Origin of the sequence: Streptacidiphilus jeojiensis, assembly GCF_042510965.1 — a bacterium.
Classification (GTDB): Bacteria; Actinomycetota; Actinomycetes; order Streptomycetales; family Streptomycetaceae; genus Streptacidiphilus; species Streptacidiphilus jeojiensis.
Genome location: NZ_JBEUKS010000009.1, coordinates 262,610 through 320,280 on the forward strand (window position 1 = coordinate 262,610; position 57,671 = coordinate 320,280).

Here is a 57,671-nt window from a genome sequence, read left to right on the forward strand (position 1 = left end):
TCCGGCACCTGGAAGGACCTCACCGACAACGTCAACTTCATGGCCGACAACCTCACCAGCCAGGTCCGCAACATCGCCCAGGTCACCACCGCCGTCGCCAACGGCGACCTCTCCAAGAAGATCGACGTCACCGCGCGCGGCGAGATCCTGCAGCTGAAGTCCACCATCAACACCATGGTGGACCAGCTCTCGGCCTTCGCCGACGAGGTCACCCGCGTCGCCCGCGAAGTCGGCACCGAAGGCCAACTCGGCGGCCGGGCCCAGGTCCGCGGGGTCTCCGGGGTCTGGAAGGACCTCACCGACAACGTCAACTTCATGGCCGACAACCTCACCGGGCAGGTCCGCAACATCGCCCAGGTGGCCACCGCAGTCGCCCAGGGCGACCTCTCCAAGAAGATCGACGTGGACGCCCGCGGCGAGATCCTGCAGCTGAAGTCCACCATCAACACCATGGTCGACACCCTCTCCGCGTTCGCCTCCGAGGTCACCCGGGTCGCCCGCGAGGTCGGCGGCGAGGGCCAACTCGGCGGTCAGGCACGGGTCGAGGGGGTGTCCGGCACCTGGAAACGGCTCACCACCTCGGTCAACGAGCTGGCCGGGAACCTGACCACCCAGGTCCGCGCGATCGGCGAGGTGGCCGGCGCGGTCGCCCAGGGCGACCTGAACCGGGCCATCACCGTGGAGGCGCAGGGCGAGGTCGCCGACCTGAAGAAGAACGTCAACCTGATGGTCGCCAACCTCCGCGAGACCACCCGGGCCAAGGACTGGCTGGAGACCAACCTGGCCCGCATCGCCGGTCTGATGCAGGGCCACCGCGACCTGGTCGAGGTGGCCGACCTGATCCTGCGTGAGCTGACCCCGCTGGTCTCGGCCCAGTACGGGGCGTTCTTCCTGGCCGAACGCGGCGACGTGCCCGAGGCGTCGCTGGCCTTCATCGCCGGCTACGGCTCCCCGCAGGCCCCCGGCCGGTCCGGGCACGGCCTGGTCGGCCAGGCCGCGCGGGAGAAGACCCGGATCCTGATCACCGAGGCGCCGCCCGACTACATCAAGGTCAACTCCGGTCTGGGCGAGGCCGCCCCGGCCTGCATCGTGGTCCTCCCGGTGCTCTTCGAGGACCAGGTGCTCGGCGTGATCGAGCTGGCCTCGTTCAGCCCCTTCAGCGATGTGCACCTGGCCTTCTTCGACCAGTTCGTCAACACCATCGGCGTCGCGATCAACACCATCATCGCCAACTCCCGCACCGAGGCCCTGCTCTCGGAGTCGCAACGGCTCACCCAGGAGCTGCGGAACCGCTCCGACGAGCTCCAGCGGCAGCAGGCCGAACTGCGCCGCTCCAACGCCGCGCTGGAGGAGAAGGCCGCGCTGCTGGCCACCTCCTCGCAGTACAAGTCGGAGTTCCTCGCCAACATGTCGCACGAGCTGCGCACCCCGCTCAACTCGCTGCTGATCCTGGCCCGGCTGCTCGCCGACAACATGGACGGCCACCTCTCGTCCGAGGAGGTCAAGTACGCCCAGACCATCTACCGCTCCGGCAGCGACCTGCTGCAGCTGATCAACGACATCCTGGACCTGTCCAAGATCGAGGCCGGCCGGATGGACGTACGTCCCAAGCACCTGCTGCTGGCGAAGCTGCTGGACTATGTGGACGCCATCTTCCGGCCGCTGGCCATGGACCGGGGGCTGGCCTTCGAGGTCGAGGTCGCCAGGGACGTGCCGCGCACCCTGCTCACCGACGAGCAGCGGATCCAGCAGATCCTGCGCAACCTGCTGTCCAACGCGGTGAAGTTCACCTCCGCCGGCGAGGTCCGGCTGCGCGTCTTCACCGCCGACGACGAGCAGGGCGGGACAGCCGGCGGAGTGCTCGCCTTCTCGGTGGAGGACACCGGGATCGGGATCGCCCAGGACAAGCTCCGGGTCATCTTCGAGGCCTTCCAGCAGGCCGACGGCACCACCAGCCGCAAGTACGGCGGCACCGGCCTCGGACTGTCCATCAGCCGCGAGATCGCCCGGCTGCTCGGCGGCAGGATCACCGCCCAGAGCGAGCCTGGCGCGGGGTCCGCCTTCACCCTCTACGTACCGGCCCAGTGCCCGGTCCCGCCCGGTGCGCCGGAACCGGGGAGCGCGGACCAGCACGCCCCCGCGCTCCCGTCCGGGTCCGCCGACGCGGGGACACCCGAACTGCCCGCCGGCATGGGCCGGCCGACGTCCCCCGGCGACTGGGGCAGCGGCGACGACGACCACGACCTGTGGTCCTCCGCGGCCCGGTTGAGCGAGTGGCAGGCGGGCCGGGCCGGCACCCTGCTCGCAGGTCGGACGATACTGATCGTCGACGACGACATCCGCAATGTCTTCGCGCTCACCCATGTGCTCGGGCGGCTGGGCATGCAGGTGCTCTACGCCGAGAACGGGCGCGAGGGCATCGAATCGCTGGAGCACGACGACGAGGCCGCCCTGGTGCTGATGGACATCATGATGCCGGAGATGGACGGCTACGAGACCATCCGCGCCATCCGGGCCATGCCGCGCTTCGCCGAGCTGCCGATCATCGCGCTGACCGCCAAGGCCATGCCCGGCGACCGGGAGAAGGCCATCGACGCGGGCGCCTCCGAGTACGTGCCCAAGCCGGTGGACCTGGACCGGCTGCTGGAGGTCATGTGCACCCTGCTGGACGACGGCAGCGCCGCCGGGGACGCGACGGCGACCGCCGCGGAAGTGCCCGGCACCGCCGCCGAGGGAGTCCGATGACGATGCCGACCCGCATCCTCCTGGTGGACGACATGGAGGCGAACCTGATCGCCCTGGAGTCCGTACTGCGCCCGCTCGGCCAGCAGCTGATCCGCGCCTGCACCGGCGAGCAGGCGCTCAAGGCGCTGCTCCGCGACGAGTACGCGGTCGTGCTGCTCGACGTGATGATGCCGGGCATGGACGGTTTCGAGACCGCCGCCCACATCAAACGGCTGGACCAGACCAAGGACGTGCCGATCGTCTTCCTGACCGGGGTGGAGACCGGCAGCGCCATGGCGCTGCGCGGCTACTCGGCCGGCGCGGTCGACTACCTCACCAAGCCCTTCGACCCCTGGGTGCTGCGGGCCAAGGTCAGCGTCTTCGTGGAACTGCACCGCAAGGGCCGGCGCCTGGACGCCCTGGCCGCCGGGCTGGACGCGGCCGAACGCCGGCTGCGCGCCCTTGAGCAGGACGGCGCGGCCTCGGGCGACAGCCCGTCCCGGATCGCCGATCTGCTGGCCGAGCTGTCCCGCTCCATTCCGGTTGGGCGCGGCTGAATCCACCGCCCCCTGCACCACCCTGTCCACCGTCCCCGGACGCCGCCCGGGAACTCCCGCTCGTTGGGGTGATGGGTGTGGTCGGTGGCGGAGGGGGCGTGGTGATGGACCGGCAGGTTGCGGACGGGGTGTCGACGGGCGGGGCGACCGCGGGTGGGGCTTCGGCGGACCAGGGGACGGCAGGACCGCGGGAGCGGCCGCGCCGGCCGCTCTGGAAGGAGCTGCCGCTGCTGGTCGTGGTCGCGCTGGTGCTGTCGGTGCTGATCAAGACCTTCTTCGTGCAGGCCTTCTCCATCCCCTCCGACTCGATGAACAACGCCCTGGTGAAGAACGACCGGGTGCTGGTGGACAAGTTCAGCCCCTGGCTCGGGGTGACCCCGCAGCGCGGCCAGGTGATCGTCTTCCACGACCCGGGCAACTGGCTGGACTCCTCCGAGCTGCCGCAGCCCAGCAGCAGCGCGACCGTGCGGCACCTGCAGTCGGTGCTGAGCTGGATCGGGCTGATGCCCTCCGCCAACGAGGCGGACCTGATCAAGCGGGTGATCGCGGTCGGCGGCGACACCGTGGTGTGCAACGCCGGCGCCCCGGTCTCGGTCGACGGGGTGGCCCTCAGCGAGCCCTACATCTACCCCGGCGCCACGCCCTGCGACAACGACCCGGTCGGGACGGTGAAGATCCCCTCGGGCTACCTCTGGGTGATGGGCGACCACCGCAACGACTCCGAGGACTCCCGCTACCAGCGGCTGCACAACACCGGCGGCGGCCTGGTGCCGCTGAAGGACGTGGTCGGACGGGCCTTCGTGGTGGCCTGGCCGGTCGGCCACTGGGCGAGCCTGCCGGTGCCGTCGACCTTCGGCCAGGACGGGCTGCCGCCCGAGAACGGCAGCGCCGCGCCCTACGTCCTGACCGGGCTGGTGGTGCTGGTGGGCGCGGTGCCGGTGACCCTGTGGCTGCGCCGCCGCCGGGGCGGTTCCTCCCCGGCGGCGGACGGCTGACGCTGCCTGGTACCGCAGCGGTGCGGTACCGACGGGCCGTCAGGCCTCGTTGGCGCCCTCGTACATCCGGGCGATGGCGTCGGCGTTCTCCCGCTCCACCACCGGGCGCTTGACCTTGAGGCTGGGGGTGAGCTCGCCGTGTTCGATGTCGAGGTCCCGGGGCAGCACGGTGAACTTCTTGACGGTCTGCCAGCGCTGCAGATCGCCGTTGAGCCGCTGCACGAAGCCGTCGATCAGCTCGTGCACCTGCGGCGAGGAGCAGACCTCGGCGTAGGACCTGCCGCCCATGCCGTGCGCCCCGGCCCACTGCATGATCACCGGCTCGTCCAGGGTGATCAGCGCGGTGCAGTAGTTGCGGCCGTTGCCGATGACCAGGATGTTGCTGACGAAGGGGCAGACCGCCTTGAACTTGCCCTCGACCTCGCTGGGGGCCACGTACTTGCCGCCGGAGGTCTTGAACATGTCCTTCTTGCGGTCGGTGATCTTGACGAAGCCGTCCTTGTCGATCTCGCCGATGTCCCCGGTGTGGAACCAGCCGTCGCTCTCCAGCACCTCGGCGGTCTTCTCCGGCTGGTTGTGGTAGCCGCGCATCACGCCGGGGCCGCGCAGCAGCACCTCGCCGTCCTCGGCGATCCGCACCTCGGTGCCGGGCAGCGGGGTGCCGACGGTGCCGATCCGGTAGTCCTCACCGGGGTTGACGGTCGATCCGGCGCTGGACTCGGTGAGGCCGTAGCCCTCCAGGATGTGCACGCCGGCGCCGGAGAAGAAGTAGCCGATCTCGGGGGCCAGCGCGGCGCTGCCGGAGACGCAGGCCCGCATCCGCCCGCCGAAGGCCTCCCGGATCTTGGCGTAGACCAGCTTGTCGGCGACGGCGTGCTGGACCCTGAGCCCGAACGGGACCGAGCGGGTGCCGGTGGCCGTCAGCGACTCCTGGCCGGTGCGGGCGTAGTCGCGGGCCACCTTGGCGGCCCAGAGGAAGATCTTGTACTTGGCGCCGCCCTCGGCCCTGGCCCGACCTGCGATGCCGTTGTAGACCTTCTCGAACACCCGCGGCGCGGAGGCCATGTAGGTCGGCCTGACCACCGGCAGGTTGTGGATGATCCGGTCCACCCGGCCGTCGACGGCGGTGACCGAGCCCAGCTGGATGTGGCCGGAGGTGAGCGTCTTGCCGAAGACGTGCGACAGCGGCAGCCACAGGTACTGCACGTCGTCGGCGGTGAGCAGCCCGGTACAGGACTGGGCCGCGGCCTGGTAGGACCAGCAGTCGTGGACCAGCCGCACACCCTTGGGCCGGCCGGTGGTGCCCGAGGTGTAGATCAGGGTGGCCAACTGCTCGCGCTGGATGGCCGCGACGGTGGCGCGCACCGCGTCCGGGTGCTCCTTGAGGTGGGCCGCGCCGCGCTCCTCCAGCTCGGCCAGGGTCAGCACCTCGACGCCCTCCGGCGCGGGCTGCGACGCCTCCGGCCTGCTGCCGTCCACGGTGACCACGTACTTGAGCTCGGGCAGCTGCCCGCTGACCCCGAGGATCTTGGCGAGCTGGACGCCGTCCTCGGCGATGACCGCGCGGCTGCCGGAGTCGGCCAGGATGTAGGCGGTCTCGTCGGCGTTGGTGCTGGGGTAGACGGCGGTGACGGCCGCGCCCGCGCACATCACGCCGAGGTCGGCGAGGATCCACTCGATCCTGGTCGAACAGGAGATCGCGACCCGCTCCTCGGGGCGGATGCCCAGCGCCATCAGGCCGCCGGCGATCGTGGTGACCTGCTCCGCGGCCTGGCCCCAGGTCATCGTGCGCCACTGCTCCGCACCCGGCGCACCGTCGGCCGCGTGCTCGTCCACCGGCACCGGGTAGCGGTAGGCGACCCGGTCCGGGGTCTCCGCCACCCGGGCCAGGAACAGCTGGGCCACCGAGTCGGGGCGGTTGTCGATCAGCGACTTCGCTTGCGGGGTCACTGCGGTGGGGGTGGGGCTCACGGCTACCTCCGAGGGCCCAGCGGCCGGGCCGAGACAGTAGTTAACTCACGAGTAACTAGCGGGCAATGATCAGAGTAGGACGTTCGGGACCAGTACGTAAGGGGGGAATCCGGGGACGGGCCGACCGGATCCCGCACCGGGGGGCCAGGCAACTTGCCGGTCGGCAAGTAAGGAACCTAGGATGACGGTTCTGGAGCGATGCCCCAACCGCAGCCGAAAAAACCGGGTACGGCGTACGCAGATTGTGTCTATGCTCTGCCTGTAAGCGCTCTCCCTGTAACGCCGTCACCCCTGCGGGCGATGGCCCACCGCCACCCCTCCCGCCCTCGTCCTGAGAGACTCGCGTGCTGATCCGACTCCTGCGGGCCCATCTGGGCCCCTACACCAGGCCCATCGGCGTCCTGGTGCTGCTGCAGCTGATCCAGACCATCGCCACCCTGTACCTGCCGACCCTGAACGCCGACATCATCGACCAAGGCGTGATCAAGGGCGACACCACCTACATCCTGCAGACCGGCGGGATCATGCTGGGCGTGACGGTGGCCCAGGTCGTCTGCGCCGTCGGCGCGGTGTACTTCGGAGCCCGTACCGCCATGGCGCTCGGCCGGGACATCCGCGCCTCGGTCTTCGACCGGGTACAGTCCTTCTCCGCCCGCGAGGTCGGCCGCTTCGGGGCGCCCTCGCTGATCACCCGCTCCACCAACGACGTCCAGCAGGTCCAGATGCTGGTGCTGATGACCTTCACGCTGATGGTCTCCGCACCCATCATGTGCATCGGCGGCATCATCCTGGCGCTCAACCAGGACGTCCCGCTGTCCTCGCTGCTGGTCGCCATCGTCCCGATCCTCGGCATCATCATCGCGATGATCGTCAAGCGGCTGCGGCCGCTGTTCCGCGCCATGCAGGTCAAGATCGACTCGGTGAACCGGATCCTGCGCGAGCAGATCACCGGGCTCCGGGTGATCCGCGCCTTCGTCAAGGACACCCATGAGCGCGAGCGCTTCGACGAGGCCAACGCCGACCTCACCGAGACCGCGGTCCAGGTCGGCAAGCTGCTGGCACTGATGTTCCCCATGGTCATGATGGTGGTGAACATCTCCAGCGTCGCGGTGATGTGGTTCGGTGCGCACCGCATCGACAGCGGCGGGATGCAGATCGGCGCCCTCACCGCCTTCCTCAGCTATCTGATGCAGATCCTGATGTCGGTGATGATGGCGACCTTCATGTTCATGATGGTGCCGCGGGCCGAGGTCTGCGCCGAGCGCATCGAGGAGGTCCTGGACACCGAGACCACCGTGCTGCCGCCGCTCGCCCCGGTCCGCGAACTGCGCCGGGCCGGCTTCCTGGAGCTGCGGGACGTCGAGTTCCGCTACCCCGGCGCCGAGTCGGCGGTGCTGCGCCATGTCAGCATCAGCGCCCGGCCCGGCGAGACCACCGCGGTGATCGGCAGCACCGGCAGCGGCAAGACCACCCTGCTCACCCTGATCCCGCGACTGTCCGACGCCACCGACGGCAGCGTGCTGGTCGACGGCGTGGACGTGCGCGACCTGGACCCGGCGCTGCTGGCCAAGACCGTCGGCCTGGTCCCGCAGAAGCCGTACCTGTTCACCGGCACCGTCGCCACCAACCTCCGCTACGGCAACCCCGACGCCACCGACGAAGAGCTGTGGGCCGCGCTGGAGACCGCGCAGGCCAAGGACTTCGTCCAGGCGCTGCCCGAGGGCCTGGACGCGCCGATCGCGCAGGGCGGCACCAATGTCTCCGGCGGACAGCGCCAGCGCCTGGCCATCGCCCGGGTACTGGTCCGCCGCCCGGAGATCTACCTCTTCGACGACTCCTTCTCCGCCCTGGACTACGCCACCGACGCCCGGCTGCGCGCCGCCCTCTCCCACGAGACCGCCGAGGCCACCGTCGTCATCGTCGCCCAGCGCGTCTCCACCATCCGTGACGCCGACCGCATCATCGTCCTGGACGAGGGCGAGGTCGTCGGCACCGGCACCCACCGCGAGTTGATGGACAGCAACGAGACCTACCGCGAGATCGTCCTCTCCCAGCTCACCGAGGAGGAGGCGGCATGAGCGACTCCGAACAGGCTTCCGAGGCGGCGGCAGCGGCCAAGCGCCGCGGCCCCGCGCCCATGCCGGGCCCGGGACGCTTCATGGGCGGCGCACCGGTCGAGAAGTCCATGCACTTCAAGGCCTCCGGCAAGCGGGTGCTCGCGCTGCTGCGCCCCGAACGCGCTCTGATCGCCGCCGTGCTGGCGCTGGCCGCGGTCAGCGTCACGCTGTCGGTGATCGGCCCCAAGATCCTCGGCCATGCCACCGACCTGATCCTGGCCGGGGTCTTCGGCCGGCAGATCCCGGCCGGCACCAGCCAGGCCCAGGTGGTCGCCGGACTGCGGGAAAAGGGCGAGACCAAGCAGGCCGACCTGCTGTCGGCGATGAACATCCACCCCGGCCACGGCATCGACTTCCACGCCGTCGGCACGGTGCTGCTGTGGGTGCTCGCCATCTACGTCTTCGCCGGCATCTGCGGCATCATCCAGGCCCGGCTGGCCAACCGCGCCCTCCAGCGCGCGGTGAACCGGCTGCGCCGCGACGTCGAGGAGAAGATCGGCCGGCTGCCGCTCAGCTACTTCGACCAGCAGCCGCGCGGCGAGGTGCTGAGCCGGGTCACCAACGACATCGACAACATCGGCCAGACCCTGCAGCAGACGCTCAGTCAGATCGTCACCTCGCTGCTCACCATCGTCGGCGTGCTGACGATGATGTTCTACATCTCCTGGCTGCTCGCGCTGATCGCCCTGATCAGCGTGCCGGCCTCGGTCTTCGTCGCGGCCAGGGTCGGCAAGCGGGCCCAGCCGCAGTTCGTGGCCCAGTGGAAGACCACCGGCAGGCTCAACGCCCACATCGAGGAGATGTACAGCGGGCACGCGCTGGTCAAGGTCTTCGGCCGGCAGGAGGAGTCCGCGGAGATCTTCAAGGAGCAGAACGAGAAGCTCTACGCCTCCAGCTTCAAGGCGCAGTTCATCTCCGGCCTGATCCAGCCCTGCATGATGTTCATCGGCAACATCAACTACGTGCTGGTGGCCGTGGTCGGCGGCCTGCGGGTCGCCTCGGGGGCCCTGTCCATCGGCGACGTGCAGGCGTTCATCCAGTACTCCCGGCAGTTCAGCCAGCCGCTGACGCAGGTGGCGAGCATGTCCAACCTGGTGCAGTCGGGCGTCGCCTCCGCCGAACGCGTCTTCGAGCTGCTGGACGCCGAGGAGCAGGCCCCCGACCCGGTCGAGCCGCTGCGTCCGACCGAACTCCGCGGCGAGGTCGCCTTCGAGAACGTGGCCTTCCGCTACCAGGCGGACAAGCCGCTGATCGAGGACCTCTCGCTGACCGCCGAACCCGGCCACACCGTCGCCATCGTCGGCCCCACCGGCGCCGGCAAGACCACCCTGGTGAACCTGCTGATGCGGTTCTACGAGGTGACCGGCGGCCGGATCACCCTGGACGGGGTGGACGTGGCCCGGATGGACCGCGAGGAGCTGCGCGCCAACATCGGCATGGTGCTCCAGGACACCTGGCTGTTCGGCGGCACCATCGCCGAGAACATCGCCTACGGCCGGGCCGGGGCCAGCCGCGAGGAGGTCGTCGAGGCGGCGAAGGCGGCCCATGTGGACCGCTTCGTCCGCACCCTCCCGGAGGGCTACGACACCGTCATCGACGACGAGGGGACCGGCGTCAGCGCGGGCGAGAAGCAGCTGATCACCATCGCCCGGGCGTTCCTGGCGGAGCCGTCCATCCTGGTCCTGGACGAGGCCACCAGCTCGGTGGACACCCGCACCGAGGTCCTGATCCAGCGCGCCATGGCCACCCTGCGCAGCGGCCGCACGGCCTTCGTCATCGCGCACCGGCTCTCCACCATCCGCGACGCGGACACCATCCTGGTGATGGAGAACGGCGCGATCGTCGAACAGGGCAGCCACAGCGAACTGCTGGCGGCCGGCGGCGCGTACGCGCGGCTCTACGCGGCGCAGTTCTCGCAGGCGGTGGCGGAAGTGGACTGACGGTCCGTCAATCCCGCTCGGGGCCCGGTGGCGCAGAGGTGCGCTGCCGGGCCCCGTGCGTCACCGCCCGGACACCGCGTCGGCGAGCCAGGACAGCAGGTAGGGGGCGTAGGACGAGCGCACCAGCAGCCGGACCGCCGGCGGCGCCGTCCCACGGACCGTCAGCACCACCCCGGCCTGCGCCAGCAGGGTCTGCACACAGGTGCCGACGGGGGCGGCCCTCGGATGCAGGTCGATGGCGCAGCCCCGGGCCAGGACCTCGCGGACGTCAGGGCCGGTGAGGTCGAAGGCGGTGCGCTGGGCGGAGACGTCGGTGACCGTCCCGAAGTCGGGGGCGATGGCCTGCACCAGATCGGGCCGGAGGCCGTCCGCGTCCGGGGCGGCGAGCAGCAGCCACTCGTCGGGGCCCAGCCACAGCAGGTCCACCGGTCCGGCCGGGATCCAGGTGCACGGCGTGGTCGGCAGTCCGGTGCCGAGGAGCTTCGCCACCGAGGCGGCCGCGGGCCCGTCCGGGTCCAGGCGCAGCGAGAGCTGGGTGAGCCGCGGAACTTCCGCCACTGCCACGTCAGTTGCCGGCTCAGCAGTCTCAGCCGTCACGACGGGCTCCTTCCTTGTCGTAGAGCACCGGATCGGTGATCAGCACCGGGTGAACGCCGTCCTCCAGCGGGACATGGATGGTGTCGCCGATGCGTTCGCGGCCGGCCTTGACCAGGGCCAGGGCGAAGGTGCGCCCGAGCGCCGCGCTGCGGTAGCTGGAGGTGACATGGCCGTGCATGGGCACGGGCGGCGCCGGCAGCGTCGCGCCGCTGATCAGCTGGGCGCCCTCGGGCAGCAGCAGGTCAGGGTCCTCCGGCAGCAGGCCGACCAACTGTTTGCGGTCGGTGCGCAGGTTCTCCGCGCGGGCGAAGGAGCGCTTGCCGAGGTAGTCGGGCTTCTTCTTCGACACCGCCCAGCCCAGGCCGAGGTCCTGCGGGGTGACCGTGCCGTCGGTGTCCTGGCCGATGATGGGGTAGCCCTTCTCGGCGCGCAGCACGTGCATGGTCTCGGTGCCGTAGGGGGTGATCCCGTACGGCTCCCCGGCGGCGAGCAGCGCCTCCCAGACCCGCAGCCCCTCCCAGCCGCGGACGTTGACCTCGTAGGCCAGCTCGCCGGAGAAGCTGATCCGGCAGATCCGGGCCGGCACCCCCGCCACCGTGGCATCGCGCCAGGTCATGAAGGGGAAGGCGGCGTTGGAGACGTCCAGGTCCGGCGCGACGGCGGCCAGCACCGCCCGCGAGGCCGGACCCACCAGCGGGACGGTCACCCAGTGGTCGGTGACCGAGGTCAGGGCGACCCTGAGCTCCGGCCACTCGGTCTGGAGCCACTCCTCCATCCAGTCCAGCACCGTGGCGGCGTTGCCGGTGGTCGTGGTGAGCAGGAACTCCTGCTCGGCCACCCGGATCACGGTGCCGTCGTCCAGCACCATGCCGTCGACGCCACACATCACGCCGTAGCGGGCCGAGCCCGGCTTCAGCGTGCTCATCAGATTGGTGTAGACGCGGTCCAGCAGTTCGCCGGCGTCGGGCCCCTGGACGTTGATCTTCCCCAGGGTGGAGCCGTCCATCAGCGCCACCGACCCCCGGGCCGCGCGGCACTCGCGCAGTACGGCCGCCTCCATGGATTCCCCCGCGAGCGGGTAGTAACGGGGACGCTTCCACTGTCCGACGTTCTCGAACTCGGCGCCGTGGGTGGTGTGCCAGCCGTGCAGCGGGGTCACCCGGACCGGGTCGAAGAGCGCGCCGCGGTCCCGTCCGGCCAGTGCCGCGAAGGACACCGGTGTGTAGGGCGGGCGGAAGGTGGTGGTGCCCAGCGCGGCAATGTCGACCCCGAGGGCCTCGGCGACGATGCCGGAGGCGATCACGCCCGAGGTACGGCCCTGGTCGTGGGCGGTGCCGATGGTGGTGTAGCGCTTGACGTGCTCCACCGAGCGCAGCCCGGCCCCGGTGGCCCGCAGCACGTCGGCGACGGTGGCGTCGCGCTGGAGGTCGACGAAGCGGGGACGGGGGGCGCCGCCGTCCTGCTCGGACGGGTCGGGCACCGACCAGAGCACCAGTCCCGGGGTGGGCTCCGGCACGGGTTCGGTTGCCGGTGGCGGCAGTTGACCCACCGTCCGGGCGCCGTCGACCAGGCACTCCGCGAGGGTGACGCAGCCCCGGGCGGAGCCGGCCACCCGGATCCCCGGCAACTCGCCGTCGGGGAGGAAGGCTCCGCGCGCCGGGTCGTAGCGCAGTGCGCCCCGCGCATGGCTGTACAGGTGCGCCACCGGGTTCCAGCCGCCGGAGACCAGCAGCAGGTCGCAGTCGATGCCCCGGCGCAGGCCGTTGAGCCGTCCGCCCGCGTACGGCGCGGTGTGCGCGCGGGTGATCCGCTCCGATCCGCTGGTGCCGGTCACCACCTCCCCGGCGCGCATCTCGATGCCGCGCCGGGCGCACTCCTCTGCCCACGCCTCCGGCACCTGCGGACGGGCGTCGACCACGGCCGCGACGGTCGCCCCGGCGTCGGCGAGGTCGACCGCCGCCCGGTAGGCGCTGTCGTCGGTGGTGCACACCACCACCTGACGCCCCGCCAGCACGCCGTAGCGGTGCAGATAGGTGCGGGCCGCACCGGCCAGCATGATCCCCGGCCGGTCGTTGTCCGCGAACACCAGCGGACGCTCGTGCGCCCCGGTGGCCAGCACGATCCGCCCGGCCCGCAGCCGCCAGACCCGCTGCCGGGACATCCCCGCCGGGGCAGCGGCTCCCAGATGGTCGGTCCGCCGCTCCAGGGCCAGCACGAAGCCGTCGTCGTAGCAGCCGAAGGCCGTGGTCCGGCCGAGCACCCGCACATCGGGGTGGCCGGCCAACTCGGCGGCGACCCCGGCGGCCCACTCCGGGCCCGGCCGGCCGTCCACCGTCTCGGCGCTGCCGAGCAGCGATCCGCCCGGCTGCGGCTGGTCGTCGAGCAGCACCACCCGCTGTCCGTCCCGTGCCCCGGCCAGTGCGGCCGTCAGCCCGGCCGGGCCGGCGCCGACCACCAGCAGATCGCAGTGGGCGTGCACCGCGTCGTAGCGCGCCGGATCGAGGCCGGGGGCGAGTCGGCCGCGTCCGGCCAGACCGCGCGCCACCAGTCCGGCGTACAGCTCCACCGTGGTGGCCTGCAGCATCGGTTCCGGGAACGGCGCCTCGATCTGCACCAGGGCCGAGGGTTCCTCGACACCGGCCGAGACGATGCCGCGCGGACGCGCGTACTCGATGCCGGTGGCCACCCGGTGCACGCCGTTGGCGAGCAGGGCCGAGGCCAGGGTGTCGCCGGGATGGCCGGTGTACGAGCGGCCGTCGAAGCGGAACTCCAGCTCGGTGCCCCGGTCGACCAGTCCGCGGCCGGGCAGGCGGAAGGGTGCACTCATCGGGTCGGCACCTCCGGACGCGGCTCGCCGCTGCGGTACACGGCCAGCAGTCGGTGCGTGGCGGTGTCGCGGACCGCGTTGAACCAGCGGCGGCAGCCGGCGCTGTGCAGCCAGCGCTCGGCGAAGGGGCCCTTGGGGTTGTCCCGGAAGAAGACGTACTGCGCCCACTCCGCGTCGGTCAGGCCCTGCGGGTCCTCGGGGTAGGCGATATGGGCCTGGCCGCCGTAGTGGTACTCGGCCTCCTCGCGCGGGCCGCACCAGGGGCAGGGGATGAGCTGCATACGTTGTCTCCTGTCGCGCGGAGGGATTCGGTCGGGGCGGCCGGGTCGGATTTCGGGTGCGGGAGCTGCCTGGCTGGGCGCGCAGTTCCCCGCGCCCCTGGGGGTCTGCAACTGGCCCGGTTGCACAACCTGAGGGGCGCGGGGAACTGCGCGCCCAGCCCGCTACGGTCCGCAGCCGAGGGACCCCGCCTAGTGGGCCACAGCAGCCGCCCCGTGCTCGTCGACCAGCGCCCCGCTGGTGAAGCGGTCCAGGGTGAACGGGGCGTTGTAGGGGTGCGGTCGGTCATGGGCGACGGTGTGTGCGAAGCACCAGCCGACCCCCGGGGTGGCCTTGAACCCGCCGGTCCCCCACCCGCAGTTGAGGTAGAGGCCGGCCACGGGCGTGAGCCCGACGATCGGCGAGGCGTCCGGCGTGGTGTCCACGATCCCGGCCCAGCTGCGCAGCAGGTGCGCCCGGGCGAAGACCGGGAACAGCTCCAGCGCCGCCGCCATCTGCCGCTCGATGATGTGGAAGGAGCCGCGCTGGCCGTAGCCGTTCTGGCTGTCGATGCCGGCGCCCATGACCAGTTCGCCCTTGTGCGCCTGGGAGACGTAGACATGCACCGCGTTGGACATCACCACGGTGGGGTGGACCGGCTCCAGCAGCTCGGAGACCAGGGCCTGGAGCGGATGGCTCTGCAGCGGCAGCCGCAGCCCCGCCATCGCGGCCAGCACCGAGGTGTGGCCCGCCGCCGCCAGCGCGACCTTCCCGGTCGCGATCCGGCCCCGGGTGGTGTCCACCCCGACGATCCGCCCGCCGCGGATGTCCAGTCCGGTGACCTCGCAGTCCTGGATCAGGTCGATCCCGTACTCGTCCGCGCGGCGGGCGAAGCCCCAGGCGACGTAGTCGTGCTTGGCGATCCCGGCGCGCGGCTGGTAGGTCGCGCCGAGCACCGGATGCCGCACGTCCGGCGAGGTGTTGACGATCGGGCAGACCTCGGCGACCTGCTCCGGCTCCAGCCACTCGGCGTCGACGCCGTTGAGCTGGTTGGCGTACACCCGCCGCCGGCTCTCCCTGACGTCCTGCAGGGTGTGGGCCAGGTTGAGCACGCCGCGCTGACTGAACAGCAGCGGATAGCCGAGGTCCTCCTCCAGCCCCTCCCAGAGCTTCAGCGCGTGCTCGTAGATCGCCGCGCTCTCGTCCCAGAGGTAGTTGGAGCGGATGATCGTGGTGTTGCGCGCCATGTTGCCGCCGGCCAGCCAGCCCTTCTCCAGCACCGCGACCCGGCGGATGCCGTGGTTGCGGGCGAGGTAGTAGGCGGTCGCCAGGCCGTGGCCGCCGCCGCCGACGACCACCACGTCGTAGCCGGGAGCGGGATCGGGGTTGCGCCAGAGGAAGTCCGGGTGCTCAACGTTGACCGGCGTCATGCGACTCCTTGGAATCCCTGCATGCGACGACTGATATACCAGTTGCTGCGCTACCGTAGGTCCCCCGTCGCAGCAGCGTCAAGGAGTCGAGGGAAGGACGCCGAGCCATGCCCGTCAGCAGCGCCACGGCCGCCCCCTCACTGGCCGAGCAGGCCTACCGGACCCTCACCGACCAGCTGGTGACCCTGCAGATCCGCCCCGGATCGCCGCTCAACGACGAGCAGTTGGCGCGGGAGCTGGGCGTCGGCCGGACCCCCGTCCGGGAGGCGCTGAAGCGGCTGGAGGCGGACCGCCTGGTCGTGGCCTACCCCCGTCGCGGTACCTTCGCCACCGAGGTGCACCTCACCGACCTGGGCCATGTCTCGGAGGTACGGCGGCAGTTGGAGCCGCTGGCGGCCGCCGCCGCGGCCCGCAGGGCGACCGCCGCGGACCGGGAGCTGCTCGCCGGACTGGCCGATCTGGTCGCCGAGCGGAGCGGCCAACCGTCCACCACCCCGCTCGAGTTGATGCGCCTGGACCTGCGGCTGCACCGCGCCGTCTACGCCGCCACCGGCAACCCGTACCTGGAGTCCACCCTCGTCGGCTACGACAATCTGGCGACCCGGATCTGGTGCCTGTTCCTGGACCGGCTCCCCGGGCTGGCCGGGCACGTCGGCGAACACAGCGAGCTGCTGAGCGCGGTCATCGACGGCGACGCCGAGCGTGCCGCGGCGTGTGCGACCGACCACGTCACCGGTTTCGAGATCGCGATCCGCGCCGTCCTCTGAGCGGGAAACCCACTGGAAACGCCTCGGCAAAAAGTCTTGTCATCAAAAGGTCTAACCTTATACCTTAACGCACCACGAACCCGGGCCCGCCCCGTCGGTTGATCCACCGTCATGCCCCGACTCCGCCACGAGGACCAACCATGGCCACTTCCAGCCACGACTCGCTCACGCAGGACGACGACAGACAGCTCGCCGAACTCGGTTACAAGCCGGAGCTGAACCGCTCTTGGTCCGGCTTCTCGAACTTCGCCATCTCCTTCTCCGTCATCTCCATCCTCAGCGGCTGCTTCACCAGCTTCTTCGTCGGCTGGAACAGCGGCGGCCCGGTGGCCATCGCCTGGGGCTGGCCGCTGGTCTCGGCGTTCATCCTGGTCATCGGGGTGTGCATGTCCGAGCTGGTATCGGCCTACCCGACCTCGGGCGGCATGTACTTCTGGTCGGCGAAGCTCGGCAGTGTCAAGGCCAGCTACTACACCGGCTGGCTGGACTTCATCGGGCTGCTGGCGATCACCGCCTCCGTCTCCTACGGGTGCGCGACCTTCATCGACTCCACCATCGGTACCTTCAGCAGCAGTTGGGCCTCGCACTACTCGCTGGACCGGGTCTTCCTGATCTTCCTCGGCGTGCTCGCCGCGGTCGCGCTGATCAGCATCTTCTCCAGCCACCTGCTGGCGCTGCTGAACAACATCTCGGTGTGGTGGCACGTGGCCGGCGTCGCCGTGATCATCGTCATCCTGCTGGCCCTCCCGCACCACCACCAGAGCGTCGCCGCGGTGTTCACCCACACCGTCAACAACACCGGCTTCTTCGGCGGCCACACCAGCGGCCTCGGCTTCCTCTTCTACGTCCTGCCGCTGGCCGCGATCCTGCCGCAGTACACCATCACCGGCTACGACGCCTCCTGCCACCTCTCCGAGGAGACCGTCGGCGCTGCCGACTCCGCGGCCAAGGGCATCTGGAAGTCGATCCTCTACTCCGCCATCGGCGGCTGGGTGCTGATGCTCAGCTTCCTCTTCGCGGTGCAGGACCCGGCCAAGGTGACCGCGGCCGGCGGCGGCGTCGCCACCGTGCTCACCCAGGCGCTCAGCCCCAACTGGGCCGGCTTCGTGCTGCTGGTCTCCTCGGTCGGCCAGTTCTTCTGCGCCGTCGCCTGCATGACCAGCATCACCCGGATGCTGTACGCGTTCAGCCGGGACGGCGCGGTGCCCGGCGCCCGCTACTGGACCAAGCTGACCGGCAAGCAGGTGCCGGTCTACGGCATGCTGGCGGTCGCGGTGCTGGCCGTGCTGCTGACCCTGCCCGCGCTGGTCACCGTGGACATCAACGGCGCCCCGGTCCCGGTCGCCTTCAACGCCATCATCTCCATCGGCGTGGTCGGCCTCTACCTCTCCTTCGCCATCCCGATCTTCCTGCGCTGGCGGGCCGGCGACGCCTTCAAGCCGGGCGGCTGGACGCTCGGGGCCAAGTACAAGTGGCTCTGCGTACTGGCCCTCGCCGAGATCGCCGTCACCACGGTGATCGCGGTACTGCCCACCTCGCCCGGTGGGATGCCCGGCAACTCCGGCTTCAGCTGGAAGTACGTCAACTACACCCCGCTGGTCGTGGGCGGCGCGCTGATCCTGCTCTGGGCGGCCTGGCACCTGTCGGTGAAGAAGACCTTCACCGGGCCCAGGCAGACCATCGACTCCCCCACTGACCTGGACACCGTCACCGGGTGATCCACTGGTTACCATCGGAGCCTGAGCTCCACCCCTCCGGCCGGTCCGAAAGCGACCGGGCCGGAGGGGTACACCAGGGAAAGGGTGCGGTGTCCGACCTCTCGGCGTTCCTCAGGCTCCCCGGGTCGGAGACGGCGGCCCGTGCCGAGCTCGTCGTCCAGCAGCTGGAGACGGCCGTCTCCATCGGCCTGCTGGTGCACGGCCAGCGGCTGCCGCCCGAGGGCGAGCTGGCGTCCCAACTCGGCGTCTCCACCGGCAGCCTGCGCCAGGCGCTGACCATCCTGCGGCAGCGCGGGGTGATCCGGACCAGGGCCGGGCGCAACGGCGGCAGCGTCATCGACGGCTCCGCCGCCGTCTCCGCGGAGTCACTGACCGACCAGCTGCGCGCCCGGACCGGCGAGGAGCTGCGCGACCTGGGCGACCACTGCGCAGCGGTGCTGGGCGCCGCGGCCCGGCTGGCCGCCGCCCGGGCCTGCGAGCAGGACCTCGACGAACTGCGCAGCCATGCGGCCCGGTTCCGCACCGCCGTGGTGACCGACGACCTCGGCGCCTGCCGCCGCAGCTACAGCCGCTTCCGGATCCACCTCGGCGTGGCGGCCTGCTCACCCCGGCTGACCGTCCAGCTGGTGCAGCTCCAGGGCGAGTTCGCCCCGCTGCGGTGGGCCGCGGCGGAGACCGTCACGGCCCGCAAGCGGGTCGACGAACGGCAGGTGGCCATCCTGGACGCGGTCGAGGCCAAGGACGGCGCCGCGGCGCAGAGCCTGGCGGTGGGTCACCAGGAGGAGGAGACCCGGAGGCTGATCGACCGCCACCTCGCCCTGCTGGCCGACGGGTAGTCCCGGTCGGAACGGCCGCCTCAGCTCCGCTGGGCGTACCTCGTCGGCGGCAGGCCGACCACCGCGGTGAAGTCACGGCTGAGGTGGGACTGGTCGGCGTACCCGAGGTCGGCGGCCAGCGCGGACCAGTCGACGGAGCCGGACTCCGCCCGCTGCGCCGCCTCGTGCAGCCTGGCCCGGCGCAGCACCCATTTCGGGCTTGCGCCCACGTACTCGGCGAACAGCCGCTGCAGGGTGCGGACCGAGACCCCGCAGCGGTCGGCCAGCTGCTCGACCCGGACCAGGTCGCGGTCGCTGCCCGCGGTCTCGACCATGGCGGCCACCTCGGCCGTCTGCGGATCCGGTTCCGGCAGGCGCGGCAGCAGGAAGGCCTCCGCCAGGGCGGCCGTCCCGGCCGGGTCCTCCAGGGCCAGCAGCCGCCGGTTGGTCTCCTGCACGGCCGGACCGAAGAGCCGGTCCGCTGGCACCACCCGGTCGGACAGCTCCTGGACCGGGCGTCCCCAGAACGGCCGGAAGCCGCCGGGCCGGAACTTCACCCCGAGCGCCTGGCCGCGCCCTTCCAGCCGCCGCACGAACAGCCCGCGGTCCACCCCGTACACCGCCGCCACCGGCTCCTCGAACACCAGGTGCACATTGGGGTGGGACAGCACCTTCTGGTCGTACGCGGGCTGCCCGCGCAGATCCCAGCGGACGTGCCAGTGGAACTCCACGAACGGTTCCAGCGCCGGCGTCGGCGGGAACGTCGTCAGGACGGAGTGGGCGGCCGCGCGCTTCGGGCGCAGCACTCCGCGGGCCCGCTCGATGGCGGACCCGGCCCCGTCGGGCGTGCCGTCCGCGTCCGTGCCGGTCATCGGGGACCAGCCTAGCTGTCGCGTTTCTTCAAGACAGCGGAACCGGGCCCGCCTAGCGTGGACCGCATGACGAATCTTCTTCCCCAGCTCACCGCCGCCGCCGACGAGGCCGCCAGGATCGCCCGCGGCGTCACCGCCGACCAGCTCGCCGACCCCACTCCGGACACTGAATGGGATGTCAGGACCCTTACCAACCACCTGGTGCTCTGGACCTCCTACAACTTCGAACTCCGCGCCCGTGGCGAGTCCGTCCCCGACGACTGGCAGCAGCGCGACTTCACCGCCGAGCCCGGTTGGGCGGACGCCTACGCCCAGCAGTTGGACCGGGCCCTGGCCGCCTGGTCGGATCCGGCCGTCTGGGAGGGCGAGGTCAAGATGGGCGACTCCTCGATGCCGGCCGCCGCCGTCGCGGGCATGATCCTGCTCGAACTGGTGCTGCACAGCTGGGAGCTGGCCGTGGCCACCGGCCAGGAGTTCCGGATCCCGGGCACGGTGGACGCCGCCGTCCTCGGCCTGGTGGAGGAGTACGCCGGGATGTACCGGCAGTACGAGGGCTTCGCCGAGGCCAGGCCGACCGAGCCCGACATGACCATGTTCGACCGCGCCCTCGCGCTCTCCGGCCGCGACCCGCACTGGAGCGCGGCGTAGCGCGGACCGGACGGGGGAGGACGACGTCGGGCGCCCTCCGGAAGCATGCTTCCGGAGGGCGCCCGACGTTCGTGTTCTGCTGTTCTGTCCTGCTACTTCTTCTTCTCGGAGGGGGCGTCGGCGTCCGTCGACAGCGCCGCGATGAAGGCCTCCTGCGGGACCTCGACCCGGCCGACCATCTTCATCCGCTTCTTGCCCTCCTTCTGCTTCTCCAGCAGCTTCCGCTTCCGGGAGATGTCACCGCCGTAGCACTTGGCGAGGACGTCCTTGCGGATGGCGCGGACCGTCTCACGGGCGATCACCCGCGAACCGATGGCGGCCTGGATCGGCACCTCGAACTGCTGACGCGGGATCAGCTTCTGCAGCTTCCCGGCCATCATCACGCCGTAGTTGTAGGCCTTGTCCTTGTGCACCACCGCGGAGAAGGCGTCCACCGCGTCGCCGTGCAGCAGGATGTCGACCTTCACCAGGTCCGCCGACTGCTCGCCGATCGGCTCGTAGTCGAAGGAGCCGTAGCCGCGGGTCTTGGACTTCAGCTGGTCGAAGAAGTCGAACACGATCTCGGCGAGGGGGAGGGTGTAGCGCAGCTCCACCCGGTCCTCGGAGAGGTAGTCCATGCCCTGCAGATTGCCGCGCCGGGCCTGGCACAGCTCCATGATCGCGCCGACGAACTCGTTGGGCGCCAGGATGGTGCCGCGCACCACCGGCTCGTTGACCTCGGTGATCTTGCCGCCGGGGAACTCGCTGGGGTTGGTGACGGTGATCTCGCTGCCGTCCTCCATCACCACCCGGTAGACCACGTTGGGCGCGGTGGAGATCAGGTCCAGGTTGAACTCGCGCTCCAGCCGCTCCCGGATGATCTCCAGGTGCAGCAGGCCGAGGAAGCCGCAGCGGTAGCCGAAGCCCAGCGCCACCGACGTCTCCGGCTCGTAGACCAGCGCGGCGTCGTTGAGCCGCAGCTTGTCCAGCGCGTCCCGGAGCAGCGGGTAGTCGGAGCCGTCCAGCGGGTAGAGGCCGGAGAACACCATCGGCCGCGGGTCCTTGTAGCCGCCCAGCGCCTCGGTCGCGCCCTTGTGCATCGAGGTGATGGTGTCACCCACCTTGGACTGCCGGACGTCCTTCACCCCGGTGATGATGTAGCCGACCTCGCCGACCCCCAGGCCGTCCGCGACCTTGGGCTCCGGCGAGATGACGCCGATCTCCAGCAGCTCGTGGGTGGCGCCGGTGGACATCATCGCGATGCGCTCGCGCTTGGTGAGCTCGCCGTCGACGACCCTGACGTAGGTGACCACACCGCGGTAGGTGTCGTAGACCGAGTCGAAGATCATCGCACGGGCCGGGGCGTCCTTGACGCCGACCGGGGCCGGGACCTTCTTGACGACCTCGTCCAGGATCGCCTCGACGCCGAGACCGGTCTTGGCGCTGGCCAGCAGCACGTCCTCGGGCTCGCAGCCGATGATCCGGGCGAGCTCCTCGGCGTACTTCTCCGGCTGGGCGGCCGGCAGGTCGATCTTGTTGAGCACCGGGATGATGGTGAGGTCGTTCTCCAGCGCCAGGTAGAGGTTGGCGAGGGTCTGCGCCTCGATGCCCTGGGCCGCGTCCACCACCAGCAGGGTGCCCTCGCAGGCCGCCAGCGACCGGGAGACCTCGTAGGTGAAGTCCACGTGGCCCGGGGTGTCGATCATGTTCAGGATGTGCGTGGTGCCCTGCTGCTCACCGCTGTGCGGGGCCCAGGGGAGGCGCACCGCCTGCGACTTGATGGTGATCCCGCGCTCGCGCTCGATGTCCATCCGGTCGAGGTACTGGGCACGCATCTGCCGCGGGTCGACGACGCCGGTGATCTGCAGCATCCGGTCGGCGAGCGTGGACTTGCCGTGGTCGATGTGGGCGATGATGCAGAAGTTGCGGATCAGCGCCGGGTCGGTGCGGCTGGGCTCCGGGACGTTGACGGGGATGGCGGGCACTCAGGATCCAATGGTGTCGGTGGCGAGAGGCTAGCGATTGCCCCCATCGTCCCATGACCGGGGACCTCGCCGCTCATGCGCTCCTGCGCGCCCCCGCCGGGGACCGGCCCGGGCCGGCGGCCGGGAGCGCACCGGGGCCACCGGGGACGCCCGGTGCGCCGGGTCCGCCGGGGACGCCGCTGCGGACGGCGAGGGCCCAGCCGATCAACGGCGCCTGGAACGGCAGCCGACCGAAGGCGACGGCCCGCTTGAGCTTCGAGGCGTTCCGCCAGTCGTAGGCCATCTGCACATTGGCCGGATAGACGGCGGCGAACAGCCCGGCGGCGGCGAGGCCGCCCACCCGGCGGGTCTGCGGGAGCGCCACCGCGGCGGCGACGGCCAGCTCGGCCGCCCCGCTGGCCCTGGTCCACAGCCGGGGGCTGCCCGGCAGCACCCTGGGGACGATCGCGTCGAACGGTCCGGGCACGGCGAAGTGCAGCGTGCCCATACCGGCGAGCACGCCGGAGAGCAGCAGGGCGGACCGGGTGCCGGTGGTGGCGCCGCGCAGCCGGCCGAGGGCGGGATTCATGGCGCCCACACTGGCATACCCGGTAGTAGCTTCGGGAGAGGTGCGGCATGATCCCGGCCCATGATCCTTGAATCCGCACTGCTCGACGTCGTCCCCGGCCGGGAGGAGGCGTTCCTCGCCGACTTCCGCCGGGCCCGCCCGCTGATCGCCGCCCAGCCCGGCTTCCTGTCCCTGCGGCTGCTGCCCTGCCTGGACGAGGGACGCAGCTCGCGCTTCCTGCTCCAGGTGGAGTGGGAGCGCCTGGAGGACCACACCGAGGGCTTCCGCCGCTCCGCCGAGTACCCGGAGTGGGGCCGGCTGCTGCACCCCTACTACGACCCCTTCCCGCTGGTCGAGCACTACGGGGAGCCGGTGCCGGGCCTGGACTGACCGGTTTGGGCCGAGCCGGGGACGGCTGATAGCCTGGGCCATCGTGTCTGCGGTACCCCATGCCCTCCGGGCGGGTGACCGGCGGACACGACGGCACCACAGAAGACGCAGTACTACCAACCAATCAGACTGAGGCTATTTCGTGGCGAACATCAAGTCCCAGATCAAGCGCATCAAGACCAACGAGAAGGCTCGTCAGCGCAACAAGGCTGTCAAGTCCTCGCTGAAGACCGCGATCCGCAAGGCCCGTGAGGCCGTGGAGGCGGGCGACTTCGAGAAGGCCACCGCGCTGACCCGCGAGGCCAACAAGAAGCTCGACAAGGCCGCCAGCAAGGGTGTCATCCACAAGAACCAGGCCGCCAACAAGAAGTCGGCGCTCAGCTCCAAGGTCTCGGCTCTGCAGGGCTGACAAGCTCCTTGCTCTGATCTGTTCCGGTCGGAACGACCGAGCGGTCCCTCTCAACCGCACCGTTCCGACCCCGTCGCACGGAAACCGTCCGGCCCTCTACCCGGACTCCGTACGACCCCCCTGCACCGCACGCGGCCTGCGTTCGCCACGCGGGTGCGGTGCCGTTTGAAGGCTTCAGACGACACAAGGGCCCCGCCTCGTTCTTCGAGGCGGGGCCCTTGTGCTGCGCGGAGCGGTGCGTTGTTCGGAGCGGTGCGCTGCTCAGCGTTGGGAGCGGGCGGCGTGGGAGACGGCTACGACGCACTGTTCCAGGGCGTAGGCGGGGTCGCCGGAGCCGCCCTTGACGGCGGCGTCGGCGTCGGCGATGGCGCGCAGGGCGGCGGCCACGCCGTCGCCGCTCCAGCCGCGGAGCTGCTGGCGGACCCGGTCGATCTTCCAGGGCGGCATCCCCAGCTCGCGGGCCAGGTCGCCGGGGCGCATCCCGCGGTCCGCGGTGGCGACCCTGCCGATCGCGCGGACGCCCGAGGCCAGCGCGAAGACGATGCCGGTGGGCTTCTCACCGACGGCCAGGGCCCAGCGGAGCTGGCCCAGGGCCTCGGCGGTGCGGCCGGTGACGGCCAGGTCGGCGACCTGGAAGCCGGAGGACTCGGCGCGGCCGGTGTAGTAGCGGGCGACCACGGTCTCGTCGATGGTGCCCTCGGTGTCGGCGGCCAGCTGGCTGCAGGCCGAAGCCAGCTCGCGCAGGTCGCTGCCGACCGCGTCGAGCAGCGCCTTGCAGGCGTCCTCGGTTGCCGAGCGGCCGGTCACCCGGAATTCGGCGCGGACGAAGGCCAGCTTCTCGGCCGGTTTGGTCAGCTTGGGGCAGGCGACCTCGCGGGCTCCGGCCTTCTTGGCCGCGTCCAGCAGGCCCTTCCCCTTGGCGCCGCCGGCGTGCACCAGGACCAGCATCACCTCGGGCGCCGGGTCGTCCAGGTAGGCCTTGACCTCCTTGACGGTGTCGGCGGCGAGGTCTTGGGCGGCCCGGACGACGATCACCTTGCGCTCGGAGAACAGCGACGGGCTGGTGAGCTCGCTGAGCATGCCGGGTTGCAGGCCGCCCGGCTGCAGGTCCCGGACGTCCGTGTCCGGGTCGGCCCGGCGGGCGGCGCCGGTGGTCTGCGCGACGGCGCGGTCGAGCAGCAGCTCCTCCTGGCCGACGACCACCGTCAGCGGAGCGAGCAGGTCATCGGTTGGTTGCTTGGGCATCGGGGTCAGCCTAGTGGCAGGCACCGACAACGCCGCTCATGCCGGTTCGTGCCCCTCCAGCCAGCCGTCCTCGGCCGCGGCCAGCGCGTCCAGGTCCGCCGGGGTCAGGCCGGCGGGCAGCGGCGGGTGCAGTACCACCAGCCACTGGGCGTCCTCGGCGTCGTCCTCCCCCGCCAGCGCCTCGCGGTGCAGCTCGGGCTCCGGCAGTGCGGGGTGCTCCTCGGTCAGCCGCTCGGCGACTGCCTCGGCGGCGTCGCGGTCGGGGAGGACCAGGACGAGGGGATCATGTTCGTTCTGCACGCCGGAATTATCGCTCATGCGTCGCCACGGACAGTCGGCCGCCGGCGTCCAGGACCGCGAGGTCGCCCTGCAGGTCGGTACGCAGCACGGTGGCGCCGAGCGAGCGGAGCAGGGCGAGGGTGACCGGCGCCGGGTGGCCGTAGGTGTTGCCGGCGCCGCAGGAGATCAGGGCCAGGCGCGGGGCCAGGGCACGGATCAGGTCGGGGTCCTGTTTGGCCGACCCGTGGTGCGCGACCTTGAGCACGTCCAGGTGGCGCAGGCCCGGGTAGGCGTCCAGGTGTTCCATGAGGCGGGACTGGGCCGGGGGTTCCAGGTCGCCCAGGAAGGCCATCCGCAGGCCCGGGGCGGTGACCAGCAGGGCGACGCTGGCGTTGTTGGGACCGCGGACCGCGGAGTCCAGCGGGCCGTCCGGCCACAGGACCTGCCAGTGCAGCTCGCCCAGGCCGCGGCTCTCCCCGGGGGCCGCGGTGAGCAGCGGGACCCGGGCTTGGCCGGCCCAGCGGCGGATCCTGGCCCACTCGGCCGGCGGGTCCTGGCTGGGGGTGGTCTCGATCGCGCCCACCTGCCGGTCGTGCAGCACCCCGGGCAGACCCTCGACGTGGTCCGCGTGGTCGTGCGTCAGCAGGAGCAACGGGATGCGGACCACACCCAGGCTGCGCAGGCACCGGTTCACGGCATGCGGATCCGGGCCCGCGTCGATGACCAGCGCCGAGCCCGGCCCGGCCGAGACCACCTCCGCGTCGCCCTGCCCCACCGAGCACATGACGACCCGCCAGTGGTCCGGCGGCCAGCCGGTCACCAGCCTGGTCAGCGGCGCCGGACGCAGCAGCACCGCGAGCAGCGACAGCGCCAGCAGCACGGCGACCGCAGGGTGCCGCAGCACCGGCAGGCAAGCCACCGCCGCGCAGCTGACGGCCGCCAGCAGGACGGCACCGCCCCAGCCGCCGGGCCAGGCGACCTCGGCACCGGGCAGGTCGGCGGCGAACCGGGCCAGGGCGATGATCCAGTCCGTGGGGAAGGACGCCAGCCAGGCCAGGAACTCCGCCACGGCCATCGACACCGGTGCCGCGGCCAGCGCCGCGAAGCCCAGCAGCGTGGCCGGGGCGACCGCCGCCTCGGCCAGCAGATTGCACGGGATCGCCACCAGGCTCACCCGCGCCGCCTTCACCACCAGCAGCGGCCCGCACAGCACCTGTGCGGCCGCCGCGCAGGCCAGCGCCTCGGCCGCCCAGCCGGGCCAGCCCCGACGGGTCAGCGCCTCGGCCCAGCGCGGACCCAGTGTCAGCAGCCCGGCGGTTGCCATGGCCGAGAGGGCGAACCCGTAGGACAGGGCGAGCCAGGGATCGACCAGCATCAGCAGCAGGGTCGCCCCGGCCAGGGCCGCCAGCGGGGCCGCCCGGCGGCCGGTGGCCAGCGCCAGCAGCATGATCAGGCCGGTGCCCGCGGCCCGCAGCACGCTGGGATCCGGACGGCAGAGGATCACGAACCCCACCGTCAGCGCCGCCCCGCCACCGGCCGTGACCCGCAGCGGCAGCCCCACCCGGGCCGCCAGCCCGCCGCGCTCCACCGTCCTCGCCCGCGCCGCCGCACCGACCAGCAGCACCAAGATGATCGAGAGGTTCGCCCCGGAAACCGCGGTGATGTGCGCGAGATCGGTCGCCTTGAAGGCCTCGTCGAGATCCGGCGGCACCGCGCTGGTGTCCCCCACCACCAGGCCCGGCAGCAGCGCCCTGGGGTCGGGCTCCAGCGGCCGGACGGCCGAACGCAGCCCGGCCCGCAGGGCACCGGCCGCCCGCTGCACCGTGTCCGGACCGGTCACCACCTGCGGCGGCCCGCGGACCACCAGCAGCGCCGCGACGTCCCCGCCCTCGACCGGGCGCAGCCGTCCCGACACCGCCAGCCGGGTCGAGGGCAGCAACGCCAGCCAGCGCCCGGCCTCGGCGCCCTCGGCCAGCACCGTGACCGGTGTGCGCACCGACATGCCCTCGACCTGGTCGACGGTCGCCCGGACCACGACGTACGGCGCCGCCCCGCCGCCCGCGCCCTCCCGGGGATCCCGGGTGACCGTGAGCCGGGCCTCCACCACGGCCTGACGCCGCGCCAGCCCCGGCAGCGGTCCCCGGTGCAGGTCGGCGGTGGCCAGTGTCGCGGCCAGCGCGGCAGCGCCGACGCTCAGCAGCAGCCCGGCGAGCTGACGCCCACGGGAGCGCCGTCCGGACCAGAGCAGCAGCACGGCCCCGCAGACCACGGCGGCGACCCCCGCCACGACCCGCAGCACTGCGCCGGGGCCGGCGCCCAACACCACGGCCGTCGTCGTCCACACCACCAGCGCGGGACCGACCAGCCGCAGGTCGGGAGGCGGCTTCCCCTGCTCCTCCGCGCCCGCGCCCGGGCCGCTCATGGCTGGAGCTTGGCCCGCAGATCGGCGAGCCGACGCTCGCCGAAACCACTGACCTTGCGCAGCTGGTCCACCGAGGTGAAGCCGCCGTGCTGATCCCGGTACTGGATGATCCGCTGCGCCAGCACCGGACCGAGGCCGGGCAGCGCGTCCAACTGCTCGACGGTCGCCGAGTTCAGGCTGAGCGGACCGGCCGGACGGGCGGAGGAGCTGGCGGCGCCGGCCGCCCCCGGAGCGGCGCCGACGATGATCTCCTCGCCGTCGTTGAGCCGCCGCGCAAGGTTCAATCCGGTCAGATCCGTTCCCGGCGCCGCTCCCCCGGCGGCCTTCAGCGCGTCCTGGACCCGTGACCCGGCCGGCAGCGTCCGCACGCCCGGCTCCCGGACCCGCCCGGCGACATCGACGACCACCCCGCCGCCGCCCCCGGCCCCGGCCCCGGCCCCGGCCCCGGAAGACACCAGTACCGACGACGCAGCGGACGGCAGCGTCGACGACAGCGGCGGTGACAGTGAAGCGCCAGAGCTGACCTCGGCCGTGGGCACGGCGACCGGCTCCGGTCGTCCCGCCCAGAACTGCTGCGCCCCGTAGCCGACGCCGAGCACCAACAGCACGGACAGGCCGACCACCGCCCGCCGGTCCAGGTCCAGCCGCTCCTGCAGGGCCAGCGGCAGCCGCCGCCGTACCGGCAGAGGCGCCGGCTCGGGCGACGGCCCCGCTCCCGAGGCAGGCGGCGCCGCGGCCGCCACCGGGGCTCGCGCTGCCGACCCGCCTCCCCGTCCGCGCCCCGCGGGTACGGGTTCGAACAGCGCGTCCATGCGCTGTCGCACCAGCTCTGTGGTTGTGTCGCGGTCCCGCGTCAAGGTCCTCATGGCGCCGACGCTAGACCCGCGAAAGCCGCCTGCCGCACGCCTGCTGACGACCTGTGGACAGACCCGGGGGTGTGCAGAACCCGCTCACCCGCAGGGGTGAGATTCAGCGCGGTGAGACGACGACCGCCAGCAGTCCCGGCCCGACGTGGGCCCCGATCACCGCGCCCACCTCGCCGACGTACAGCTCCCGCAGCCCGGGGACCCGCTCCCGCAGCCGCTCGGCGAGCTGCTCCGCCCCGTCCCGGGCCGCCAGGTGGTGCACCGCCAGGTCGACCTCGTCGGCGCCGGCCTGCTGGATCGCGATCTCCTCCAGCCGTGCGATGGCCCGGCTGGAGGTGCGCACCTTCTCCAGCGGTTCGATCCGGCCCCCGGACAGGTGCAGCAGCGGCTTGACCGCCAGGGCGGAGCCCAGCATCGCCCGGGCCGCGCCGATCCGTCCGCCGCGCCGCAGGTACTCCAGGGTGTCCACGTAGAAGAACCCGGTGGTGGCCCCGGCCCGCTTCTCGGCCGCGGCGGCGACCTCGTCGATCCCGCCGCCCTTCCCGGCCACCTCGGCAGCGGCCAGTACGCAGTAGCCGAGCGCCATGGCGACCATCCGGGTGTCCACCACCCGCACCGGGATCTCCGCCGCCTCGGCCGCCAGCACCGCCGCCTCGTAGGTGCCGGAGAGCTCCGCCGACAGATGCAGCGAGACCACGCCGTCGGCGCCGCGCCCGGCAGCGGCCCGATATGCCGCCGCGAAGGCCTCCGGGTTCGGCCGCGAGGTCGTGACCTGCACCTTTCGCCGCAGCGCCTCGGCCACGTCCCCCGGCGTGACCTCTATCCCCTCCTTCAGCACCTGGTCGCCCAGCACCACGCTCAGCGGCACCACGTCGATGCCGAGCCGCGCTACCGCCTCGTCCGGGAGGTAGGCGGTGGAATCGGTGACCAGAGCGACGGGCATATCGGGGAGATTACCTGCCAGGACCTACCAGGGACAGGGCCGAAACCCCTGTTGACATCAGCCGGGCAGGCGCTTCGCGGTCCTGTCCGCGACCGGCACGGCCACGTCCTCGACCGGTGCCCAGTGCCGCAGCGCCCCGGCCTCCGCCTCGCACTCCTCGCCCAACCGCAGCAGGTCCTCGTCCGCGAAGCGGTGCAGCCGGTCCTGCGCGGCCCAGCGCAGCGACGAGGCCAGGTGGACGATCCGCTCGCCGCGCTCCTTGGCCACCGCGAACCGTGCCTCGACCCTGCTGAGCTCGGGCTCCCGTTCCAGCAGTCGAAGCTCGCCGTCGAGCACTGCGGCGTGGCCCTCCAGCCGGCCGAGCAGCGCCATCGCGTCGCCCAGCTGGGCGTCCTCCACCGCGCCGGTCTCCAGCACCCGGCGCGAGGCCGCCAGCGCCCCCCTGACCTCGGCCCGCAGCGCGGAGACCCGTCCCTGCACCCCGCCCCTGGTCAGCGACCTGGCCTTGATGCCGACGTCCTCGACCGCGCGCCGTGCCTGCGGTGCGGCCTTGGCCACCGCCCGCTTCGTCTTGACCACGGCCAGCGCCGCCACCCCGACGACCGTGCCCGCCAGCACGACGAGCAGTCCGATCAGCACGACCAACAGTTCCACAGTGGGGTCCCTTCCCAGGCCTCCCCCCACGGTAAGCCGCGCTCACCCCGCCGCCTACCCGATCCGGCCGCGAACGGCGAAAGCCAGGGAAAGCTCAGGGGGACCCCGAACGGGATCCCCCTGAGCATCGGCTACAGCCGCCCGGGCCGCGTCAGCCGGTGACGATGTTCACCAGCTTGGGGGCCCGGACGATCACCTTGCGCACCTCGGCGCCGCCCAGTGCCGCGACCACGGCCGGGTCGGCCAGCGCCAGCGCCTCCAGGTCCGCGTCCGAGATGGTCGGCGGGATCTCCAGCCGGGCCTTGACCTTGCCCTTGACCTGCACCACGCAGGTGACCGTCTCGTCGACCAGGTACTCCGGGTCGGCTACCGGCAGCGGGTGGAGCGCCAGCGAGGTCGGGTGGCCCAGCCGGCTCCACAGCTCCTCGGCGATGTGCGGGGCCAGCGGCGCGACCAGCAGCACCACCTGCTCGGCCACCACCCGCGGCGTGGAGCCCCGCTTGACCAGGAAGTTGTTCAGCTCGGTGGCCTTGGCGACCGCCGTGTTGAACTTCAGCCCGGCCAGGTCGGTGCGGATCCCGTCGATGGCCTTGTTCAGCGCCCGCAGGGTGGCCTCGTCCGGCACCTCGTCGGTGACCACCAGCGCGCCGGACTCCTCGTCCACGACGGTGCGCCACAGCCGCTGCAGGAAGCGGAACGAGCCGACCACGGCCCGGGTGTCCCAGGGGCGGGAGACGTCCAGCGGGCCCATCGCCATCTCGTACAGCCGCAGGGTGTCGACGCTGTACTCGCCGGTGACCTCCTCCGGCGCGACCACGTTCTTCAGCGACTTGCCGATCTTGCCGATCTCCCGGCTGACCTGCTTGCCCTGGTAGAACCAGGCGCCGTCGCGCTCCTCCACCTCGGCCGCCGGGACCGGGAAGCCGCGGGAGTCGCGGTAGACCTGACCCTGGATCATGCCCTGGTTGAACAGCTTGTGGAACGGCTCCCTGGAGCTCACGTAGCCCAGGTCGAACAGCACCTTGTGCCAGAACCGCGAGTACAGCAGGTGCAGCACGGCGTGCTCGGCGCCGCCGACGTACAGGTCGACGCCGCCGGCCGGCTTGGCCGCGTCCGGGCCCATCCAGTACTGCTCGTTGACCGGGTCGACGACCTGCTCGGTGTTGTCCGGGTCGACGTAGCGCAGCTCGTACCAGCAGGAGCCGGCCCAGTTGGGCATGGTGTTGGTCTCGCGGCGGTAGGTCCGCACACCGTCGCCCAGTCCCAGGTCCAGCTCGACCGTGACCCAGTCCTCGCGGCGCGACAGCGGCGTCTCCGGGGAGGTGTCGGCGTCGTCCGGGTCGAAGGTGCGCGGCGAGTAGTCGTCGATCTCGGGCAGCTCGACCGGCAGCATCGAGTCGGGCAGCGGGTGGGCGACGCCGTCCTCGTCGTAGACGATCGGGAAGGGCTCGCCCCAGTACCGCTGACGGCTGAACAGCCAGTCGCGCAGCTTGAAGTTGACGGTGCCCTCGCCGATGCCGCGGGCGGCCAGCCACTCGGTGATGGTGCGCTTGGCGTCGACGACGCCCAGGCCGTCCAGGGAGACCTCCGCGTTGGCGGAGTTCACGATCGCCGCGTCGTAGGAGACAAAGGCGTCGTCCCACTGCGAGGCGTCGGTGCCGCGGCCGTCGCTGGGCTGCACCACGCAGCGCACCGGCAGCCGGAAGGCGCGGGCGAAGGCGAAGTCGCGGACGTCGTGCGCCGGGACGGCCATGATCGCGCCGGTACCGTAGCCCATCAGCACGTAGTCGGCGATGAAGACCGGGATCTGCTCGCCGTTGACCGGGTTGACCGCGTAGGCGCCGGTGAAGACGCCGGTCTTGGCCTTGGCGTCGGCCTGGCGCTCCACGTCGGACTTGCTGGCGGCCAGCTTGCGGTAGGCCGTGACGGCCTCGGCCGGGGTCGCGTGGCCGCCGGTCCACTCCTCGGGCAGGTCGGCGCCGGGCCAGGCGGCCGGGACGATGCTGTCGACCAGCTCGTGCTCGGGGGCCAGCACCATGTAGGTGGCGCCGAACAGGGTGTCCTGACGGGTCGTGAAGATGCTGATCGAGGCATCCTGGTGGCCGGCGACGGCGAAGGCGACCTTGGCGCCCTCGCTGCGGCCGATCCAGTTGCGCTGCTGCAGCTTGATGGCGTCGGGCCAGTCCAGCAGGTCCAGGTCGTCGATCAGCCGGTCGCCGTAGGCGGTGATCCGCATCATCCACTGGCGCAGGTTGGACTTGAACACCGGGAAGTTGCCGCGCTCGGAGCGGCCGTCCGCGGTGACCTCCTCGTTGGACAGCACCGTGCCCAGCCCGGGGCACCAGTTGACCGGGGCCTGCTTGATGTAGGCCAGCCGGTAGTCGCTCAGCACCTCGCCGCGCTCGACCGCGCTCAGCTCGGCCCAGGGGCGGCCGTCCGGGGTGGCCTGCTCGCCGCGCTCGAAGCGGGCCACCAGCTCGGTGATCGGGCGGGCCGCGCCGGTGGGACCGGACTCGCCGACCGGGCCGGCCTGCGGGTCGTACCAGGAGTTGAAGATCTGCAGGAAGATCCACTGGGTCCAGCGGTAGTACGAGGGGTCGATGGTGGCGATCGAGCGCCGCTTGTCGTGGCCCAGGCCCAGGCTGCGCAGCTGGCGGCGGTACATCTCCATGGCGGCCTCGGTGGACACCCGGGGGTGGGTGCCGGTCGCCACGGCGTGCTGCTCGGCCGGCAGTCCGAAGGCGTCGAAGCCCATCGTGTGCAGCACGTTGTGGCCGGTCATCCGCAGGTAGCGGGCGTAGACGTCGGTGGCGATGTAGCCCAGCGGGTGGCCGACGTGCAGACCCGACCCGGAGGGGTACGGGAACATGTCCATGATGAAGGCATGCGGGCGGGACTCGACGTCCGCGGCGCCGGCGTCACCGGCCAGGTCGCCGACCGGGTTGGGCGCCTCGAAGGTGCGCTCGCGCTCCCAGCGGTCCTGCCAGTCGCTCTCGATCCTCGCCGCCAGAGCGGGGGTGTAGCGGTACGCCTCGGGCGCCTCGGGTGTGGTCTCGCTCATCGTCCTCAGACTCCATCAGGGGTTGCTCGCTGCCGACTGCTCCGACTGTGCAAACAGTTCAAAAACGCAGAAAGACCCCTCTACATGAGGGGTCGCCACGCTGACTCCGGCCTGAAGCCGGTTGTCGTCAGCGCGGCCGGCTAAGAAGCAGGCGCACGGATCGCATGGGCACAGGGTACCGCAGTGCCGGATCCGTCCGCCCGCCCCTTCCTCCGTCCTTCCTCCGCCTCTTCCTGTCGCAGTCGACCGGCCCCCGCCCCCGGTCAGCGCTGCGGTGCGCCGGTGACGCCGTGCGGGCTCCCGAAGCCGGGGAAGCCGGGCAGGTAGTACGAGGCCAGGTACTGCGCCGTGGGCGTGCCGACCCCGGTGACGTCGTCGAAGCCGGTGACGGCGCTCAGTGAGGAGTCGTGGCCCATGGTCCGCAGCGTGGTGTCGATCCCGTCGGTCGCGTCCGCGCTGTTGTGGAAGTCCTTGCGGACCATCGCCAGCAGGGTGCCGGCGCCGAGCGGGGTGTCGGTGACGTCGTGGAAGGCGGGCGTGCCGTACCGGGCGTAGAGCGCCGGGTTGGCGAAGCCCAGCGGCAGACCGCCCTGGGCCTGCTGCGCCAGCGCCTGGATTGCCGCGATCACCGGGGTGGCCAGGCTGGTGCCGCCGATCCGGTACTCGCCGTAGCGGACCGTGTGGTCCGGCCAGGTCTCGGTCTGGCCGACCAGGAACCCGGTCGCCGAGTCGGCCACCGCGGCGACGTCCGGCACCACCCGGTGCCGGAGCAGTCCGCTGCCCTTGGCCGTGGCCCTGGCCAGCTTCGAGGGGACCACGCCGTACTGGTAGAAGGGCTCGTCGACCCGGCCGCTGGTGCCGCCGCCGGCGCCGCCGGTGAAGGTCCCCGGCAGCTTCACCCAGCTCTTCCCGTCCTTGGCGAGCTTCGCGGTGTCGGTGCCCCAGCCGGTCTCGAAGCGGTAATCGCCGTTCTTGTCGGTGGCCAGCGAGGTGCCGCCGACCGCGGTCACCCAGGGCAGCGAGGCCGGCATGCCGGTCTCCCGGACGCCGGTCTTGGCCTTGTAGTCGCCGTCGTCGCCGGTGGCGGCGTAGAAGCCGATGCCCTCGGCCGCGCCGCGCAGGAAGATGTCGTCGTAGACCGGGTCGGCGGCGGGGTCGCTGCCGCTCTCCGGCTCGCCCCAGGAGTTGCTGACGATGTCCGCGAGCCGGCCGTCGACGATCCGGTCCAGCGCGTCGCTGAGGTCGGGGTCCTGGCAGGAGGCCGCCCCCGCGTAGAGGATGTCGGCGCCGGGCGCGACGCCGTGCACCGCCTCCACGTCCAGCGACTGCTCGCCGTACCAGCCGGAGGCGCCGCAGCCGTTGGGGGAGGTGGCGCTCGGGTCCTCGGTGTCGGTCCAGTTCTTCGCGTCGACGTGGCTCAGCTGGCCGGGACGGTAGGCGGGGTCGCCGTGCGCGGCCGCGTAGGCGGCGGAGTCCGCCCCGATGGTCGGCGAGTCGTAGGCGTCCACGATGGCGACGGTGACGCCCGCGCCGGTCAGCCGGGTGCCGTCGACGCCGTAGGCGTGGCGCAGCTGGGTGCCGGTGTAGCCGCGCAGGGCGTAGGGCTGGACCTTGCCGTAGGCAGCCGGGGTGCCGGTGGCCGGGGTGGCGCCGAAGTAGGCGGAGAACGGGCCGGAGTTGGCGAAGGCCGCCTCGGGCGGGGGCAGCAGGTCACGCCGGCTGTGCCCGGTCCCGGTCGTGGTGACGGCCCCGGTCGGGGCGCTCGCGGTGCCGGCGCTCGCCGGGCTGGCCATGTGCGGGGCGTCGTCCAGGCCGGTCACCGCGAGCACCGCCGAGGCGACGGCGGCGGGGACGGTGGCTGCCGCGGCGGGAGCGCGGTAGGTCCGGCCGTCCTTGCGGTAGGAGTGCAGCTGGATGCCGAACGCCTGCCGGACCGCCTTGGCGTCGCCCTGCACGGACAGGAAGTGCGGGGTGGTGGCCACGATCCGGAACCCGGCCGAGGTGAGCCAGTCGTGGACGGACCGTTCCTGCGCGGGCGTCGGCGCGAACCGCTGCTGGACCTGGCTCGGCGTCAGATAGTGGCCGTAGGAGCGCGAACGGGGGTCGGAGACGGCCCGTGCCAGCGCCTGCAGGCCGCTGCGGTCCCGGCCGGCGAAGTAGACCCGCACCGTGACCGGTGCCGCCTCCGCCAACTCGCCCCGGTCCGCGGAGGGCGCGGCCCAGGCGGGGAGGGTGGCTGGAAGCACCACCCGCTCCGGATGCCCCTGGGCCACCGCGGACGGCGCGGCGACACCGGCCACCATCAGCGGCAGGGACAGCAGCACCGCGCCGCGGGAACGCGATGACCTGCGGGAGCGGGGGGACGGGGACGGTTCTCTGGTGGGACGCATGGGGACCTCTCTGGCAGGGTCATGTCCTGACATGTCCTCAAGACGATGTGCAGCAGAGGTCGGATCTAACGGCTGGCTGCGTCCGATTGGTTGATCATCAGCTGAATAATCATCAGTTCGGGCCAATCTCGGCCGCATTGCGGTGAGCCGGGTGCGCGAACGGTAGGTCACGACACTCACCTCCGTATGGGTTTCGGCCGACCCCCCGGGAGGGCCCGAACATCTCGGTAGCATCACGGTCACGCAAGCGATTCGGGGGAAGCGCGATCCAGGGCCGCATGTCGGCATCCCTTGGACGAGTCGGAGGCATCACGATGACCGCCCGTAACAAGCGCAGCGCATCAGCGCGTTCCATCCCCTTCCCGCTGTTCCTGCTGGTGGTGTGTGCTGCGGTGACCCTCGGCGCCACCTCGTTGCGGGCGCTCGGCGGTGGGGCGGACGCGCCCAGCATGGGCAGCGCGCTGGCCGGAACGGCCGGCCGGCTGATGGCCTTCCTGGACTACTTCGCAGGAGTGTTCTGCCTGCTCTCCCTGACCGCCGCGGTGGTCTGCGGCCTCGCCGCCACGGACCGCCTGGTGCTGACCCCCAAGCAGCGGGTGGCGCTGCAGTCGGTGCACCGGGCGACGGCGGTGGCGGCACTGGGCTTCCTGATCACCCACATCGCGGTCAAGGTCGCCGAGCAGGAGGCCTCGCCGCTGGTGGTGCTCCTGCCGTTCAGCGGCGGGGCCACCTTCGCGGTCAGCATCGGCACCATCGCCGCCGACCTGCTGGTGCTCGCGGCCGTGACCGGTGCGGTCCGCGGCCGCTTCGCGGGCAGCCGCCGCCCCTGGCTGTGGCGGCTGCTGCACGGCAGCGCCTACGCCTGCTGGCCGATAGCGCTGGCGCACGGCCTGACCGCGGGCCGGGCGGCGGCGACGTACGTGCTGTGGAGCTACGGGGTGTGCGCGGCGCTGGTGGGGCTGGCACTGACGGTCCGGATGCTGGGCTCGGCCGAGCGCCGCAAGGCCCGGCAGCGCATGGACCGGACCCTGCTGGCGCACGAGCCGTCCCGGGAGAACGCGTCCGCTGCGGCCGAGGAGGAGCTGACCCTCGCGGTCCACGCGCAGCTGCCGTCCTCGATCGAGGCCACGGTTGCCGAGCCGGTGTCCGCACCCGAGCCGGGCTATGCGTCCGAGCCGGTCACCGCCACCATGCCGGTCGCGGCGCCCGAACCGCAGTACGCGCCGGAGCCGCAGTACGTCGTAGCCGAGGCGCAGTACGTCGTGCCCGAGCCGCAGTACTTCGCCGAACCGCAGTACCAGGCCGTGCCGCAGCCCCAACCTCAGCCGCAGCCCCAGCCCCAGCCCCAGTACGTCCCGTATGCCGAACAGGTCATGTACGCCGAGCCGGTCGCCTTCGCCGGCCAGGCCCAGTACACCGGTCAGGCCCCGTACCCGGGCCAGGTCCCGTACGCCGAGCACAGTCAGTACGCCGGGCACGTCCAGTACCCCTACCAGCCGGACTACGCCTACGCCGCGTCCGGCGGCTACGGCTACCCGGCTGCGCCCTCCCCCTGGTCCGACGACCTCAACGCCCGTCCGCACCCGGCCCTGGCGGAGACCCCGCCGCACGGCTTCGCCGTCCCCACCAATCTCTTCGCCACCCCCTACGCGCCCGGCCAGGCCCAGTCCGGTGGCGCCACCCCCGACTGGATGGACGACAGCGGCGCCTGGTCCGCCCTGACCTGGGACACCCCGCCGTACGGCATCCCGGTCCAGGTCGCGCCGGGCCGCGAGCACGGGGGCGGTTGGTGACGGCCCCGGAGGTCATGCGGCTGGGGCCGGCCCGGCTCACCGCAGGCCTGGACCAGCACGTGCGGCTGGGCCTGGAGGACCACCGCACCGCGCACGGACCGCTGCCGCGCTACGACCGGGAGGAGCTGCTCGCCCTCGCCGACCGCCTGGACCTGCGCGGACGCGGCGGGGCCGGCTTCCCCTTCGCCCGCAAGGCGCGTGCCGTACTCGCCACCGCGGACCGCACCGGGCAGCCCCCGGTGGTGGTCGTCAACGCCACCGAGGGCGAGCCGGCCAGCGCCAAGGACCGGATGCTGCTGGCCCGCACCCCGCACCTGATCCTGGACGGCGCCTGCCTCGCGGCCGAGGCCTTCGGGGCCGAGGAGATCGTCGTCGGGGTCAGCGCCGGCGGCCCCGGCGAGGTGGCCGTACCGCGCGCCGTGGACGAACGCCGCCGGAAGGGCAACAAGTCGCTGATCCCCTGCCGGATCCGGACCGTCTGCCTGCCCGAGCGCTTCGTCGCCGGGGAGTCGGGCGCGCTGATCCGGGGCATCTCCGGACTGCCCGCCGTCCCCCCGGCCCGCAAGGCACGCGCCAGCGACGGCGGACCGGCCGGGGTCCGCGGCCGCCCCACCCTGCTCTCCAACGCCGAGACCTACGCCCAGCTCGCCGTCGCCGGTCGGCTCGGCCCGGACGCCTACGCGGTGGTCGGGACCCCGGCCGAACCCGGGACGCTGCTGCTCACCCTGACCCGCACCGCGCTCCCCCCGCTGGTGGTCGAGGTCCCCGCGGGCGCCCCGATGGGCGTGGTCCTGGACACCTGCGGCATCCCGCCCGGCCAGGGACTGCTGGTCGGCGGCTACCACGGGGCCTGGCTGCGCCCCGAGGACGCGGCGCACACACCGATCTCCCGCGCCGGGCTCGCCGCCGTGGGCGGCACCCTCGGCGCCGGTGCGATCGCCTCGCTGGCCGACAGCACCTGCCCGATCGGCGAGGTGGCCCGGATCGCCGCCTGGCTGGCGGCGCAGTCCGCCGGGCAGTGCGGGCCCTGCCGGCTGGGCCTGCCGAACACCGCCGACGCCCTGGCCCAGCTCGCCACCGGCGGTGGCGGCCCCTCCGCGCTGGACGAGGCCCGCCGGACCATCGCCTCGGTCCGGGGTCGGGGCGCCTGCGCCCACCCCGACGGCTCGGCACGCTTCGTGCTGTCCGCGCTGACGGTCTTCGCCGAGGACCTGGCCGTCCACGAGTCCGGACGCGGCTGCGGCCGCCCGGTCAAGGGGCTGCTGCCGCTGCCCGGGGAGACCGCCTCGGCGCTGCCTGCCACCGACGCGGACGCCGAGGCGACGCTGGAGGTGGACTGGGCCCGCTGCGACGGCCACGGCCTGTGCGCGGCGCTGGCGCCGGAACTGGTCGCCCTGGGACCGCACGGCTACCCGGTGATCGGTACCACCCCGATCGCCCCGTGGCTGGAGCACAGCGCCAGACGTGCCGTCAGCCAGTGCCCCGCGCTGGCGCTCCGGCTGAAGCACCGTCAGTGACGCCGGCCCCCTGACCGCCCCGAAAACCGGTTCGCTGCGGAGCGGTGGCTCGGCGACCATCGGACCCATGATGCGAAGCTTCGAAGAACTGGTGGCGGAGGCCGACTCGGTGTCCGTCGACGGCTGGGACTTCTCCTGGCTGGACGGCCGGGCCACCGAGCAGCGGCCGTCCTGGGGCTACCAGCGTGCGATGGGCGAGCGCTGGGCCCGGGCGAGCGCGGCGCTCGACATCCAGACCGGGGGCGGCGAGGTCCTGGCTGCGGCGCCGGTCGTACCGCCGGTGGCGGTGGCCACCGAGTCCTGGCCGCCGAACGTCGCCAAGGCGACCCGGCTGCTGCACCCGCGCGGCATCGTCCTGGTCGCCGACCAGGACGACCCGCCGCTCCCCTTCGCCGACGCCGCCTTCGACCTGGTGACCAGCCGTCACCCGGTCCGGACCTGGTGGGACGAGATCGCCCGGGTGCTGCAGCCCGGCGGCACCTACTTCTCCCAGCAGGTGGGCCCCGCGAGTGTGTTCGAGGTGGTGGAGTACTTCCTCGGCCCGCAGCCGGAGCGGTCCCGCCGCGGCAGGCATCCGGACGACGCCCGCAAGGCGGCCGAGGCCGCCGGGCTGGAGGTCGTGGACCTGCGCGCGGAGACCCTGCGCACCGAGTTCTTCGACATCGGCGCGGTGGTCTACTTCCTGCGCAAGGTGATCTGGATGGTCCCCGGCTTCACCGTCGAGCAGTACCGCGAGCGGCTGCGCGAGCTGGACCGGCAGATCCGCGGTGACGGCCCGTTCGTGGCGCACACCACGCGCTTCCTGATCGAGGCCCGCAAGGCGGGATGAGGGCCGGCGGTGGAGCACGAAGCGCGCAGGGGGCAGCAGGTCGCTGGTGCAGCTGCCCCCTGCGCGCATATGCCATGTCAACAATGATCATCAGACTGCCTTCGAACAAGTGATTAGCCTTGCCTGAACCGGAAACTGCGGAAACCGGAACACCTCACAGGCTTCAGACATCGAACTCCCGTACGGGGTGTGGCTAGGATCGACACCGCTCTTGCGCTCTTGGGGGGATGACAGCAGATCCGATCGGGGAGAACGTCGGTGGAAACCGGTACAACGGGGCTGAGCAAGCAGGCCGAACTGCTGTACGCAGAACTGGTCCGCAACGGGGCGTCAGCGCAGGAGACCGCCCCGTCGGAGGAACTGGACGAACTACTGCACCTGGGCCTCGTCAGCCGACACGCACAGGGCGGCCTCGTCCTGCACGACCCGGGGGCCGTGGGCCTGGAGCGACGAAGCCGACTGGCTTCAGAAGTCAGCGCACTGCTGCAGGAGGCACTGGCGGCGCAGGAGCGCCTGACAGGCATCGCCGAGGCCTTCAACGAGGTGCAACGGGACTCCAGCGGACCTGTGGCGCATCTCCGCGGCTTGGAGGCGATCAACGAGTCGATCGGGAGCGCGGTCAAGGAGCTCGAATTCGAGATGCTGTGCGCCCAGCCGCACGGCATGCGTGTCCAGGCAGACCTCGACCTGGCCTATGAGCGCGACAAGCCGGCACTGGACCGGGGAGTGTCGATCCGCACCATCTACCAGACCAATCAGAGACAGAAGCCGATGCTGCGCGAATACGTCCGCCGCGCGACACGGGCCGGCGAGGCCTTCCGCACGGTGCCGTGGCCGTTCACCCGCGCCATCATCCTCGATCGGAAGCTTGCTTTCGTGCCGAGCGTCGGGCTCAGTGAGATCTTTCAGCAATCAGGTACCCGTAGAGCCGCCTACGGCACGGCCCTCCGCGTGCAGGATCCCTCCCTGGTCGCGCGCTTCGCCGATCACTTCGAGTTCTCCTGGGCGCTGGGGCAGCAATGGGACGGATCAGCAACCGGGGAGCACACAGCCCCGACTCTGGACCAATGGGAGCGACTGATCCTGGAGTACTTGGACCAGGATCTGTCTCTTGACGCGATCGCGGTGCGCCTCTCAGTCTCCGAACGCACCCTGGGGAAACGACTCACCGCGCTCCGTACCAAGTTGGAGGTGAACTCGCTCTACGGCCTCGGCCGGAAATGGCAGGAGCTGAAGCGGGAGCCGTTCCCCGCACAGTCGCCTGAGGTGAGCACTCCTCGGAGGAGTGCGCAGGATGGTTGAGTCGCAGTCAGGGTCATTCCTGAGCCCTGGCGCCGAGGATCTCTTCCGACGTCTGCTACTGCCCTGGGGTCCCCCCGCAGTCCCCAATCTTGAGGACCGAGCCCCGGAGGTCGTCGAGCTACTGGACCTCGGGCTGGTCCAGCGAGCCCCGACAGCGCCTTCCGGCCTGATGCCCATGGATCCTCACGCCGTGGCCGCGGAATGGAGTGAGCGAAACACCGTGGCCGCAGCGAGGCTGATCAACGATGCCGCTCCGCTGCTGACGACTCTTCAGAGGCTTGTCGAGGAACAACGTGAGTCCGCGAGGGAGCGCAGAGAACTCTTGCACCTGGAAGGGGCGGAATCGATCGAGCGAGCGATCACCGAGTCGCTCCGCCTCGTCGAACATGAGATTCTCGCGTGCCTCCCCCAGGGACCTCCGGGCACCGCCGCATCCCACGTGGCCACAGGTGTACGCGCGGCACTGGCACGGGGGATCCCGGTGCGCACCATCTACCCCAACGTGGCACGGCAACAAAAGCCTCTGCGGCGTCACATCGAGGCGGTGAGCCACAGGGGCGCAGAGGTCCGTACCGTTCCCTGGCTCTTCGCGCAGTCGCTGATCATCGACCGCCGGGTCGCCTTCCTACCGGAACCTTCGGCCGCCCAGGTCTCCAACAGGTCCGCGCCCGACAGCGGGGAGCCGCGCCATCTGCAGGTGTCCAGCCCCAATGTAGTAGCCCACTTCGTCGACCACTTCGAGATGTTGTGGGCCATGGGGCAACGATGGGACGGCATCACGGCAGTTGGGGATCCTGCTTCCATCGCACTCGACGACGAGGAACTGGCGATCCTGGGCTTCCTCGACCAGGGTCTGACGATGGACGCCATCGCCCACCGCCTGGGGGTCTCGGAGCGCACGCTCAGCAATCGCCTGGGCCAGCTGAAGGGGAAGTTCAACGTCACCAGCCTGTACGCGCTGGGCAGCCGCTGGCAGGCGCTGCAGGACAGCCAGTCGATCCCGGGGCCGCGAGCCACAGAAGGCGTCGACGCCGACGATTGAAAGCGAGGCGCCGCGACCGGGGGTGACGCGGCGCCTCGTACCTGGACCGCCGAGGAGGGTCGGCCCGGGGTGTGCCCCGATCATTGCGCGTTCCGAGTTGGCGCGTCCATGCCCTACATGCGGCTACTATGTGCCATGCCAGCGTTTGCCAGCCGCCTCGGCGGCCGCCGGCGGCGAATGGATCAGACGCACGGCCGAAGAGCACTGACGAGGCACCTGTGGCCAGTGCTTGCCATGCCATCGGTGGCCGACGGGAAGACCTGGACACACGTACGAGATCCGGGCGAGGATTCTGGACATCCCCCCGAAGGGCCGCCGGCGCCGGCCGCTCGATCCCAGTCCCACCGACACTCCGACCTGGTTCTTTGCAACTGGTCGGGGCTGTCGGCTGTCTCGACGGAGCTGAGCATGAGTGAGTACCTGGTCGAGGACGGCACAGCCGACAGGACCGCAGCTGTGGAAGCGCAGCTCCTGCGGGTATTTCTGGCCACTCCCTCGCTGCGCCTGACCGGTCCTGCCGACGGCGTCTTCCCCCTGGCCCTGCGGGCCCGAGTGACCGCCCTCCGTGAGGCGCTGCTGAACAGCGGCGTGCGGGTCTTCTCCTCGCATCACGACCAGTCCTGGGTCGCTCGCGGTGCGGCCGAGAGCCCCCGTGTCCCCTCCACCCACCGTGCGGTGATGGCCGCCGACGTGGTGGTCGCCTGCATCGGCTCGCCACTGTCCTCGGGCGTCGCCCTGGAACTCGGCTGGGCCTCGGCGATGCGCAAGCCGATCATCCTTCTGGTCGACCGTGCGGTCGAGCACAACCCCCTTGTGGAATCGCTCGAAGAGGTCTGCCCGGTCTTCCCGCTCGCCTACGACACCTCCTGGTCGGCCACAGCACTCCAGCAAATCCTGGTCACCGCGCTGGACTGGGCGGACCACACCATCTGGCCCAGCGCCGACGAGATGGGTGCGACTTCCACCATCACCAGTTAAGGTCAGCCTGACGCGGCCTGACATTGGCCGACAGTGAAGGTTGGGGAGAGCTGGCGGTGGAGCGGCGTGATCTGACGCCCCAGGAAGAGGCGGTATATCGCCTGGTGCTCGAGCAGGGCCAAATTCCTGTGGTCGAAGTGAAGCAGCAGCCAGGTGGCGAGGATGCCCTGGCGTACCTGATGGAATTCGGCCTGCTCGCCATCGATCCGGTCACCCCAGACGTTGTCGCCGCTGTCGATCCGGCTGTCGCAGCGGCGCGCCAGTCCTCGCGCGTTCTCGAGGAAGTCGTACGCGACCTCGGTTGGGTTTCACGGCTGCCACAGTCCACCGCGGCAATTGCGCAGCAGTACTGGACCGCGCAGCGCTCCCAGAGCGGCGTCATCGAGGTCGTAACCGGCGTCCCGGCCATCGGTCAGCGGCTCGATCTGCTTCTGGACACCTGCAAGAAGCGGGTGCTGACCATGCATCCGGAAGCCAGCAGGGCTACAGCTGCGCTCGAGTCCGTACTTGGCCGGGATCTGGATGCCATTCAGCGCGGTGCAGACATGCGCATGCTCTACTTGTCGCCCGTGCGACGCCAGCTCGCAGTGCAGGAGTACGCAAAGGCTGTGACCGCAGCCGGCGCCGGCATCCGGACCCTCCCGCAGTTGCCACTGCGGCAGTTCGTCATCGATGACACCGTGATCATCCCGTTCCAGGGCGACACCGGAACCGCTGTCTTCATCCGAGATCCCTCGACCGTTGCCGCAATGGTGGAAGTGTTCGAACTACTGTGGCGCATGGCAGACGATTTCATGCCGAAGACCGACCACGACGAACAAGTGGATGAGACGCTACTGACCGTGATGCATATGCTGGTTGAAGGTAGGAGCACCCGTCAGATCGCACGGGATCTGAACCTCAGCGAGCGCATGGTCACTCGGCTGCGAGCCGAGATCAACAATGATTTTGGGACAGACTCCGCCGTACGCCTCGGATGGCTCCTGCATGAACGGTTCCCGAAGGGCATCAGATAGGGGGACGTCCTTGACCCCCTATCTGTGCCGCTCACGAACTAGCCCTGGGAAACCCTTTCCCAGGCTGTGTCGTCAGCATGAACAACGGAGTGCGCATGGGCCCCGCCGGCCTCCCACGCCGTGTCATTCGGCTTCAGAGTCCCAACGGCAAGAGCCACAACTCCAGCAGCCAGCAGCGACAGAACGGCTATCCGAATTCGGCTCCGCTTCACCTTGGTCGACTCCTCTCAGGGGGAGCCAGAAGCTCCCGTCATGCCAGCTGGAGCACGGCAATCATATAAGTACGTGTGCAAGGCTAGACCATGGCAGCGCGTCAAGGATAGGGGATGGGCGATTCCGGACAAGGGAGCCCCTTGCACACCTATCGCCTCACGCCTCCCACGATGTGCCGACGAAGGATCAACCGGTCGGCTTGCCTTCACACATGACACATGTGCGGCGCCCGTTCGAAGGACACCCCTCGGCGGGGTTACCGTGATGGGTACACGCAGATTCACTTCCCCCTCGGCCGCAGACCAGAGAAGATGGGGACATGCCAACTGAGACCTCCGAAGCAATCCCGCTGCTGGCGCAGATCCATACCCGCGCCCGCGAGCAAAAGCAGGAACTGTGGGAGCTCGCGCTCCGCGCGTTCCGCGCCGGCGCGGCTCCTGCGAGCATCGCGCGGGTCATGGGGCTGGGACTGAGTGAGGCTGAGATCGGGCAGTTGGAGCAGGCCCTCGTTACTGCGTCCGAGAGCGGATCAACGCAGAGCGACAGCGTTCCGGCCACCTGGGCGTCCTGAGCGCAACGAAAGATCCCGCCCGGTCTCTCGACCGGGCGGGATCTGCTGTGGAGCTACGGGGAATTGAACCCCGGACCTCTTGCATGCCATGCAAGCGCTCTACCAACTGAGCTACAGCCCCGGACCGTCGCCGAGAGGTTCCGTCTCCGGTCCCCCTCGCGACGTGTCTCACTGTACACGGTCGGGAAGGCGCCCCACCAATTACTTGTCACGCCTCCGACCTGCGAGGACCGCTCCGATGAGCATCAGCAGGGCGACCCCTGCCGTGGTGGTGGCGAGGGCGTGGCCGGAGGTCGAGGGCGGGGCCGGGTAGCTCACCTGGTTCAGGAAGAGGGTTCCCAGGGCCGCCACACCGATGACGCTGCCCAGCTGCATCATCGTGACGAGCACCCCGCTGGCGTCCGCGGCGTCGACCGGGGCGACCCGCCCCAGCGCGCGGCCCATCAGCGGGCCGTACGCGCAGCCGCCGATCAGGCCGAGCGGCAGGAACACGGCCTCGACCGCCACCCCCACCCGCTGGCCGTCCCGCAGCAGCAGACCGAGGGCCAGGTAGCCGACCGCGCTCAGGGCCAGGGCGACCACCGGGAGCTGCTGGTGCAGCCGCTTGGGGAGCCGCTGCCAGTACATGCCGGAGATCCCGAACCCCACCGACATCGGCAGGAAGACCAGCCCGGCGTCGAGCGGGCTCAGCCCGAGCCCGGCCTGGACGTGCATCGCCATCGCGAACATGATGCCGCCGACGCAGCACATGACCAGGAAGAGCGCGGAGGCCGCCGGCAGCAGTCCGGGCGAGCGCAGCACCCGGGCCCGGATCAGCGGGCTGCCGCCGCGCGCCGCGACCCGGCTCTCGACCAGCCCGAACAGGGCGAACAGCAGCACGCTCGCGCCGAGCAGCACCCAGCCCCAGACCGGCCAGTGCTCCTCGTGGCCCATGACCAGCGGCACCACCAGCGAGCCGAGCGCCGCCGCGAGGGTGACCAGGCCGAGCAGGTCCAGCTTGCGCTCGCGGTTGCCGGGGATCGCCGGGAGCAGCTTCCGCCCCGCGACCAGCAGCAGCACCCCGATCGGGACGTTCACCAGGAACACCGGCCGCCATCCGGAGCCGAACAGGTCGGCGTTGACCAGCGCCCCGCCGACCACCTGGCCCACGGCCCCCGCTCCGGCGATGACCGCGGTGTAGCCGCCCAGGGCCCGCAGCCGGGCCGGCCCCTGGAAGGTGCGCTGGATCAGGCTCATCACCTGCGGCACCATCAGCGCGGCGCCGACGCCCTGCAGGATCCGGAAGCCGATCAGCGAATCGGCGCCGGGCGCCAGACCGCAGGCCAGCGAGGCGAGCGTGAAGCCGGCGACGCCGAACCGGAAGACCCGGCTGAAGCCGTGCCGCTCACCCAGTCTCGCCCCGGTGATCAGCAGCACCGCGTAGGCGATCGTGTATCCGGCGATGACCAGTTGCAGGGCCGCCCCGGAGGCGTGCAGGTCGGTGCGGATGACCGGGGCGGCGACATTGACGATGAAGACGTCCAGCACGGCCATGAACTGGCCGACCAGGATCAGCGCCAGCAGCAGTCCCGGCCGGGCCACCACCGGTGGCGCTGGTGCCGCTGGTGCCGCCGGTGGCGCTGGTGCCGCTGGTGCCGCCGGTGGCGCAGCACCGGGGATGATTGACCCAACTGGCTTGGTGGAAGTGGAAGTTGTGGTGTCCGGAGTGATTCGCGTATCGGCCATGCGACCATCGTGGTGGCGGCCCGGTACAGGTAGTTAGAGCCTGCCGATGCTGGTACTGGGAGTACCTGTCAGGGATCCCGCCGATCCGGCACCATGAACACATGAGCGTGATGGACGCACCCGTCAGCAACAGGTCCGCCGCCGCCCCCCGACGGACCGAGCTGGCCGCTTTCCTCAAGGCCCGCCGGGCCCGGGTCTCCCCCGAGGACGTCGGCATGGCTCCCGGTCTGCGCCGCCGCACGCCGGGGCTGCGCCGCGAGGAGGTGGCGCAGCTCGCCGGTGTCGGTGTCACCTGGTACACCTGGCTGGAGCAGGGACGTCCGATCAACGCCAGCGAGCAGGTGCTCAGGGCGATCGCACGGACGCTGAAGCTGGACAGTGCCGAGGCCGGCCACCTCTTCACGCTGGCCGGGCTGCAGCCGACGGTCCCTGCCGCCGACTCCTGCATGCTGACCCCGGAGATCCAAGTCATCCTGGACGCGCTGTCCCCACTCCCGGCCGCGATCGCCAACTCCCGCTACGACGTCCTGCGCTGGAACGCCGCCTATGAGGCGCTGTTCCCGGGCGCCACCCTCACCGACCAGGGCCGCCGCAACACCATGTGGTGCACCGCCACGGTCCCGGAGTGCTGCAACGCCTTCGTCAACCGCGCCGAGGAGCTGCCGCGGATGGTCGCGGTGCTGCGCTCCGGCTACGGCCAGCACGTCGGCGAACCGTACTGGGAGGACTTCATCCGCGACCTGATCGGGGCCAGCCCGGAGTTCGCCCGGCTCTGGGCCCAGCAGGACGTGGCCACCCACTCCATCCGGCACAAGGTGTTCCGGCACGCGGCGGTCGGCGAGGTCCGGATGTCGGCGACCAATCTGACCGCGATGGGCATGCCCGAGGGACGGCTGGTGGTCTACACCCCGGAGGACGAGGAGAGCCGGCTGCGGATCGAGTGGCTGATGGCCAACCCTGGTCTGCCGGTGGTCAACCACACGCACTGAACAGGCGCAGCACCTCCTCCGCGGAGTCGTTGGTACGGACCAATGGATGGTGCAGTGGGCTACCCGGACCTGTCAAGGGGATCTTCATCGAGCCACTGACCTGCACTTCTGGCTTGAAATAGCGGGATCGCCGCGGCAGCCGCCCCGACCTGCACCTGCGCCCGCCCTTCACATCTCCATGACTTCTAACCCGCATAATCTCCATAAGTCGGCCATTGACATGACCACTTGGTCTAGTCCAATTTGGTGGGGCGGGAGTTCACCGAGTGAAGGACGCGACGGCGCTCGACCCGAGAGAGACAACCCGACTGCCGCCCCCGCCAAGTAATCCGACTCCTCAAGGTTGACCAGCGCGCAGCCGGCCTGCGCGACATCCGAGTCCCTCCGAGCCTCTGTCGGCCCCCCAGCTCATTCCCCTGTGCCATTCCCAAGTGCCCCCCCATGTGCCGCACCCCACGCACCGCCCGCGCATGACCCGCCGCAGCGTCAGCCCGTCCCGGGCTGCCCGGCGCTTCGCACCCATGCCGATTCCCCGTCGAATCCTGGAGCGACCCATGCCGATGTCCGACCCCTACCTGTACCGAGCCGCCTCGGACCTGCCGTACTTCAGCTCGGACGGCGAGAAGTACCTGGCGCTCACCCCGCTGCGGGACCTGGAGCGGCCCCGCCCGCTGCGGGTCCTCTCCCCCGAGGACTTCGCCTTCTGGCAGGACTACGGCTACGTCGTGGTCAGGCAGGCGATCCCCGCCGCCGCTGCCGCCCGCCTGCTGGACTTCGCCTGGGACTTCCAGGGCCTGGACCCCGACCGGCCGGACTCCTGGTACCAGGACCGCCCGTACCGCACCGACCTGGACCGCGAGCTGCACATCTACGGCTTCGTCGAGGCCTACCAGCACCAGCTCATCTGGGACAGCCGGCAGAACCGCCGCGTCTACGAGGCGTTCGCGGACGTGTGGGGCTGCGAGGAGCTCTGGGTCTCGCTGGACCGGCTCAACCTGAACCCGCCCAACGTCCGGAACCGCGACCGGGCGCTGATCGCGCCCACCGAGCGCGGCTTCGACATCGAACTGCACTGGGACGTCGACACCACGCTGGGCGTGCTGCCGCAGCGGGTGCAGGGGATCATCGCGCTGAACGACACCACCCCGGAGACCGGCGGTTTCCAGTGCAACCCCGAACTGTTCCGCCAGTTCGACCGCTGGAGGACGGCGCAGCCCGCCGACCGCGACCCGATCCGGCCGCGGGTGGACCGCGAGCTGATGCCAGTGGTGCGCCCGGAGCTGCACGCCGGGGACCTGCTGATCTGGAACGGCCTGCTGGCCCACGGGGTGGCCCGGAACACCTCGGCGAGCGGGGTGCGGGCGGTGCAGTACCTGTCGATGATGCCCGCCCTGGAGTCGCACCAGCAGCTGCGCCGCTCCCGGATCGACTCCTGGCGCAACCTCACCACACCGGACTGGAACGGGACCCTGGTCGGCGACGCGGTCAGGCACGAGTCGCTGCGCTACGGGCCGGCCGAGCTGGACGAGTTGGGCCGCAAGCTGCTGGGCCTCGACTCCTGGGGCGGTTCCGCCTCCGACGGGGAGTCCGACCGGGAGTCCGACCGCGAGTCCGACCTGACGAACGGAGCGCAAGCATGCGCCGTGTCTGTCTGACCCTCCCCACCGACCGGGCCTGCGCCGGCACCATCGCCGCCGTGCACCAGGAGGCGGCCTACGCGACCGGGCGCTTCGACGTCGAGGTGCACCTGCTGGTCCTGGACTCCTCCGACGACGAGACCGTCGCCGAGCACGCCGCCACCCTCGACGCGCTGCCCCCGGTGCCGAACGTGGTGCTGCACCACCTCGACGAGGCGGCGCAGCGGGTCTTCCTGCGCGAGGTGATCGAGAAGGCCCGGCCGGCCCAGCCGGACCTGGTGCTGTCGCTGATGCTGCCGGACCGTTCGTCCTACGGGGCCTGCACCAACCGGGCCTTCCTGATCGCCCGGGCGCTGGGCTGCGAGTCCGTCCTGCGCCGCGACTCCGACATCCGCTACCAGTCGCTGGACGGCGTCCCGGTCTACCCGGTCCACCACGAGCTGGCCTCGCTGGGGCTGCCGGCGAGCGAGGCCTCGGCCCATGTCACCGGGACCGAACTGGACCCGGGGCGCGCGCACCGGCCGGTGGCGATGGTCGGATCCTCCTTCATCGGCGAGCTCTCGGTGGACATCGGCGAGATCGAGCGGCTGGACCCGGAGGTCTACCACGACATGGTCAGCCTGTGGGCGCCGACGGACTGGTCGGCCGAGCAGAAGCGGGAGCTGGTCGCCGAGTCGTTCCGCGGCGCGGGTACCGAGGCGTTCAGCGGCGACCGGGCCACGCTGACCGTGGTGGACCCGATGCGGGTGGACATGTCCAACATCGGCTTCCACCAGGTGCAGGAGCTGGTGCCGCTGCCGCCGGGGACCGAGACCATCGGCAGCGACTACTTCCTGATCCACCTGGTGCACGACGCCGCGCTGCCCGGGGTGCTGCACAACCGACACATCGTCAACTACTACACCCCCGAGCGCCGTACCGACGCGGGCTTCGCCGCCTACCACGTGCGGCTGGTGAAGTTCTTCCTGTCGATGCTCTACTTCAACGCCGTCTACGACCGGATGGCGGCGGCCGGCGAGTCGATGCTCGACGAGCGGGACCGGGTGCGGCCCGCGGTGATCGCCGGCTTCCTGCGGGACAGCGCCGAACTGGACCGCACCGAGAACGTCCGGCGGCTCCAGGTCCTGGACCGCTGCTACCGCAGCCTGGGCGGCCGGTACGCGGCCTTCGCCGACCTGCTGGCGGCGCGCGGTCCGCGGCTGCTGGACGAGGCCCGGCGCGACATCGAGGACTTCGCCCTGCTGACCGAGGTCTGGGGTCCGCTGATGCTGGCCGCCAACGCCGTCACCCCCCTGGAACCGCGACGACAGCTGGAGCGAAGCGGCACATGACGCACCAGAACGAACTGCCGGGCGCCACCCCGTTCGACACCCCGTCCGCCATCCCGTCCGACACCCTGTCCGCTGCCCTCGCCGCCACCGACCGGGACCGGATCCTCTTCGACCTGGACGGGATCGAGGACCGCTACGCCGACCTGCGGCGCGAACTGCCGCAGGTGGCCGTCCGCTTCGCGGTCAAGGCCTGCCCGGTGGACGAGGTGCTGGCCGCGCTGGCGGGACGGGGCGCCGGCTTCGACGCGGCCTCCCCCCAGGAGATCGCCCAGGCACTGCGGACCGGGGTGCCGGTCGGTTCGGTCCACTACGGCAACACCGTCAAGTCCGACCGGAACATCGCCGAGGCCCACCGGCTGGGGGTGCGCGACTTCGCCACCGACAGCGTCGCGGACGTCGCCGCGATAGCGAGGCACGCCCCCGGCGCCCGGGTCTTCTGCCGGCTGGCCACCAGCGGTGCGGGCGCGCTGTGGGGGCTGAGCAGGAAGTACGGCTGCTCGGTCCGGGACGCGCCGGTGGTGCTGGCGGCGGCCCGGGCGGCGGGCCTGACCCCGGCCGGACTGTCGGTGCACGTCGGCTCCCAGCAGATGACCGCCGGGGCCTGGCGGGAGGCGTTCGACTCGCTGGCCGGTGTGCTCACCGCGCTGGACCTGCGCGGCATCCACCCGGACCACGTCAACCTCGGCGGCGGCCTGCCCGCGCTCGGCTACCTGGACCGGCACGGGCAGCCGCTGGACCCGCCGCTGGACAAGATCCTGGCCGTGATCCGCGAGGGCACGGCCCGGCTGCAGGAGGCGGCGGCCCGGCCGCTGGACTTCGTCATGGAGCCGGGCCGGCACCTGGTGGCCGACCACGGTGCGGTCCGGGCCCATGTGGCCCGGCTGACCACCCGTCAGCAGCCGGGCGGGGAACGGGAGAACTGGCTCTACCTCAGCTGCGGCAAGTTCAACGGCCTCTACGAGATGGACGCGCTGCAGTACCGGCTGGTGTTCCCCACCCACCGCCCGGACGCACCGCGGGTCCCCGCCGTGATCGCCGGGCCCACCTGCGACGGCGACGACGCCTACGGCCGCGGACACGGCCTGGTCCAGGTGCCGGAGGCGCTGGCCTCGGGCGACCCGGTCTGGGCGCTCTCCGCCGGCGCCTACGCCACCAGCTACCTCACCCTGGGCTTCAACGGCTTCCCGCCGCTCGGGTACGACTGCGTCCGGAGGTCCGGTGAGCGCTGACCCGACCATCCGCGGGATCCGCCCGGACGACTGGGAAGCCATCGTCGAACTTGAAGCCAACGCCTACACCGCGCTCGGCCTGTCGGAGGGGCGGACCGCGCTGCAGTCCCGGGTGCGCGCCTCACCGGCCACCTGCTTCGTCCTGGAGCACGGGGCGCACCAGCGGCGGCCCGTCGCCGGCTACCTGCTGGCGCTGCCCTACCCCAGGTTCCGCTACCCGGGGCTGGACCAGCCGGAGCGGACCGCCTTCCGCTCCCCCAACCTGCACCTGCACGACCTGGTGGTCGCCGAGGAACTGCGCCGGTGCGGGCTGGCCGGCCGGCTGCTGCGCCGCCTGGAGACGGTGGCGCGGGCCCGGGAGCACCGGCACGTCTCGCTGGTGGCGGTCGCCGGCACCGACGCCTTCTGGTCGCGGCACGGGTTCGCGCCGCACCGCGAGGTCGCGGCACCGGAGCACTACGGCGCCCGGGCCGTCTACATGTCCAAACCGCTCGGCGTCCCGCCGCACGGATCACCCTCGCAGCACGAAGGAGACTGACGCCCATGTTCCCTGTTCAGGACGGGTTCCACCGGAGCCGGCTGGCGGTGGTGGCGCTGTTCTTCTCGCTGGGGTTCCAGTACGCCACCTGGGCCTCGCGGATACCGGCGATCAAGGCGCAGCTCGGCCTGAGCACCGCGGAGGTGGGCCTGCTGCTGATGGCCACCGGCGTGGGGGCGGTCGCGTCGTTCCCGCTGGTGGCCCTGCTGATGAAGCGGCTGGGCTCGCGCCGGCTGTCGCTGCTGTCGGCGCTCGGACTGGCACTGCTGCTGGCGGCGATGGCGGAGCTGCCCAACTATCCGACCGCGCTGGTGGTGATGTGCGCCGACGGCGTGCTGGTGGGCGCGCTGAACGTGGCGATGAACGCGCAGGGAGCCGCCTTGGAGGTGCGGTTCGAGCGCAACACCATGGCCACGCTGCACGCCACCTTCAGCGGCGGATCGCTGGTGGCCGCGCTGCTGGCCTCCGGCATGAACCTGCTGACCGCGTCGTTGCCGGTGCACTTCGCCGTCGCCATGGGCGTGCTGCTGGTCGCGGTCGGCTACGCCCGCCCGGGCCTGCTGACCCAGGACAAGCCCGCCGAGCCGGTCGAGGCCGCCGCCTCCTCCGCCGAACAGGCCGACGCCGAGCCGCAGGCCGGGAGGAAGCGCCGCAGGCTCGCCCTGCCCGCCCGGGTCACCCTGTGGTGCGGCCTGGCCATGGCCTTCGGCACCGTCACCGAAGGAGCCATGAACGACTGGTCCTCGCTCTACCTGAAGGACGTCGCCAAGGCGTCGGCGGAGCTGGCCCCGATGGGCATCGCGGTGGTCTCGGTGACCATGGTGCTGGCCCGGCTGCTGACCGACGGCCGGCGCAGCGCCTGGGGCGACGGACCGATCGTGCGGATCGGCAGCGCCCTGGCGGCGCTGGGGCTGGCGCTGGCGCTGCTGGCCGGCGGCGTGCTGCCGGCGCTGATCGGCTTCGCCTGCGTGGGGCTGGGCGTGGCCGCAGTCACCCCCTGCGTCTACGTCGCGGCGGCGGCCCAGGGCTCGGACGCGCTGACCCTGGTCGCCACCATGGGGACGGTCGGCCTGCTGGCCGGGCCGCCGGTGATCGGCTTCATCGCCAACGCGAGCGGACTCAGCTGGGGCATGGGCGCGGTCGCCGGCTGCGCCCTGATCGTGTCCCTGTGCGCGACCCGGATCCGGTGGGCGCCCGCCGCCAGGACCACGCACGACTCCGCTCCACTGACCGCACAGATCGAGGCCGAGGCCCTGTAGCGACAACAGACCCACGGGACCGAATGCCCCGCACTCGAACTCCTGCGTCCAGACGGTCCTGACTGGCGATCAGTTCCCTGGTCAACGCACCGCACCGGTATCTCGGCACCGGAAGTTTGCTTGCCGCCCGTGCCCCCCTGGGCTAATTTGATTTCGCCTCACGCGAATGACATGCCCACGTCCAAGAGAATTCCCGGGCGAGGGCCCCTGCCCCTTCCATCGAATGTTGAGGAGTTTGGTGTGCGCAGCACTCAGTCATCGACGGTGAGCCCCGAGCAGAGCCCGGAGGACGCCGGGCCCCGGGCCGGGCGTCGGGGATGGTCGCTCCGCCGGTCCGCGATCACGACCGCCATCGGCGCCGCGGCTCTGGTCCTGGTCGTCCCGACCACTGCGAGGGCCGACGTCCTCACGCTTCTGCCCCAGAACGCCGACGGTCTGGAGCAGACCTTCTCCCCGGCCTACGACTTCGACACGGACGGCTGCTACTCCACCGCCGCGATCGGCGCCGACGGCACGATCAACCCCGGCCTGGCGCTCGGCGGCGACGTGAACGGCCACTGCCACGACATGGCCCAGCTCACGAACGACAACACGTACTCCCGCGAGAAGTGCAACAACGGCTGGTGCGCGGTCATGTACGCCAGCTACTTCGAGAAGGACCAGGCCACCCTGGGGCCCTTGGCGATCGGGCACCGCCACGACTGGGAACACGTCATCGTGTGGATCTACAACAACGCAGTCCAGTACGTCGACGTGTCGCAGCACAGCGGCTATGCGATCTCCGCCGCTTCGGGCGTGCGCTTCGACGGGACGCACCCGAAGGTCGTGTACAACAAGGACGGCGCCTCGACCCACGACTTCCGCTTCGCGAACAGCAACGACGAGCCGCCGGAGAACGCCACGGGCGGCTGGTTCTACCCGCGCCTGGTCGGCTGGAACGGCTACCCGGCCGGCTACCGCGACAAGCTCCTGAGCGCCGACTTCGGCGAGGCCACGATCAAGATCGGCGACGGTGACTTCCAGTACGCCCTCACCGTGACCAAGCCCGCCGGAATCCCGTTCGACCCCAACGCCTAGCCACCACCGGCAGCGGCAGCGGCACCGCACTGGACCCCGGAACGACGGGATCCCGCCCGATCGCAGTGATCGGACGGGATCCCGTCGACTGTGGAGCTACGGGGAATTGAACCCCGGACCTCTTGCATGCCATGCAAGCGCTCTACCAACTGAGCTACAGCCCCGTATTGCGTTGTTCTCCTGGTACTGCGTGGAGCTACGGGGAATTGAACCCCGGACCTCTTGCATGCCATGCAAGCGCTCTACCAACTGAGCTACAGCCCCGCTGTTCCCCCGGCCGTTTCCGGCTGTGCGAACGAAGGAAACTTTAGCGGCAGGAGGGCCGAACTGCGAAATCCGACCCCGTGCCGACGCTTCAGGTGTCGTCCCCGATCACCGGTTCGGGCAGGGTGCCGGCGTTGTGCTCCAGCAGCCGCCAGCCGCGGGCGCCCTCGCCCAGGACCGACCAGCAGCAGTTGCTGAGGCCGCCGAGCGCCTCCCAGTTGGAGGGGTCGAGTCCGAGCAGTCGGCCGATGGCCATCCTGATGGTCCCGCCGTGGCTGACCACGACCACGGTGCCGCGGTCCGGAAGCAGCTTCACCGCGTCCAGGACCACCGGCACGGCGCGGTCGGCGACCTCCGTGCCGAGCTCGCCGCCGCCCCGGCGGACCGGCTCGCCGAGCTTCCAGGCGCGGTACTGCTCGCCGTACTGCTCCTGGATCTCCTCGTTGGTCAGCCCCTGCCAGCTGCCCGCGTAGGTCTCGCGCAGCCCGGAGTCGTGGACGACCTCGAGCCCGGTGACCGCCGACAGCTCGGCGGCGGTGTCCGCCGCGCGCTGGAGGTCGGAGGAGACGATGGCATCCGGACTGAGGGCAGCGAGCAGCCGGGCGGCGCGCTGCGCCTGCGACCGGCCGGCGTCCGTCAGCGGGATGTCGGTACTGCCCTGGAAGCGGCCTTCCAGGTTCCATGAGGTCTGGCCGTGCCGCCAGAAGACGACACGCCTGCCGTGACCGCGGGTGCTCCCGTTCAGCGCATGCTCCGATCGGCCTCGGCCTGCAGCACGGCCTCGACGTGGTCGAACTCGTTGGGCTCGCGGACGAACTCCTCGTCACCGGGACGGTTCCGGCTGGCGACGGCGTCCTCGGGCAGGGGGAGCTCGGGGCAGTCCTTCCACAGCCGCTCCAGGCCGTAGTAGGAGCGCTCCTCGGAGTGCTGGACGTGGACCACGATGTCCAGGAAGTCGAGCAGGATCCAGCGGCCCTCGCGCTCGCCCTCGCGGCGCACCGGCTTGGTCTGGTGCTGCTTGGCGAGCTCCTCCTCGATGGCGTCGGCGATGGCCTTGACCTGGCGGTCGTTGGGCGCGGACGCGATCACGAAGGCGTCGGTGATGGCCAGGACGTCACTGACGTCGAAGGCGATGATGTTCTGGGCCAGCTTGTCGGCTGCCGCCTGGGCGGCGGTGGTGACAAGTGCTACGGCCCGGTCTGTCGCGGTCACAGGATGCTCTCGGTTCGGGGACACAGATGCCTTCCAGGATCTCATGGACGGCAGACGGCCCGCTCCGGCGTTTCGGTCGCGCTCAGCCCTCGTAGTCCTTTCCGAGCACCACCACCAGGTCCGCCGACTGGGAGCTGGTGACCTTGGTCACCACCGTGGTCGGCAGGCCGAGGTCCTGGGCGAGTTGCTTGGCGTCCGCGGCACGGGAGTCGTCACTGTAGGTGATGCTGCTGGTGCTCTGGGTCGACGGGGCCTTGGAGCTGTCGGGGACGAGGGTGTAGCCCCCGTTGACCACGGCCGCCTCGGCCAGGTTGATCTTGTTGCCGGTCCCGGTGGCGTCGGTGATCGCCACCCGCGCCGCGGTGGCCCCGCTGCTGGTGGTGACGGTGCCGCCGAGCAGCTGCTTCACCATGTCGCCCGCGCTGCTCGCCGGCGTCCCGTTGGCGTTGACCGGGAGCGTCACGGTGGAGTACTTGCCGGCCTGGGCGTCCTTGGACAGGGCCGCCATCAGCGCTCCGAGCGTCGCGTCCGGGAGCGAGGGGTCGGCCACGGCGCCCATCTTGGTGATGTCGCTCGCGGCCGAGGTCGCGTCCTGGGGCATCGCCTGGACCAGTGCGGCCAGCACCTGTCCGTAGCGGGACAGCTGCGCCCCGGCGCTCTCCCCCTTGGCCTGGTAGTCCGCGTAGGCGATGGCCGCGGCCCCGTTGACGATAGCCTTGCCGGGCTTCACCAGGGTCTTGCCGTTCTGGGTGATCGTCGTGTTGGAGTCGATGCTGACCCCGCCGAGCAGGTCGACCAGGTTCTGCAGGAACGGGGTGTAGAGGGACCAGGTGGCGGAGACGTCCGCGCCGAGCAGCGCGTGCAGCCCGTCCCTGGTGGCCGCGTTGCCCTGGGCGTTGACCGAGGAGGCCAGTGTCACCGAGGCGCCGCCGCTGTCGGTGGGAACCGCCAGGGTGCCCGGGAGCAGCAGCGTGCTGCCCTGCCCCGAGGCCGGGTTCGAGACCAGCAGCGCGGTGTAGATGTTCTTGTTGAGGTCGTGCAGGTGGACGGCGATCACGGTGCGCTTGGTCGAGGCGGCGACGCTGCCCGCCGAGGAGCCGCCGCGCAGCCAGAGGTAGCCGGCCCCGCCGACCGCGATCAGGATCAGCGCCACGCCGAGGGCGATCAGCCGGGTGCGCAGCTGCTTGCGGCGCTCGTCCCGGCGCTCGCCGCGGGTCTCGCTGAACTTCATCCAGTCGATGACGTCGTCGGACTCCTCCGCGTCGTCGACGAAGGCGAACTCCTCCGAGGTCGGCACGGTGGGCCCGGCGGGCGCGGCCGGCCGGGACGACGGGCGCACGGACTCCACCGGAGGCGCGGGCTGCTGCTGCGGGATCGTGTACTGGCCGGTGTCGTAGGCGGTCTGGGCCTGCTGCGGCTGCTGCTGCGCCGACTGCTGCTCGTACTCCGAGGGGTACGACGGGTACCCGGGGTACTGGGGCTGCTGCTGGTAGCCGTAGGCCGGGTCCTGATAGGGGGCGCTCGGGTAGGCCGGGTCCTGGTAGGCGGGATCCTGGTACCCGGCGTCCTGATAGCCGGGGTCCGCGTAGCCCTGCTGCTGCTCGATCAGGCGGCCGTACGCGTCGTAGCCGTAGGCCGGCTGGTAGACCGGCTCCTGGGGCTGTGACGGGTAGTCCGGGTACTGACCGTAGCCGTACGCCTGCTGCTCGTAGCCGTAGGACTGCGGCTGCGGCTCGCCCTCCG

44 protein-coding genes, 3 tRNA genes and 1 pseudogene (1 of these 48 cut by a window edge) are annotated in these 57,671 nt (G+C 71.3%); 26 read left to right on the forward strand and 22 right to left on the reverse strand.

All coding sequences use genetic code 11. The features are described 5' to 3' along the window. The 3 genes from ABUW04_RS25270 to lepB form a co-directional block, all read left to right on the forward strand. Positions 1-2,745 (forward strand): ATP-binding protein (locus ABUW04_RS25270; protein ID WP_380566710.1); only part of this gene is annotated, 2,745 nt, incomplete at its 5' end. Next, a complete protein-coding gene (locus ABUW04_RS25275) occupies positions 2,742-3,281 on the forward strand; it encodes a response regulator (protein WP_037594430.1) in 540 nt (179 codons plus the stop codon). The genes ABUW04_RS25270 and ABUW04_RS25275, both read left to right, overlap by 4 nt. Positions 3,282-3,385: 104 nt before the next feature. Further along, positions 3,386-4,276: a signal peptidase I gene (gene lepB, locus ABUW04_RS25280; protein ID WP_380566711.1), complete on the forward strand. Its 891-nt coding sequence runs from the start codon at positions 3,386-3,388 to the stop codon at positions 4,274-4,276. Positions 4,277-4,315: 39 nt separating this feature from the next. Here the strand turns inward: lepB and ABUW04_RS25285 are convergent, their stop codons facing one another. Continuing rightward, positions 4,316-6,247: an AMP-dependent synthetase/ligase gene (locus ABUW04_RS25285; RefSeq protein WP_232242043.1), complete on the reverse strand. Its 1,932-nt coding sequence runs from the start codon at positions 6,245-6,247 to the stop codon at positions 4,316-4,318. 344 nt (positions 6,248-6,591) lie between these two features. Here ABUW04_RS25285 and ABUW04_RS25290 point away from each other — a divergent pair, with 344 nt between their 5' ends. Next, positions 6,592-8,325 (forward strand): ABC transporter ATP-binding protein, encoded by a 1,734-nt coding sequence (locus ABUW04_RS25290; RefSeq protein WP_030250818.1) that lies wholly within the window; start codon positions 6,592-6,594, stop codon positions 8,323-8,325. Beyond that, positions 8,322-10,304: an ABC transporter ATP-binding protein gene (locus ABUW04_RS25295; protein WP_380566712.1), complete on the forward strand. Its 1,983-nt coding sequence runs from the start codon at positions 8,322-8,324 to the stop codon at positions 10,302-10,304. Before ABUW04_RS25290 ends, ABUW04_RS25295 begins: the two co-directional genes overlap by 4 nt. 60 nt (positions 10,305-10,364) lie before the next feature. Here ABUW04_RS25295 and ABUW04_RS25300 read toward each other — a convergent pair whose 3' ends face one another. The 3 genes and pseudogenes from ABUW04_RS25300 to ABUW04_RS25310 all read right to left on the reverse strand — a co-directional run bounded on the left by ABUW04_RS25300 (position 10,365) and on the right by ABUW04_RS25310 (position 15,416). Further along, positions 10,365-10,901, reverse strand: a complete 537-nt coding sequence (locus ABUW04_RS25300; protein WP_380566713.1) for a sarcosine oxidase subunit gamma — start codon at positions 10,899-10,901, stop codon at positions 10,365-10,367. After that, positions 10,891-14,009 (reverse strand): annotated as a pseudogene (locus ABUW04_RS25305) (sarcosine oxidase subunit delta family protein). The gene ABUW04_RS25300 and the pseudogene ABUW04_RS25305 overlap by 11 nt, the downstream one beginning before the upstream one ends. A gap of 189 nt (positions 14,010-14,198) precedes the next feature. After that, positions 14,199-15,416 carry a sarcosine oxidase subunit beta family protein gene (locus ABUW04_RS25310; RefSeq protein WP_380566714.1) on the reverse strand — a complete coding sequence of 406 codons (1,218 nt, stop codon included), beginning with the start codon at positions 15,414-15,416 and terminating at the stop codon, positions 14,199-14,201. Between the two features lie 107 nt (positions 15,417-15,523). On the opposite strand from ABUW04_RS25310, the gene ABUW04_RS25315 reads away from it, so the two are divergent. The 3 genes from ABUW04_RS25315 (at position 15,524) to ABUW04_RS25325 (ending at position 18,737) form a co-directional block, all read left to right on the forward strand. After that, complete coding sequence (locus ABUW04_RS25315) at positions 15,524-16,183, forward strand: GntR family transcriptional regulator (protein WP_380566715.1); 660 nt, start codon at positions 15,524-15,526, stop codon at positions 16,181-16,183. Positions 16,184-16,323: 140 nt separating this feature from the next. Continuing rightward, positions 16,324-17,901 carry an amino acid permease gene (locus ABUW04_RS25320; protein ID WP_380566716.1) on the forward strand — a complete coding sequence of 526 codons (1,578 nt, stop codon included), beginning with the start codon at positions 16,324-16,326 and terminating at the stop codon, positions 17,899-17,901. An 89-nt stretch (positions 17,902-17,990) separates the two neighbouring features. Beyond that, positions 17,991-18,737, forward strand: coding sequence for a FadR/GntR family transcriptional regulator (locus ABUW04_RS25325; RefSeq protein WP_380566717.1), 747 nt, complete (start codon positions 17,991-17,993; stop codon positions 18,735-18,737). Between the two features lie 20 nt (positions 18,738-18,757). Here the strand turns inward: ABUW04_RS25325 and ABUW04_RS25330 are convergent, their stop codons facing one another. Further along, positions 18,758-19,588 (reverse strand): DUF6597 domain-containing transcriptional factor, encoded by an 831-nt coding sequence (locus ABUW04_RS25330; protein WP_380566718.1) that lies wholly within the window; start codon positions 19,586-19,588, stop codon positions 18,758-18,760. A 66-nt stretch (positions 19,589-19,654) separates the two neighbouring features. Here ABUW04_RS25330 and ABUW04_RS25335 point away from each other — a divergent pair, with 66 nt between their 5' ends. Then, entirely contained in the window at positions 19,655-20,236 is a 582-nt protein-coding gene (locus tag ABUW04_RS25335; protein WP_380566719.1) for a TIGR03086 family metal-binding protein, read from the forward strand. A gap of 92 nt (positions 20,237-20,328) precedes the next feature. Here ABUW04_RS25335 and lepA read toward each other — a convergent pair whose 3' ends face one another. Continuing rightward, complete coding sequence (gene lepA / locus ABUW04_RS25340; RefSeq protein WP_030250787.1) at positions 20,329-22,200, reverse strand: translation elongation factor 4; 1,872 nt, start codon at positions 22,198-22,200, stop codon at positions 20,329-20,331. Positions 22,201-22,273: 73 nt separating this feature from the next. Continuing rightward, positions 22,274-22,768, reverse strand: coding sequence for a DoxX family protein (locus ABUW04_RS25345; RefSeq protein ID WP_380566720.1), 495 nt, complete (start codon positions 22,766-22,768; stop codon positions 22,274-22,276). A 60-nt stretch (positions 22,769-22,828) separates the two neighbouring features. Here ABUW04_RS25345 and ABUW04_RS25350 point away from each other — a divergent pair, with 60 nt between their 5' ends. Together ABUW04_RS25350 and rpsT are read left to right on the forward strand one after the other, a co-directional pair. Next, positions 22,829-23,137 (forward strand): antibiotic biosynthesis monooxygenase family protein, encoded by a 309-nt coding sequence (locus ABUW04_RS25350; RefSeq protein ID WP_030250784.1) that lies wholly within the window; start codon positions 22,829-22,831, stop codon positions 23,135-23,137. 142 nt (positions 23,138-23,279) lie between these two features. Beyond that, positions 23,280-23,546 carry a 30S ribosomal protein S20 gene (gene rpsT / locus ABUW04_RS25355; RefSeq protein WP_030250781.1) on the forward strand — a complete coding sequence of 89 codons (267 nt, stop codon included), beginning with the start codon at positions 23,280-23,282 and terminating at the stop codon, positions 23,544-23,546. 261 nt (positions 23,547-23,807) lie between these two features. Here the strand turns inward: rpsT and holA are convergent, their stop codons facing one another. The 8 genes from holA to ABUW04_RS25395 all read right to left on the reverse strand — a co-directional run bounded on the left by holA (position 23,808) and on the right by ABUW04_RS25395 (position 35,406). Continuing rightward, positions 23,808-24,791: a DNA polymerase III subunit delta gene (gene holA, locus ABUW04_RS25360; RefSeq protein WP_380566721.1), complete on the reverse strand. Its 984-nt coding sequence runs from the start codon at positions 24,789-24,791 to the stop codon at positions 23,808-23,810. A gap of 36 nt (positions 24,792-24,827) precedes the next feature. Then, on the reverse strand, positions 24,828-25,109 hold the full coding sequence (locus ABUW04_RS25365) for a hypothetical protein (RefSeq protein WP_380566722.1): 282 nt from the start codon (positions 25,107-25,109) through the stop codon (positions 24,828-24,830). Beyond that, positions 25,099-27,492: a ComEC/Rec2 family competence protein gene (locus tag ABUW04_RS25370; RefSeq protein WP_380566723.1), complete on the reverse strand. Its 2,394-nt coding sequence runs from the start codon at positions 27,490-27,492 to the stop codon at positions 25,099-25,101. The genes ABUW04_RS25365 and ABUW04_RS25370 overlap by 11 nt, the downstream gene beginning before the upstream one ends. After that, positions 27,489-28,358: a helix-hairpin-helix domain-containing protein gene (locus tag ABUW04_RS25375; RefSeq protein ID WP_380566724.1), complete on the reverse strand. Its 870-nt coding sequence runs from the start codon at positions 28,356-28,358 to the stop codon at positions 27,489-27,491. Before ABUW04_RS25375 ends, ABUW04_RS25370 begins: the two co-directional genes overlap by 4 nt. A 103-nt stretch (positions 28,359-28,461) precedes the next feature. Continuing rightward, positions 28,462-29,301 carry a DegV family protein gene (locus ABUW04_RS25380; protein ID WP_380566725.1) on the reverse strand — a complete coding sequence of 280 codons (840 nt, stop codon included), beginning with the start codon at positions 29,299-29,301 and terminating at the stop codon, positions 28,462-28,464. 57 nt (positions 29,302-29,358) lie between these two features. Next, the gene (locus ABUW04_RS25385; RefSeq protein WP_380566726.1) at positions 29,359-29,955 is read right to left on the reverse strand and encodes a hypothetical protein; all 597 of its coding nucleotides are present in this window, start codon (positions 29,953-29,955) and stop codon (positions 29,359-29,361) included. A 151-nt stretch (positions 29,956-30,106) separates the two neighbouring features. After that, entirely contained in the window at positions 30,107-33,016 is a 2,910-nt protein-coding gene (leuS, locus tag ABUW04_RS25390; protein WP_380566727.1) for a leucine--tRNA ligase, read from the reverse strand. Positions 33,017-33,279: 263 nt separating this feature from the next. Beyond that, positions 33,280-35,406: a S53 family peptidase gene (locus ABUW04_RS25395; protein WP_380566728.1), complete on the reverse strand. Its 2,127-nt coding sequence runs from the start codon at positions 35,404-35,406 to the stop codon at positions 33,280-33,282. A 314-nt stretch (positions 35,407-35,720) separates the two neighbouring features. On the opposite strand from ABUW04_RS25395, the gene ABUW04_RS25400 reads away from it, so the two are divergent. From ABUW04_RS25400 to ABUW04_RS25435, 8 genes are all read left to right on the forward strand, one after another. Then, on the forward strand, positions 35,721-37,199 hold the full coding sequence (locus ABUW04_RS25400) for a hypothetical protein (RefSeq protein ID WP_380566729.1): 1,479 nt from the start codon (positions 35,721-35,723) through the stop codon (positions 37,197-37,199). Continuing rightward, positions 37,196-38,716, forward strand: coding sequence for an NADH-ubiquinone oxidoreductase-F iron-sulfur binding region domain-containing protein (locus ABUW04_RS25405; RefSeq protein ID WP_380566730.1), 1,521 nt, complete (start codon positions 37,196-37,198; stop codon positions 38,714-38,716). Before ABUW04_RS25400 ends, ABUW04_RS25405 begins: the two co-directional genes overlap by 4 nt. A gap of 67 nt (positions 38,717-38,783) precedes the next feature. Then, entirely contained in the window at positions 38,784-39,545 is a 762-nt protein-coding gene (locus ABUW04_RS25410; RefSeq protein ID WP_380566731.1) for a methyltransferase domain-containing protein, read from the forward strand. A 258-nt stretch (positions 39,546-39,803) separates the two neighbouring features. Then, the gene (locus tag ABUW04_RS25415; protein ID WP_380566732.1) at positions 39,804-40,847 is read left to right on the forward strand and encodes a hypothetical protein; all 1,044 of its coding nucleotides are present in this window, start codon (positions 39,804-39,806) and stop codon (positions 40,845-40,847) included. A 190-nt stretch (positions 40,848-41,037) separates the two neighbouring features. Next, complete coding sequence (locus ABUW04_RS25420; RefSeq protein ID WP_380566733.1) at positions 41,038-41,889, forward strand: LuxR C-terminal-related transcriptional regulator; 852 nt, start codon at positions 41,038-41,040, stop codon at positions 41,887-41,889. Between the two features lie 408 nt (positions 41,890-42,297). Next, positions 42,298-42,867, forward strand: a complete 570-nt coding sequence (locus ABUW04_RS25425; protein ID WP_380566734.1) for a nucleoside 2-deoxyribosyltransferase — start codon at positions 42,298-42,300, stop codon at positions 42,865-42,867. A 23-nt stretch (positions 42,868-42,890) separates the two neighbouring features. Beyond that, positions 42,891-43,883: a LuxR C-terminal-related transcriptional regulator gene (locus tag ABUW04_RS25430; protein ID WP_380566735.1), complete on the forward strand. Its 993-nt coding sequence runs from the start codon at positions 42,891-42,893 to the stop codon at positions 43,881-43,883. Positions 43,884-44,415: 532 nt separating this feature from the next. After that, positions 44,416-44,667 (forward strand): hypothetical protein, encoded by a 252-nt coding sequence (locus ABUW04_RS25435; RefSeq protein WP_380566736.1) that lies wholly within the window; start codon positions 44,416-44,418, stop codon positions 44,665-44,667. Between the two features lie 48 nt (positions 44,668-44,715). On the opposite strand, the gene ABUW04_RS25440 is transcribed toward ABUW04_RS25435, so the two are convergent. Together ABUW04_RS25440 and ABUW04_RS25445 are read right to left on the reverse strand one after the other, a co-directional pair. Then, positions 44,716-44,788, reverse strand: a tRNA-Ala gene (locus tag ABUW04_RS25440). Between the two features lie 80 nt (positions 44,789-44,868). Then, the gene (locus tag ABUW04_RS25445) at positions 44,869-46,251 is read right to left on the reverse strand and encodes an MFS transporter (RefSeq protein WP_380566737.1); all 1,383 of its coding nucleotides are present in this window, start codon (positions 46,249-46,251) and stop codon (positions 44,869-44,871) included. A gap of 242 nt (positions 46,252-46,493) precedes the next feature. On the opposite strand from ABUW04_RS25445, the gene ABUW04_RS25450 reads away from it, so the two are divergent. The 7 genes from ABUW04_RS25450 (at position 46,494) to ABUW04_RS25480 (ending at position 54,452) form a co-directional block, all read left to right on the forward strand. Next, the gene (locus ABUW04_RS25450) at positions 46,494-47,381 is read left to right on the forward strand and encodes a helix-turn-helix transcriptional regulator (protein WP_030250720.1); all 888 of its coding nucleotides are present in this window, start codon (positions 46,494-46,496) and stop codon (positions 47,379-47,381) included. A gap of 554 nt (positions 47,382-47,935) precedes the next feature. Continuing rightward, a complete protein-coding gene (locus tag ABUW04_RS25455) occupies positions 47,936-49,036 on the forward strand; it encodes a phytanoyl-CoA dioxygenase family protein (RefSeq protein WP_380566738.1) in 1,101 nt (366 codons plus the stop codon). After that, entirely contained in the window at positions 49,018-50,349 is a 1,332-nt protein-coding gene (locus tag ABUW04_RS25460) for a DUF6271 family protein (protein WP_380566739.1), read from the forward strand. Before ABUW04_RS25455 ends, ABUW04_RS25460 begins: the two co-directional genes overlap by 19 nt. After that, positions 50,346-51,578, forward strand: a complete 1,233-nt coding sequence (locus ABUW04_RS25465) for a type III PLP-dependent enzyme (RefSeq protein ID WP_380566740.1) — start codon at positions 50,346-50,348, stop codon at positions 51,576-51,578. Before ABUW04_RS25460 ends, ABUW04_RS25465 begins: the two co-directional genes overlap by 4 nt. Continuing rightward, the gene (locus ABUW04_RS25470) at positions 51,568-52,116 is read left to right on the forward strand and encodes a GNAT family N-acetyltransferase (protein ID WP_380566741.1); all 549 of its coding nucleotides are present in this window, start codon (positions 51,568-51,570) and stop codon (positions 52,114-52,116) included. Before ABUW04_RS25465 ends, ABUW04_RS25470 begins: the two co-directional genes overlap by 11 nt. 5 nt (positions 52,117-52,121) lie before the next feature. Then, on the forward strand, positions 52,122-53,375 hold the full coding sequence (locus ABUW04_RS25475; protein ID WP_380566742.1) for an MFS transporter: 1,254 nt from the start codon (positions 52,122-52,124) through the stop codon (positions 53,373-53,375). Positions 53,376-53,714: 339 nt separating this feature from the next. Continuing rightward, complete coding sequence (locus tag ABUW04_RS25480) at positions 53,715-54,452, forward strand: NPP1 family protein (RefSeq protein WP_380566763.1); 738 nt, start codon at positions 53,715-53,717, stop codon at positions 54,450-54,452. A gap of 91 nt (positions 54,453-54,543) precedes the next feature. Here the strand turns inward: ABUW04_RS25480 and ABUW04_RS25485 are convergent. From ABUW04_RS25485 to ABUW04_RS25505, 5 genes are all read right to left on the reverse strand, one after another. Beyond that, positions 54,544-54,616: transfer RNA gene (locus ABUW04_RS25485), tRNA-Ala, on the reverse strand. Between the two features lie 27 nt (positions 54,617-54,643). After that, positions 54,644-54,716, reverse strand: a tRNA-Ala gene (locus ABUW04_RS25490). A gap of 91 nt (positions 54,717-54,807) precedes the next feature. Then, the gene (locus ABUW04_RS25495) at positions 54,808-55,461 is read right to left on the reverse strand and encodes a histidine phosphatase family protein (protein WP_030250699.1); all 654 of its coding nucleotides are present in this window, start codon (positions 55,459-55,461) and stop codon (positions 54,808-54,810) included. Further along, the gene (gene rsfS / locus ABUW04_RS25500; RefSeq protein WP_051724948.1) at positions 55,458-55,928 is read right to left on the reverse strand and encodes a ribosome silencing factor; all 471 of its coding nucleotides are present in this window, start codon (positions 55,926-55,928) and stop codon (positions 55,458-55,460) included. The genes ABUW04_RS25495 and rsfS overlap by 4 nt, the downstream gene beginning before the upstream one ends. An 82-nt stretch (positions 55,929-56,010) precedes the next feature. Continuing rightward, a protein-coding gene (locus ABUW04_RS25505) for an LCP family protein (protein ID WP_380566743.1) crosses the window boundary here: on the reverse strand, positions 56,011-57,671 show its 3' portion. It continues 28 nt past the right edge of the window; only the last 1,661 of its 1,689 coding nucleotides appear in the window; its start codon lies beyond the right edge, outside the window — the gene reads right to left on this strand; its stop codon occupies positions 56,011-56,013.

Excerpts from the sequence above, each read along its gene's own strand:
- ABUW04_RS25350 (WP_030250784.1), top strand. The coding sequence starts at position 22,829 with ATGATCCTTGAATCCGCACTGCTCGACGTCGTCCCCGGCCGGGAGGAG.
- ABUW04_RS25380 (WP_380566725.1), bottom strand. The coding sequence starts at position 29,301 with ATGCCCGTCGCTCTGGTCACCGATTCCACCGCCTACCTCCCGGACGAG.
- ABUW04_RS25320 (WP_380566716.1), top strand. The coding sequence starts at position 16,324 with ATGGCCACTTCCAGCCACGACTCGCTCACGCAGGACGACGACAGACAG.
- ABUW04_RS25475 (WP_380566742.1), top strand. The coding sequence starts at position 52,122 with ATGTTCCCTGTTCAGGACGGGTTCCACCGGAGCCGGCTGGCGGTGGTG.
- ABUW04_RS25330 (WP_380566718.1), bottom strand. The coding sequence starts at position 19,588 with ATGACCGGCACGGACGCGGACGGCACGCCCGACGGGGCCGGGTCCGCC.
- ABUW04_RS25275 (WP_037594430.1), top strand. The coding sequence starts at position 2,742 with ATGACGATGCCGACCCGCATCCTCCTGGTGGACGACATGGAGGCGAAC.
- ABUW04_RS25450 (WP_030250720.1), top strand. The coding sequence starts at position 46,494 with ATGAGCGTGATGGACGCACCCGTCAGCAACAGGTCCGCCGCCGCCCCC.
- ABUW04_RS25460 (WP_380566739.1), top strand. The coding sequence starts at position 49,018 with ATGCGCCGTGTCTGTCTGACCCTCCCCACCGACCGGGCCTGCGCCGGC.
- ABUW04_RS25295 (WP_380566712.1), top strand. The coding sequence starts at position 8,322 with ATGAGCGACTCCGAACAGGCTTCCGAGGCGGCGGCAGCGGCCAAGCGC.
- ABUW04_RS25375 (WP_380566724.1), bottom strand. The coding sequence starts at position 28,358 with ATGAGGACCTTGACGCGGGACCGCGACACAACCACAGAGCTGGTGCGA.
- leuS (WP_380566727.1), bottom strand. The coding sequence starts at position 33,016 with ATGAGCGAGACCACACCCGAGGCGCCCGAGGCGTACCGCTACACCCCC.
- ABUW04_RS25370 (WP_380566723.1), bottom strand. The coding sequence starts at position 27,492 with ATGAGCGGCCCGGGCGCGGGCGCGGAGGAGCAGGGGAAGCCGCCTCCC.
- ABUW04_RS25365 (WP_380566722.1), bottom strand. The coding sequence starts at position 25,109 with ATGAGCGATAATTCCGGCGTGCAGAACGAACATGATCCCCTCGTCCTG.
- ABUW04_RS25435 (WP_380566736.1), top strand. The coding sequence starts at position 44,416 with ATGCCAACTGAGACCTCCGAAGCAATCCCGCTGCTGGCGCAGATCCAT.
- ABUW04_RS25310 (WP_380566714.1), bottom strand. The coding sequence starts at position 15,416 with ATGACGCCGGTCAACGTTGAGCACCCGGACTTCCTCTGGCGCAACCCC.
- ABUW04_RS25335 (WP_380566719.1), top strand. The coding sequence starts at position 19,655 with ATGACGAATCTTCTTCCCCAGCTCACCGCCGCCGCCGACGAGGCCGCC.
- ABUW04_RS25315 (WP_380566715.1), top strand. The coding sequence starts at position 15,524 with ATGCCCGTCAGCAGCGCCACGGCCGCCCCCTCACTGGCCGAGCAGGCC.
- ABUW04_RS25410 (WP_380566731.1), top strand. The coding sequence starts at position 38,784 with ATGATGCGAAGCTTCGAAGAACTGGTGGCGGAGGCCGACTCGGTGTCC.
- ABUW04_RS25425 (WP_380566734.1), top strand. The coding sequence starts at position 42,298 with ATGAGTGAGTACCTGGTCGAGGACGGCACAGCCGACAGGACCGCAGCT.
- ABUW04_RS25400 (WP_380566729.1), top strand. The coding sequence starts at position 35,721 with ATGACCGCCCGTAACAAGCGCAGCGCATCAGCGCGTTCCATCCCCTTC.
- ABUW04_RS25455 (WP_380566738.1), top strand. The coding sequence starts at position 47,936 with ATGCCGATGTCCGACCCCTACCTGTACCGAGCCGCCTCGGACCTGCCG.
- ABUW04_RS25465 (WP_380566740.1), top strand. The coding sequence starts at position 50,346 with ATGACGCACCAGAACGAACTGCCGGGCGCCACCCCGTTCGACACCCCG.
- ABUW04_RS25395 (WP_380566728.1), bottom strand. The coding sequence starts at position 35,406 with ATGCGTCCCACCAGAGAACCGTCCCCGTCCCCCCGCTCCCGCAGGTCA.
- holA (WP_380566721.1), bottom strand. The coding sequence starts at position 24,791 with ATGCCCAAGCAACCAACCGATGACCTGCTCGCTCCGCTGACGGTGGTC.
- ABUW04_RS25345 (WP_380566720.1), bottom strand. The coding sequence starts at position 22,768 with ATGAATCCCGCCCTCGGCCGGCTGCGCGGCGCCACCACCGGCACCCGG.
- lepB (WP_380566711.1), top strand. The coding sequence starts at position 3,386 with ATGGACCGGCAGGTTGCGGACGGGGTGTCGACGGGCGGGGCGACCGCG.